Below are 57671 nucleotides of genomic sequence, written 5' to 3' on the forward strand. Positions count from 1 at the left end.
GTATCCAAGTTTTCAGAAACAGTATCTGACCGTTCGGATGAATTTGATTCTATTTTTTTCCTTTGCTCTGCCTCTTCTTCCTGGGACAATACTTTAATTTGGACACTGTATTGCCAAGGTTTACCGAGTAGATCCGACATCAAATCGCCGCTACAGCGCAACTCCCAAATCCCCGCATCAAAGTAGGTAAAAGGAATTACCGCCATTAAGCCTTCTGAATTAGTGCGACGCGATCGCTTGAAAATTCGCCGCGTTGGTTGAATTTCGTGGGTTGATGAGTGAGTTACACGCACTTCTACGTCTGTATTAAGAAGACTAGAACGAGCCAGAACTCTATACTGCCCTTCCAAAATTCCAAAATTTGGCGATTCTAGGATATGCCACGAGCGAGCGCCTTGTTCCTGTATCAGAAATTGCCAGTGTTCCATTGTGAGTGATGCCCAGACCGACGAGCCGCCGAGTAATATTGTGTATTAACTTGCTTGCAAGTTTACCCCAGTATTTTGGAAATGCACCCCTTTAATGGCTATCTAGTTAACTCAGCTTTACTTACCTGACTTTTAACCCTTTAACTACTAGTATCAATAGATTTTCAATGGATTGCCGTATTGCTTATATGTAAAGCTTTTATTGCTTCTTAAATATTAACTTTGACGCTATCCATTGCTGAATTAACAAGGATGCAATGGATAGCGTTGGCTGTCTCTGCTCAACTTAAGGCAAATATTTTTGTATTATTTTTTACTGAAATGCCCAATTTGCCATAGACACAACATACAATAAAAAATTAATATTTACTTGACAAGTGTTAGTGAATTGTGGTTTTCCACATTTTGCTACGAAGAGGTAGGATGTGGCTTTTAAGTGTCCTGTGCGATCGCAAAGCGTCATCGCAAATTACTAACTTAACCGCGCAGCAAGCGCCCAAACTACCAAAAGCGGTTCAAGGACGTATCCTCGCCTGAGTGAAATGTGGGTGACAATAAGAATTTACAGGAGGGATTCGATGCTAGTCATTCTAATGGACGAGCAAATCCTTGCCCCTGAGCAAGTTTGCCAGTCTTGTTTACTCGCTGACAGGAGCGGTCAACCCCGTTGGCGTGGAGGTGAACTGCGTTGTGGTCAAGCCATTCGCAAACTTACTCAACAGCAGCCAGACCAGTATGAGTGCATGATGGGCTTTCGCATCGCCCATATAGAATAGTTTAATTTGCCAGCAAGACCAAGCAACTGCGTTATCCTAAGCTCAAGTAACTATATAAATTTAACCACAGGAGAACGCATAATGTCTTGGCGCGGATCTACAACTGTTTCAGATCGGATTTTTGCTTGTTTGCCTTATTTGCTTCCTCTAGTTGAGGTTTTTGTATTTGGCAGATATTTATTCTCAGATTTCCCACCGCTACAACTACTGTTTTTGCCGCTTATACCATTGTTGAATATTTACTACGGTGTGCGTTATGCAGGAATGATTATTTTCTTTGCTTTATTTTTGCTGGTAGTTAGAAACGAAAAAATTAGTCACTTTATTCGTTTCAACACCATGCAAGCAATCCTCTTGGACATTATTATCTTTTTGTTTAACATCCTCACCGATCTTGTGGGACTAATTCCCGTTGGTGGTTTTGCAATCCAAACCCTATCCACAACCATTTTTATCGGCATAGTAGGGGCAGTTGCATATTCAGTCATCCAATCTGTAACCGGGCGTTATGCGGAAATTCCAGCAATTTCTGATGCAGTATACATGCAAGTGCGCTAGTTGTTAACGAGCCACTACGGTGTTTTCCAGGCGACCAATACCTTCAATTTCGACGCGGACGCGATCGCCTGGATGCAATGAACTTACACCCTCCGGTGTACCTGTAAGTATCAAATCACCGGGTAGTAGCGTCATAACCTGGCTAATGTAAGAAACTATAACATCGGGAGAAAACACCATCTGATCGATACAGGCAGATTGGACAGGGTTAGCATCGTCATTCACAAAAGTCTGCAATTTTGCGCCTGGATTTAACTCCCGCACAATCCAAGGGCCCAAAGGACAGAAAGTATCAAAACCTTTGGCTCGCGTCCATTGACCATCCAGTTTTTGCAAATCCCGCGCTGTTACATCATTAGCGATGGTGTAGCCCCAAATTTTGGTTTGGGCTACCTCTGGTGTACATTCAAAGGCATAATCACCAATCACTAAAGCTAACTCTCCTTCGTAGTCAACCCTTTGTGACTGGGGAGGATACTTGATTTCCCTCTCAGACGGAATGATAGATGTGGGTGGCTTGAAAAATATTAGTGGCTCAGAAGGTACTGGAGTTCCCATTTCGGCTGCATGATCGGCATAATTCTTACCCACCGCCACAATTTTTGAGGGAGCGCAAGGAGCCAGAATTTGGTAATTTTCTGGGGTCAAAGTTAAATCAGTGGGTTGTCCTTGCAACCAGGGCGGAGCATCTAGCACCTGCACATTTAGGGATAGTTGTAGTATCCCATAGTAAATCTGTCCTTCTTGATTTTGAATTCGCACATAGCGCTGCGCCATAACCTTGATGAATATCCTTTTATCTGCGATTGGAAATTGTGAGTAAGTAGCAATTCTCAGTGAGCTTTTTAGCAAATCGATTTACCCTTGAGCCTGAAAGCCGCTATAGATGCTTTTAGAAATTAATTCCCTATTAGCGTCTCCTCACTCCCCTGGCGGGTCAGCAAGAGGCTTATTTTGGAATCAGCTATAGAAATCTGGGGGTCGCCTCACGATCTAGTTTTCATTAGGGACATCCAAAAAAATCTAAACTTTGGCGATTTGGCTAATGATTCAAATTTAAAACTGGTAAGATTATAGTTCCTTGTTGCTTCCGATGTTGATTAATACTGGTATTTAAAATTTAAATCAAGTATAAATTAGGATCAGCAACCGTTTTTGTCCAAAAGGAAACTGGAAAATATGACTACAAGTTACGAAACAATGTACATCCTGCGCCCTGACTTGGGAGAGGAACAGGTAGAGCAAGCAGTTACTAAATATCAGAATTTGCTTCGCGATCAAGGCGCTGAGGATATCCAAATTCAAAATCGTGGTAAGCGTCGTCTAGCTTACGAAATCAAAAAACACCGCGATGGTATTTATATTCAGTTAAACTACACTGCACCTGCAACTGCGATCGCCCCCTTTGAACGCGCCATGCGCTTAAGTGAAGAAGTGATTCGTTATTTGACAGTTAAGCAGGAAATCGGAGAGGAAAAACCTCCTAAAGAGGAAAAGGAAAAGCCGACTAAAGTAGCTGCACCAGTCTAGGGAGCAGGGAGCAGGGAGCAGGGAGCAGGGAGCAGGGCGAAAAATACCAATTCCCAATTCCCAATTCCCAATTCCCAATTCAGTAAAATTTTGTCTTTTTCTTATTCAGTGACTTATATGGGAATGCTAAATTAACAAATACTTGCCAAAGGTAGTACTCCCGCAGTTATACCTAAGAGTGGACAAGATTCTGAATGGGAACGTAAGCTACTGTGAGCCAATCTGATACACCCAATATTCAAGTTCTCTCTACGGAAGTGTCGCAGCTACGACAAGAGTTGCAACTTCGTGATCAATTAGTACAACAACTATCTCAAGAACTCTTCCGGCTGGTAAAAGGCAATACTAGTTTTATGCCCCAGCAGCCGGAACCTGAGCGCGATTTTAGCCAGTTACAGGCTTTGCAAGAACAACTCCAAGCTGTAGAACAACAGGTAGCGTTCTACCAAGAGCAAATTACAACTCGTGACTCCGAAATTTACCAATTGCGACAGTCAGTCCAAGAACTTACAGATCGCACTCGGATGTTAGAGCAAGTAGTACAAGAGTTGCCTCAAATTTACCGTCGGAAGTTTGAGGAGCGGATGACACCAGTGAGAGAAAAGGTTGCAATGCTACAACGGGAAAATCGCCAACTGCAAGCAGAACTGCAAAGTGTAAGTTACCGTTTAGCACTCAAAACTCGCAATGCTAGTCACAGTGGGATTGATTTGCCAAATTTTCCCCGCCCAGCGTCGGAACAAAATAACATTTCGACTCCCCAAAATGCCTAAAATAGCCGTAATGCTGGAATCTTAAAGATGTAGAAACTAGCACATAAAGGCAAGAATGACTATGTAGTTATAGATAATTTAAATGGCAATTGTAACCTTGCTTGCCTCTTATCCTTATCTTCTCGTTGTTGCTTGGCGAATTGGTTCAGAATCGCTCATAGAAAACACTCGATTGGATGGTTGGTTTAAGAGGCTTGTACTTTATCCTACGCTAAATCACCGTCAAGATGGGTAATTTGTAAGGTAGCAAGTGTGACATAGAAAACCCCAGGCTTGCTTGCTCACTAACGCTTCCAGTATTTCCACTGGTGAAAAGACTGCCCTGTTGGCCAAGTTCCTGCCTATCTTGCTTTAGTTGTATTGGAAATCAAGCAATTAGCCTAAATTTAATTTAAGAACCCTAGCTTTAAAAGGCTGGAGAATATCAGAAAAATTGCATTTGTTTTAACCGATTTCAGTCATTTTCTACTAAACATGGTTTAGGTAGATGTGCTTTCAAGTTCAACAAAAAGATTTATCTGTCTACTTATTGATACTGCCTAACTACAAAACTATGAGCTTTCCTCAACATTCTTATCTAGATAAATAAAATTAAAAAACCAGCCTGCTAGCACCAGACTGTGATCTTTTAAAGATGTGAGGATATATTTAGAAAATGTGAAAAAATGCAAATATTGCTTGACTTCACCATCCTTCTAAAGATAGATTTATTGATCTAGGCTGCTAGCACCAGACTGTTATCTTTGAAAGTGGTAAAAATATCTTCATAAGTATTAAAAATTTCAAACACCGTATCTAATTGGGTAAGCTCCAAAATTAACCGTACAGGAGTTTGAACGTTGCATAAAACCAAACGACAACCACTTTGACGTGCAGCTTTCAGCCCTTTTACCAACGGAACTAGCCCAGAACTATCCATAAAATTAACTTCTGCTAAATCGATAACCCAGAGTTGATGAGACTGAGGCACTATTCCAGACATTTGTTCGCTCAAAGCCATACCGCCTTCTAAATCTATGCTTGCTTGGGGTTTGAACAAAATCACTTGAAGTTCTTGTGTAGGAGTCATGAATTTAACAAGGTAGTTGGAATACTTGACTGGAAATTGAAAAATCACATAAATACCTCTTCTTTTCCAACGGCAGAATGACTGTTTTACCCGGATATTTAGGGTATTGCAGCCGTGCAATTGAGAAAGATTGCTTCAGTATTCATGCCGTATAATTTATGATAACTTTCATAAGTATAGGCATAAGCTCCTAATAATTTCGGTATCAACCGTATCTTTTACAAGATTTTTATAACTTAACCACACATTTATAAAGTATTTGTAAATTTTTCTTATTTATTGTTAAATAAAATTTATTTGTGGTAGGGGATGCTAAAAGCTTCCATAGCTAGTATTCAAAAGTTAATAGTTTATATAGGGTATAAGCTATGGATCGCTCAGAATTAAAGTGATGACCGAATGAGTTAATGTAGCGGTTTGATTAACACCCCACCCAAAAACAAGCAAACAAAGATACTATAGTAAAAGTAAAAATTTGTAAAGACGGCGGTGCGGAATGTCTTTAGAACTGATTTCACTAGAAAATATCCAGGAATTGGCCCATAGTTACGGGTATTGGGCAATTTTTTTGGGAATTTTGCTAGAAAATTTAGGCATTCCCCTTCCTGGTGAAACCGTTACCTTAGTGGGTGGGTTTCTAGCTGGCAGCGATGAACTAAATTACTGGCTGGTTCTCGGTGATGCAGTTGCGGGTGCTGTCATTGGCGGCATTTGTGGCTATTGGATTGGTAGAGTTAGCGGTTGGGCTTTTCTGGTAAAAATTGGTAGCATATTTCGGATTTCTGAAGTGCGGCTGCTGAATATTAAAGATCAATTTAGCCAAAATGCTGCCAAAGGGGTATTTTTTGGACGTTTTTTGGCATTATTGCGGGTTTTTGCTGCACCACTAGCTGGTATAGCCGAAATGCCTTTTGCAAAATTCTTTTTATACAATTTTTTAGGAGCAGTTGCTTGGGCTAGTTTGATGGTGACATTAGCTTTTTTTGCTGGCAAAATTGTCTCTTTAGAACAATTGGTTGCTTGGGTGGGTCAATTTGCGATCGCAGCCTTGTTGATCATCACTGCCTTAATTGTTGTACCTCTGTGGTTAGAGTCTCGACAAGTTAAAGGAGCGAGTAGTGAAGAGTAGAAACGCGATTAATCGCGTTTATAGGGGTTAGGAGAGACGCGATTAATCGCGTCTGTACAGGAGTTAGGAGTAAGGTCAAAAGTGATTTTTTAATTTTCACTTTTGTATTTTGCTTTTTTAACTCCTAACTCCTAACTCCTAATTTTTAATAACTGCTAACCTTTAATTTGCTTTGACCAAATGCGAGTTGGTAGACCCCAAACATAGATAAACCCTTCAGCAGCTTTGTGATCAAATTGGTCTTCGGCTCCGTAGGTTGCCAAATCGGGAGTATAGAGGGAATGATCGCTCGAACGTCCAACTATCGTGGAGTTGCCCTTGAATAACTTTACTCGCACAGTTCCAGAGACTCGCTCTTGTGTCTTTTGAATAAAGGCATCCAGTGCAACTTTGAGTGGGCTGTACCACAAACCGTTGTAAACGATTTGGCTGTAAGTTTCTTCAATGCCACGCTTGTAATGAGTGACATCTGCTGTCAAAGTCAAGCTTTCTAAATCCCTATGTGCCTGAATTAGCACTAACATCGCGGGTGATTCGTAGATTTCCCGCGATTTGATGCCCACCAGACGGTTTTCAATCATATCGATCCGTCCAATGCCGTGATTTCCTACAAGCTGATTGAGTTGTTCAATTAGCTCAACTGGCTTTTGAGCTATGCCGTTGATGGTTGTGGGAATGCCACCTTGGAAACCAATTTCGATGTACTCTGGCTCATTGGGAGTATCAGCGATCGCTTTTGTCATCTCATAAATTTCTTCTGGTGGCTCAAATGACGGATCTTCGAGTAAACCAGCTTCAATACTACGACCGAGTAAATTCTTGTCAATGCTGTAGGGAGAGGATTTTTTGACTGGTGAGGGGATACCAAACTTTTCACCATAGGCAATGGTTTCCTCACGGCTCATACCCCATTCTCTGGCTGGTGCGAGGATCTTGATGTTGGGGTTGAGGGCGGTGACAGAGACATCAAAGCGAACCTGATCGTTACCTTTACCGGTGCAACCGTGAGCGATCGCATCAGCACCATATTTTTCAGCTGTTTCTACTAATATCTTAGCGATCAGTGGACGGGCAAGAGCAGTTCCTAGAGGATAGCGATTTTCATAGAGGGCGTTAGCTTGAATCGCTCCAAAGGCGTAATCTTTAACGAAGCTGTCTTTGACATCCGCCACGAGTGATTCACTTGCACCCGATTTCAAAGCTTTTTCTCGAACTGGCTCTAATTCATCCCCCTGGCCTAAATCTGCTGCTAGGGTAATCACCTCTTCCACACCCCACTCCTGTTTGAGGTAAGGGATGCAAACGGAAGTATCCACTCCGCCAGAATATGCCAGGACAACCTTTTTGGCGCGACCCATTAATTTCTCCACTTAGGACAACAAAGAATGAGTCATTATTATATCTGAAGTAATCCAGGTATATTTTATTCAGTTGCATGAATAATAAAATTCCCAACATCTTAGAGAAGTTGGGAATCTTAGCTTTAGTATTTTCATAAATTAAATAGATTGCGATCGTTTCTAGACAAAACTTTTTTAGATGGCTTTGTATCAGTTTTCACTAGACTAAATAAACATAAAAAATATACAGGGTGGATAATCCCACCCTGTTTTAGATGAATGTAAACTAACCGCCTGAAAGTTTATTCTTGATAATCTGGTTTAAGCTTTTGTGCTTGATGGTCTAAAAGATCCAATATTTTTACCCAAGAACAAACTCAACCCGAATACAGACAATCCAAGCATCAAACTTGGCTCTGGAACACTTGTGTAAGTAATGCTTTGAACGCCCCCACCAGTTGAATCGTTCAAATCGATAAAACTATCACGAAAGACATTAAAAGCGCTAGGTGTAAAATACAACCCAAAGCCCGCTTGGTTAAAAATTGTTCCCGAAAAGCCAGTGAAAACTGATGCTAAAGAGTCATCAGCTTCAGTGTATAACTGTCCACCATAAGTAGCAGAAATCTTTAAACTTCAGTGAATCATTTTTATGGCAATTTGGCGCTAACAAAAATGTTGCTAATCACAAGGACGAAAGTTCAGAGGCTTGAAACCTTTTAGTACTGAGTGGATGAGTAAAATTTTACTTTACAGGAAATTTATATGTACGTGAGAAGCTTAAAGATTTTATGATAATAATCTTTTGTTTGATATTTCTTAACCTGTACGCAGTGGTTAAAAGCTTATTTAAGTGAAATTACAGGACTATGTATTTTTTCACTTTGGAGTATTTTCTGATGAAATTAGCCAAAAATCTTGGTATTGCTACCGTTGCAGCTGCTATATCTGTTGCTGTTATGGGTACTAAACCCGTGCAAGCTGCCTTGGTTAATTACGCTTTCACTGTAAATGCCACATCTGGCGATAATCCTGGTCAGTATTTCGGCTCTTTTCAATACGATGACTCGACCTTAACCAATACAGGTCTTGAGACATTGGGAGTTGAGAATGGATTAGAAGTTGCATTCAGCTACTTAGGTACTAACTATACAGAAGCAGATGATACTGATTTCGACAGTTTTCCTATAGCCAGCTTTAACAATGGCGAAGTTTTAGGACTAAGCTATTTTGTTGCAGATCAGTTTGCGATCGGGAGCGACCCAAATACTCCAGATGTAGGAGGAAACAACTTTTATCTAATTGACCAATCAGTAAATACAACACAGGTGGGTACTGTAAGCTACACTAAAGTACCCGAACCGTTAGCTGTTGGTGGTACAGCTATTGCTGCTGTTATGGGATTGTGGATGCAACGTAAGAAGAGAGCAACAAAATTTGTAGGTTAATAGCTACAAGTAAATCACCTTACCCTTACCCATGTTTAGGGTTAAGGATTAAGGTGATTTAAAACTATTTAAGATACTGTAGTGACAAAAGAGCGATCGCTAAATGAATCTGTTCCTATCGTCTTTAGAGACCACCAACAACGCCACCATCATTACGGGTAATCACTACCGTTGATGAGCGTGGGCGACCTGATGGGCCATAACCTTGACTGTTAGGCCAATTGCTGGCGATCGTGGGATTCGAGGCATCCCCGCGATCGCCTGGATGCTGAATGTTGATAAACATCGCTTTACCATCTGGAGTGGTGATCACACCAGTCACCTCACAATCCGTAGGGCTGGTCAAGAAGCGCCTAACTTGTTTGGTATTGGGGTCAGCACACGACATAGTGTTGCTACCAATGTTTACCAAGTCACCAATACCATCGCCTGAGTGGTCGGTTTGAATCCAGAGGCGGCCGAAGTCGTCGAACCACAGACCATCTGGTGAACTGAAGTCGTCACCTTTAATGTTGCCTTGGAGATTTGGTTCGGGTCTAGTTTTGTCGCCAGCCTCAACAAAAATATCCCATTTGAAAGTAGTTGCTGTAACCTTCTGCCCATCTTCACGCCAGCGAATGATGTGACCGTAACGGTTATCAGGACGTGGGTTAGGAGGATTCACGGGAGGACGCGCACTACCTCCTGCGGTTGTGCCGTCTGGCTGGTTGGAGGAAACTGGAGTTGTGCCCCGACGATTATTGTTGGTCAATGTGCAGTAGACTTCAATCTCTTTATATCCGCCGATGCGAGGACGCACAGCCACCCACTCTGGACGATCCATCATAGTTGCGCCGACGCGATCGCCAGCTTGTCTTGTCTTAACAAGCACTTCAGCCTGATTTCTGAAACCGTTCTCTGGTGTCAAACCACGCTGACCGTAGACCAAAGGAATCCACTCGCCAGTACCGTTGTCATTGAATTTGGCAACGTATAGAACACCGTTGTCGAGCAAATCGCGGTTAGCAGCACGATTGCCGGGATTGAAAGGTTGAGCGCAAACGAACTTGTAGATGTAATCGTTACGCTCGTCGTCACCCTGATAGAAAGCAACACGGTTATTGTCATCAACAACAACCTGAGCGCTCTCATGCTTGAACCGACCAAGGGCAGTACGCTTGACTGGTGTGCTTTGCGGATCGTAGGGATCAATCTCAACCACCCAGCCGAATAAATGGGGTTCAAGTGCGTTGGTGCGATTGTTGAAGCGTGGATCGACTTCATGCCAGCGATAGCCAAACCCTGATGCACTAAGTCCGTAGCGATTCTGTCCTGCTAATATCTCTGAGTCTTCGATCCCTGGAGTTGAAACTAACTGTTCACCAAGGTTGCCGAAGTAACCGTTCCAGTTCTCCTCACAGGTCAAGTAAGTGCCCCAAGGAGTGTAGCCGTGGGCACAGTTATTGAGAGTACCATAAGCCGTATAACCATCGTTGAGTGTGCCAGTGTCAACAGAACCAGTTGGCTGAATTGAAAACTTCTTCGACTTCAACAATGCATCGCCAGCCGCAGGCCCCGATACTCTCATCTCGGTGTTGCCGGTAATGCGGCGACCATAAGACGAATTACGATTGAAACCCCACTCATTGCCGTTCTTGGAAATTTCTACAACAGACACCCCATGAGCAGCCTGAGACTTCCGTACCTTGGCAATTGTGACTACATCCAGACCATCGGGATGCAAAATTGATTCTTGGGTATATTCATGATTCACGCACAGCAGACCAGTATTGATTGGCTGGTTTAAAAAGCCTCTAAGCGATCTTGCTTGTGAACTTACTGTCCGACCAACGACATTCCCTGGCTGTAAAGGGAAGTAGTGCATTCCATCATTGTGCATACCAAACTGCTTTTCTTGAGCAGCAGCATCTTGGGAGGCATCAGGTAGCCAAGTTGGGCCACCAGGTGCGATCGGATCTCCCCAAGCAATCAGTACTTTGGCTGTATAACCTTCAGGAACACTGACGAGATCCTTTTCCAGCAGCCCTGTAGCTGGGTTAAGTAGATTCGGTGGGATACTTTTAAAACCTATGCCAGCAAATCCCGTTCCTTTGGGAATCGGGGCTGCATCAACACTTTGCAGAAAGCCACCAATGGAAACATCTCCCAGAACAGTTAGCACCGACGTACCCACCGCCGTCATGATGAACCGCCGCCGACTCAGACTAACGCGATCAATCACATCACGAATTGACTCGTTACCAGATGGATTGAGAGTCAAATTGTTTTTAGGGTGCGAACGTCCTTTCATTCTTTGTTCTCCGTTTTAAGGCTTGCGAGGTTGCTATTCGGTTCATCTCTCAATAAAATGAGTTATTTGGTAAATAAAGACTTGATCTATTTACATAAATTACTTAGATATTTATTGAGATTTGACACATTTTTAACAGCCAATAAATAGTACTGAATAACAAGTTAAGACTGGCTGATGCTGCTTACGCAGAGAAAATGATCAATTTTTTATTACCTTAAGTATTCAGCATTAACATTAGGTTATATCTTGATTAATTAGAATTTATCAATTGTTATTTTTGACAAAAAAAGAGACTTTAAAAAGTAATATGACTTCAAGCATAAAGACCTATAGCTGTAAAAAAAATAAGATTGAACAGACATACAAAAACGCATATTTTAAAGTTTTAAATATGGTAAGCTTATATACCTGTTTTTAAATGCACAGCAAATATTGCATTATCAGCAGATTGAGTATTTCCGCAACCAGAGTTAGATAAGGAACAGTGTCAGCGTCGCATCTGTCCTATCCTGGAGAGGTATATAGTGTTGTGGGTGAGACTGTGTTTTTCAGCGTTGTAATACCAACTTATAATCGCCAACCGATTTTAGAAAAGTGCCTCCGGGCTTTAGAGGTGCAGCAATTGAGTCAACCAAATTTGGTTACTAATTACGAGATTGTCTTGGTAGATGATGGTTCTACTGATGGCACATTGGAGTGGTTAGCAGCACACAAAGACGAGTTTCTCCATGTGCGATGGTTTCAGCAAGATCACGCTGGCCCGGCTGCGGCTCGGAATTTGGGGGTAAAACAGGCGCTGGGAGACACAATTATCTTTATTGATAGTGATTTAGTAGTGTTGGATAATTTCTTGCAAGCTCATGCGGATGCATTAGTGCAGGGAAAGGAGAAATTGGGGAGCGATCGCTTTTTTACTTACGGTGCAGTTATTAATACTTGTAATTTCGATAATCCAACTGCTGAACCCTACAAAGTCACAGATTTCTCAGCAGCTTTTTTTGCTACGGGAAATGTAGCAATCCCCAAACATTGGTTAGATAAAGCCGGACTTTTTGACACGAGCTTTCAACTCTATGGCTGGGAAGATTTAGAATTAGGCGTGCGGCTGAAAAAACTAGGTTTGACACTAATTAAATGTCCAGAAGCAGTAGGATATCACTGGCATCCAGCATTTAAATTAGAGCAAATTCCCCGATTGATTGACCAAGAAATTCAACGCGGACGGATGGGAGTTTTGTTTTATCAAAAGCATCCTACATGGGAAGTGCGAATGATGATTCAAATGACTTGGCTGCATCGCTTACTTTGGGGGATTTTGTCACTTAATGGTGCATTAAATGAACGGACAATGGCTCCGTTATTGCAATGGCTAATTAACTTAGGTAAACCGCAATTGGCTTTAGAAATTGCCCGAGTTTTTCTTAACTGGTACAACGTGAAGGGTGTCTATGAAGCGTATGCTGAAATGCAGCAAACATCGTGATTAAAAAGTATTTATCCGGTTAAATCACGTTAAAATCGCCCCACCCATCAATCGCTCATATCGATATTTCAACTCTTCTTTCATCAAATACCAACGCTCTAAAGTTGCATCCATTTCTATTATTTTCTCAGCTGCTTGCCGTGCTAAAAGTAAAACTTCCTCATCATCAACCAAGCTCGCTAAGGTAAAATCTGGCACTCCAGATTGACGAGTTCCGAGTACTTGTCCTGGCCCACGAAAACGCATATCCATCTCGGAAATGAAAAAACCATCCTGAGATTGTTCCAACACTTTCAGCCGTTGTTGAGCATCAGGACTTCTGGAACTGCTCATCAACAAACAGTAAGATTGAGCCGCACCACGACCAACACGCCCCCGCAGTTGGTGGAGTTGCGATAAACCAAATCGCTCGGCATTTTCAATGAGCATTACTGTGGCATTAGGTACGTCTACACCTACCTCAACAACAGTAGTAGAAACCAAAATTTGCGTTTGGTTATCACGAAATTTGGTAATTGCTTCATCCTTATCGGCTGAACTCATGCGACCATGCAACAGCCCCACTTGAAAGTCGGGAAAAACGCTTTCCTGTAGCTTTTGATGCTCGTCAACAGCCGATCGCAGATCCAACTTTTCTGATTCTTCCACCAATGGCAAAACCACATAAACTTGTCTACCTTGGACAATTTCTCGGCGAATGAGGTCGTAAGCATGGTTGCGTTGCTGACCAGACAATACTGTTGTCTGAATCTTTTGTCGTCCTGGTGGTAACTCATCAATCTGGCTTACATCTAAATCCCCGTGTATGGTCAGTGCTAAGGTTCGGGGAATTGGAGTAGCTGTCATAGTTAACACATGAGGCTGATTGCCTTTTTGCTGCAAACGTGCCCGTTGTTCTACCCCAAAGCGATGCTGTTCATCTATCACCACTAACCCTAATTGCTGAAAATTTACAGGGTCTTGAATTAAGGCATGGGTTCCTACTAACAGAGGTAATTCACCAGTTCCTAACTGAGAATGTATTTGTCTTCGTTTTGCAGTTTTTGTGGAACCTGTCAGTAATTCCACTGGTAAATGCAAGAGGTTAAACCAACTAACTAACTTGCGATAATGTTGTTCTGCCAAAACTTCTGTGGGAGCCATCAGTGCCGCTTGGTAGCCAGATTGAATTGCTGCGAGGATAGCTAGCACGGCGACGACTGTTTTACCAGAACCGACATCACCTTGCACCAAACGATTCATCGGTACAGGTTTTTGTAAGTCGTTGAGAATGTCGTTGAGAACTCGTTGCTGTGCGCCAGTGAGTTTAAAAGGTAGTATTTCGTGGAATTTCTCTACAAGTTGGCCTCGCGGGACAAGGATGGCGCTAGTTTGAATCGCTCTTGCTTGCTGTTGACGTTGCAGTAACCCAAGTTGTAAGTAGAAAAATTCGTCAAAAACTAGGCGACGACGGGCAACTTGTAGAGCGTCGCTATCACTAGGAAAATGGATATTAGCGATCGCATCTTTCAATTCCATCAAACCATACTTCTGTCGCAAACCACTTGGCAAAGGGTCTTTTAGGTTAGCCGCAGCAGGTAAAGCAGTAATTACCGCCTGTCGCACTGTATTCGCCACCACGCCTTCAGTTAGTCCATAAATTGGCACTACCCGCCCAATATTTAGCGACTCAATCGAATCTCCTGGATTTGCCAAAACCTCTAGTTCTGGATTATCCAGTGTCAAGCCGTATTTGCTTTCTTTCACCAACCCACATGCCGCTAAAATACTACCCACTGGATAACGACGTTTTAAACTTTCTTGCCAAGCGCGACTACTAAAACGCGTACCTGCGTAAAAACGACCAATTTTGATTTGACCACTGTTATCTTTTACAACCAGTTCCAAAATTGATAATTTCTGATTTTTAGGGCTAGTAAAGCAATTACAACGCTTCACTGTAGCCACTATTGTCACCGTCTCACCTGCCTGTAACTCGCGGATATTCACCTGACGCGCATAATCAATATGGTCACGGGGATAGTAGAAAAGCAAGTCGCGCACAGTGTGTAAACCAAGCCGCGCCAAATTATCAGCTTTTTTGAAACCTATCTCTGGTAAATCGCTGAGTTTTTGGTCAATTTTCGGTGCAAGTCTCCGACTCACCTCGGCAACAATTGGAGATTTTGGATTTTGGATTTTTTTACCATGCTCTCGCGCTCCTCTGCTCCTCTGCTCCCCCTGCTCCCCCTGCTCTAGTTGTGAGAGATACCGACGAGTTTCTGCTACTAAATGTTGTCTTTCTTCTAGTGCCAGATGTGGATAACTAGCAAATTGTACCGCTAGTCCTTGCCAACGGCGGCGTTCAGTTTGGGGTAAGCCTGTTGGGAATTTGCCCAAAGTCAGACTCAGAAATTCACTGAAGCGGTATTGTCTACCCATCAAGTCTGTAAAGCCCCGTTCGGCTTCTATTGCCAAGGCTTTCTGCAATCGTATCCAATCTGGTTTTTCATTAGTCATTGTTATTGGTCATTAGTCATTAGTCATTAGTCATTAGTCATTGGTCATTGGTCATTTGACTCTGGACAAAGGACAAAGGACAAATGACTAATCCTCAAACCAACTAGCACGCCATGCAGCTTCAGCTTCAGCGATCGCCTTTTCTCGATGTTTCTTTTGATACTCTCGTCCTAGCTTGTTTAGCTGAACTAAAATACTGCGGATTTGCCTACGCTCAGAGGAAAGTGCCACATCAGCAAATTCAATTTCTCCTAGCCGCAGGTTAATAGCCATGATTTGTGTCAGCCCAGAATCTTCTGACTGCTGCTCATTTTCAATTTCAATTACTAAGTTTAATAAGTTTGGTGGCCCTGGCATAGCCTCGGCAGACGCTTCTGATGCCGCAGCCGCCGCAGCCGCTAAAATCGGTTCTGGTAATTTTTTGGGCAATACCCCAGATTTTTGTAATAAAAGATTAGCATCATGGGAAAGTTTTTTCAGTATCTCTTGCGTGACCTCTTCTAAGTTCTGCTGCCATTTTGCCAGTTCTATAGGATTAGAGGTGTCGGCGCTCGGAGGCTGAAAATTTGAGGTGTCGAGAAGTTCAGAAGATGTTACTTCTTTATTGCTCTCATCTTCGTCATCTCCCTTATCTACTTCAGCTTGCTCACTTTTAATACAACTGAGCAATTGCTCTGCTGCAACTTGACCCAACTTGCGGATAGCTTGTTGCAATTGTTGGCGCTGATTTAATGATAAATGCAGAAAGTTTTCGGGATATCCCTGTGTACAGAGATGATAACTCGCCAAAATCAACTGTTTTCGTACAGCTAGCCCCAAGGTGTTTAGATAACTAGCATCAGCGCTTTGTAGTTCTAGTGCGATCGCCCGAATCGCTTCTTTTAGTGCTGCAATATCCCGTTCAATTCGCTCGATTGCTCTTGCCATATCTTTTCGTTCTTGTCCATGTGAACTATTAAATAGTACAAATGTACGAATTTCTATAATAACTTCCCAAAGGATTTTAGATTTTAAATTAAATGCGATATTTCGCCTCTCTATTAAAAAAAATACAGGTCAGACTATTTGCTTGACCTGTTCTTTAACAAGTTAGGAGTTAATAATTATGAGTTACAAATTATGAAGCTAACTCCTCTACAGACGTGATAAATCGCATCTCTCCTAATCCTTGTACAGACGTGATAAATCGCGTCTCTAATATTACTTGCTGCCAATTTGTGCAGCGACTTCATCAGCAAAGCTAATCTCTTGTTTGTCAATGCCTTCGCCCAATATATAGCGGACAAAGCGAGTCACTTGAATCTCTGTGCCTAATTGGGTCTTCGCTTGCTTCAAGAGGTCTTCTACGGAAATACTCTGATCGCGAATGTAAGGCTGATCAATCAAAGTTAATTCTTTCAGGCGTTTTTCAATCCGTCCCTGAACAATCTTTTCTTTGATATTATCTGGCTTGTTGGCCAAATCATCCTTGCCCATTTCAATGTCTTTTTCCTTTTGGGCAATTTCGGCGGGGATTTGGTCTACGCTCACATACTCGACATTTGGACAAGCCGCGACTTGCATTGCAGTGTTCCGTGCCAAGCTTTGAAACTCTGGATTAGCAGCTACTGATTCCGTTTGAGAACCCAGTTCTACTAATACACCAACTCGACCGCCAGTGTGAATGTAGCTGTCTACTACACCTGGCGTGCCTTCTGCTAGTGCAAAATTGATAAAGCGACGCACTTGGATATTTTCACCAAGCGTAGCAATAGTTTGCTTGATAAATTCTTCTACAGTCGCGCTTGGATTCTCAACATATTGTTGAGCTAATAAAGACTCAACGCTATCAGCAGTTGCAGCTTGCTTTGCCAGGTTCTTAACTAAAGCTTTAAAAGCCTCGTTACGAGCCACAAAGTCAGTTTGACAGTTGACTTCGATGAGTACACCTACTCGACCACCGGGTTGAATGTAAGTGTCTACTAGACCTTCTGCCGCAATGCGATCGCTTTTCGCGCCTGCTTTAGAGATGCCCTTTTTCCGTAGCCAGTCTGCGGCTTCTTCTACATTGCCTTCAGTCTCTATCAGCGCTTTTTTGCAGTCCATCATGCCTGCACCAGTTTTTTGGCGTAGCTCTTGGACGAGTTTTGCAGATATTTCCGCCATGTTGCCTCAATTCCTAACTTGACCTCGAGTTGTAATCGCTCAACTAATTTAGTGCTGAGTGCTGAGTTTTGAGTGTTCAGTTATCAATTATTTTATTCTTCATTGACAAATCACAACTTACAACTTCAAAAATCAAGACTCAGCACTATCCAATTTGCTGAGTCTTTCTATCTTACTCAGCCCTCAGCACTCTTCACGGGCTAAACCTTAGCTTTCCGCTAACAGAACTATTCTTCTGTTGCCTCGTCGGGAATTACGGCATCAGTATATTCGGTTTCTTCGTAGTCATCGTCATACTCACTACCGTCGTAATCTTCGTAATCATCTTCAGCATCTAGCTGACCGTGACGACCTTCATAAATGGCATCCGCCAATTTTCCGACTATCAGCTTAATGGATCTGATAGCATCGTCGTTTGCTGGAATGGGGATATCTACTACATCTGGGTCACAGTTTGTATCCAACATGGACACAATGGGAATATTCAGCTTTTGGCATTCTTGAACTGCGTTATATTCCCGCCGTTGGTCTACGATTACCACAATATCGGGTACTTTCCGCATTGTTTTAATGCCGCCCAAATACTTCTGAAGCTTCGTCATTTCCCGACGTAGCATTGATGCTTCTTTTTTGGGTAACAAATCTAGTGCGCCAGTTTCTTCACGGCGTTCTAAATCTTTCAAACGATCTACCCGTGTTTTGATGGTTGCCCAGTTGGTCAACATTCCGCCCAACCAGCGTTGGTTAATATAGTGGGAACCACAACGGCTAGCTTCTTGGGCGATAATTCCAGCTGCTTGGCGCTTAGTGCCAACAAAAAGAAACTTCTTCCCTTGTTCAGCGTGCGATCGCATGTAGTTGTAAGCATTATCCATCAACTGGGCAGTTTGCACCAAGTCGATAATATGCACACCATTGCGGGAAGTATAAATGTAAGGAGACATTTTTGGGTTCCAACGCCGGGTCTGATGCCCAAAGTGAACCCCTGACTCCATCATTTGAGCCAATGAAACTACTGGCATATAAATTTTTAACTCCGATTCGGGTTAAACCTCCATCCAAGTGCATTTCCCAACCGGGAAACACCCGAATTCTTAGATGTGCGAGATTAGTTAACCATACTAGGTTAGCACATTTGCAAGAGTTTGGTGAGGCGATAAAATAGCGCTGCCCACTCAACAATAGGAAGCGCTATGCTTGTATTTAACTCAAAATTACGTTAGCGACACGAGAAAGCGAGTCCGCAAGCATCATTACGAATTACAAATTGCGGTCTTCTTGATCGTTCGGCTTGGGTTTTTGTCGCCGTTGTTCTATTTGATCGTCGATAGTTTCTCTCATTTTGCGATCGGCAGCGTCCATCGCAGAATACTTAAAGCGGTTGAGTATGCCACTGAAAAAGTTGCTGAAGAATCTTTCAATTTCTTGCATAATTTTATACCTCAGTATTTACAGGTAAATTTTTGACTCTGCATTGGTCTTGGACTTTCTAGTGGAAGTTGGAAATAAAACGCTAACCTATTCTCGAAGTATGTTTTAGTCTCGGAGCGTCTCTGGGTGCTTGAAGGGCTGGCGGTTTATTTATCCTTTGATTCAGTTTTGCTTGAGAATGACTGTATAAAACAGTCTACTCAATTAAATTAATATTGTTGAGATTTACTAGATTGAAACGCTGTAGACATTTATCTATTGTATTCTGTCTAAGGTAATAAATGTAGCAAAGGCACAAGTAACAAATTGTTTACTTGATATTGGACTGAGATATAACCAAAAACCTGCAAGATGATCTCGAAAGCGCTGATTTTCCGTTGTGAATGATGGCTGAAAAACTCAGACGTAGCAAATTGTCAACCTAGACAGGATAAAGTTTTTCAAACTGACTTGCAGAAAACTACATATATATTGGTTTCATACATGGTCTAAAATACTACTGATTCTCTTGCCGATAACGCTTAGGAGTCGTGTGCAGCATCCGTTGAAACACAGATGTCATGTGACTTTGGTCAGCAAATCCTGCTTCTACGGCTACCTGTACCAGCGATCGCTTTTGGTTTTGTAAGAGTTTTTGGGCCAGTTCCAGCCGACACCGGAGGACAATGCGTTCTAGAAAAGATTGGGAATATCCAAACACCACAAAACAAGCAGCATCTTCCACCGAAGTATAAGTACTGCCTTGAGGCACAATATCAAAACCTCCTGGTAGCGCTTGGTAAGGTTGCAGGCGATCGGCATTGAAAGCCGCAATCCCACGAGTTTCACCAAAACTTGTGACTACAAGGTTAAGTGGTGAGCGAATATTGACTTCTAAATGTCCTGGCGGAATGATTGCTACCATCAACTCTGGTGTTTCTAACCAGTGTCCCCACTGGGGTAGAGCTTCTAGTGGGGGCTGATCAAGAGGAATTTTACATTCTGGGGGATTAAATAGAAACTCTTTTAGCAGATTCATGGGTAGAGGCAATTAATAGCCATTTAAATGCAATACCCTATTGTCTCAAAAAGCAAATTTCAATATTCCGCAAGAATTGAAAAGACACTAACAATTGCAGTCAAGTATTTTCAAAGTTACGATTTTGATTCGAGTGATTGTCAATGCCTGTTCTGATTCCTATTTCAACCTTCTTTATCGGCTGTCATGGGCTAATTGCTCTGGGTTTATCCTATCGAGTGGCAATGGAACGCACCCGTACTCGGATTTGGCATGGTGCATCTTTATCTGAGGTTGCCTCACAGCCCAATTACCTAGAGCATCCGAATGCTTGGGCAGAATTTGTGGAAAGAATGACACAACAATCTATTGTCACGAAAAATATGGAAGAAGGGGTGTTGCAGCGTACTATCCGAGCGCATGGTAACTTTACAGAATACGTACCCCTTAGCCTCGCCTCATATTCCTAATCGCCCTAGAGTGGATGCAGGCTGGAAAGGGGCTGTTGTGGATGCTAGGCACTCTATTGACACTAGCTCGGATTGCACATGCCTGGGGATTAATACAGACCTATGGCCCATCACCGGGCAGAGCGATCGGTTTTTTCGGAACTTGGTTAGTTTATATCGTCGGCAGTCTGGCTTGTCTTTACTACAGCGTGCGGCAATTTTTATAATGCTTAAAGCAATTGATACCGACCTTTGGGTTGCTGAACAACCGCTAAAATATTTTGGCTTGGAAGTAGGGACGAGAATGAGTGTGATTCGTCTGACCAGTGGTAAATTAATGGTGATCTCGCCTATTGATATGGATGACGCAACTATCAATGAGCTAAATCAATTGGGAGAAGTGAGTTACATTGTCGTCCCCAACTTGTACCATCACCTATTTGTTGCTGACTTCAAGCTGTGCTACCCTCACGCCAAACTATGGGCAGTATCTGGGCTAGAACGCAAACGACCAGATTTGCAGATTGACTATATTATTAGCGATCGCAACATTCACCTAATTGACGGGGTTGAGTATTTGTTCATACAAGGATTTAACACATTGGATACTAGCGGATATTCACCGCTCAATGAATGCGTCTTTTTTCATATCAAAAGCCGAACTTTGATTGTCACCGACACAGTTTTCCATTTTGATAAACAATGTTCACCAAGTACAAGGTTAATAGCCAAACTTCTAGGTGGTTACAACCAACTTCGTCCATCGTTATTGGAGAAATTTGCAACTCAGAATAAAGCCAAAGTCAAATGCTCAATTCAACAGCTTCTTGCTTGGGATTTTGAACGAGTAATTATGGCGCATGGCAGCATAATTGAACAAAATGGTAAACCTCAGTTTAAAGCAGGTTATGAGTGGTTTTTAGAAACCTCTTTGTAGTAATACTTAACCCATAAGTTAAGTCAGCACGATAAAATCCATGTCTAATTACACTCTGCGTGTTACTGAATAGTATCGGGATCTACATTAAGCGATCGCAACCTTGCCTTTAACTGTTCTATCTGCAATTCTGCCTGTTCTGCTCGTTGACGTTCTTGTTCTGCTCGTTGACGTTCCTGTTCTGCTCGTTGGCGTTCTTGTTCTACTAGTTCTTCTGCTTGCTGTCTTGCTAAAATTTCCTGCCGTAAAGCTTCTACCAGTTCATCAGGAATCAGTAATTTTTCCCCCGTATCCTCTTGATAAAACCCAATTAGCCTTCCCTCAACCACCAAGCGTAGTTGTAACGGTTCACTACGTCCATCTTGTATCGGTTCGTAGATTTCTCCCCGCAGACGATAGCCACGTAACTGTTGTTCCACCCACTCGCCTTTCGGGTCAAATAGCCAGTATTCCTTGACACCTAGCTGCTCATAAAGCGTCTTTTTGAAGATTTCGTCTTGTCCCTTAGTGCCAAAGGATGTCATTTCAAAAATAACTGTCGGTACTTGACCCTCTTCCCAGATTTTATAGTTGTCCTGACCGCCAGGTGCAACATCAAAAATCACCATCACATCTGGGGCTACCCGTAACTTAGGAAAGCCTTGTGCATAATAAAGAAATTGATTTGCCAATACTGTTGCCTGACGATTTGCCAGATACTGTTTCAGGACTTCTAAGGTAGTTAGTAAGGCATAAAGGTGGTCGTAAGTTTCTGCCACTGGTTGACCATCAGCACTGGGGTAAAAGATTTCTGATTCGACACTAACAGGTACAGTAGCCGTCATGGTTATAAAATCAGTGCTACGAGATTATTGTAGAACAACTCTAGTTCTTCCTAACTTGAGATGTGCAAGCTTTTCAAAATATAACTAGATAATTCACAAAATCCTTCACCTTCGGCTGCATTGGTAATATAAGCAGGGTGATATTTCAACTGATTCATATATTCCAGCACATTCGCCACGCCCACAGAAACAGGAAAATAACGCCGATCGAATAAACTTTCATCATTGGGACTATCACCCACAGTAACAATTTGTTCTGGTGAGTACTGGGGCAAATATTCGCGCAATACCTGCAACAATCCCACGGCTTTATCTTGCCCTTGGGGTTTAATGTGACACTGCACGTTGCTATAGGTAAATCCCCAACCCATTTGTTGACAAAGACCATCTAGGGTTTGTAGTTCATCTTGACTCAAACCAGCTACATCAAAAGTCCAGTCACTAACGCGAAAGCGATTATCAGCAGATTCTTGGATTTGAGGAAATTTAGTTTGTAAATTCTCAAAAGTCGTAGCTAAGTGCTGGCGATGTTTAACTAAATCGGGAATAAGTGTTAGTACTACTGGTTTTTGGTTCTCTGGCGGAAAGTACAAACCGCCATTTTCTGCGATCGCACCTGCCACTGGCATAATCGCACTCAATCCACTCACCCACCCAGCAGAACGTCCTGTGACAATCATTACCTTAATATCAGCAGCCGCTAAATCCTCTAAAGCTTGCAGCAGTGCGGAAGTAAATTTTCCTCGTCTAGTTAATGTGCCATCCATATCTGTGGCTATCAGACGAATATTGCTCAAGCTTGTAGATGAAACCTCAGACAGGGCAGAGACGCTCAAATGTCTGGACATAGGTGGTTTTGTAAAAAGCTGTGAAAAATATTAATCATACAGCAAGATGGTATGGGAAATTTGGGCATCCTAAACATCAGGAGTCAAGTTTTTCAGTTTGCAACCATGTCCACTTCGATGTTTCTTGCCCAATCCTCTGGGACAAAGCCTAAAAAAGCAACCCAGGAAGTGCCAGCAAGTAATCCTCAAATACCACCATTATTGGTGTTAACCTCTGGAGGACTGGCTTTAGCGGTGATTGCTTTAATTGTCTATAGTAAGCTCCAGATGAATAAGCTGGAGAAAAAACTTAAGTTTGAACAATTCCGGGCGCGAGAATTAGAGAAAAAATTTAAGCTGGCGCTGGAAACGATTCGCAAAATGGAAACTAATCCCGATTTAGTCAACTCACGGGATTTTAACCTGGATTATCTGCGAATGCGGATGTCTGAAGAGGTATTTCATTTTGCAATCCTTAATCAAGTGAAGATTCAGATCAAAGATAAAGTTACTCAAGCCCTGCGTCCAAATCAAGCACAACAAGGATCTGTTGGGATTGCTAATAGCGCTGGACGGCAAGTAGATGAAATTTTTGATGTCGAATATGAAACCGGTAATGCAGGGAACCCTGCCAAAAGAGTACTATTTCGCATTCAAGTCCGGTTAATGAAGTTACCAACGCAAGCAACTTCTGCAACTATTAGTCAAATTATTGACTGTATAGAAACTTACCTAAGTCCTATAGAAGACGAAGATAGTTGGCAACCAACAATTCAAGGTCGGATTGCTACTATGCATTGGGATCAAAAGGCTAAACCCACGCCTCTACTGGTGCTGGAGCAATCGAATGAAGGCGTGAATGTAACTTTTCGTACTAGTCGCCAACCAAATTCCCCAACTCCGCCAAACCAACCTGGAATGAAAAAATCAGGCTCGGCTAAACAGTAAACTATGGCTTGAAGTCGGTAGACGTAATTAAATGTAATTGATTAAGGACTGACGAACTGTACAAAATAACTTTCCTATGCATCACTAAATTCGTCGTTTCAAGCTAGCGTAGGCGTAGTCCGCACTTTCTCTAAGAGACGCTCCGCGAAAGACAAAGCTCAGTGACCGCCGTAGGCATCGCTGGCTAATAGTGGAAAAATCAAACTTGAATGCCTGAAAATGTATACACACATTTAGCTACTTATGTCAATGCATAGTAGCCTTTTCAAGGTGACTTCAAAAATCTCTTTTTTGCTTTGTGTTCTCTGCGCCTCTACGGTTTACAAAGTAAGGATTTGACCACTCCAGACGCAGACAGGGCTTATGCAAACAATAGCCGAAACTTTAATACTCAGGTAGGAGCAATTGATGAATTGCCCCTACCGTGTGTAGTTTTGCGTAAGTCTCTTTTGTTCATCATGACAATATAGCGATCGCCTACGTCTTAGGATATAAATATTTTTAAATTTTGAAAATATGCCCTCATCCTATTATTCATTTTTAGATTGGAATTTTAGGATATTAAGAATTTTATTAAGCAGTAATACTCACGGGCTTATTTACAATTCTTGACTTTCAACCTTCCAAGTAAAGTTTATTGTCTTTTAAATTAAACAGCCCCCATCAACTGCTAACGTTTTAATTAGTGAAAGTAAGGTTTGAGCGTAATTATATGCGTCTCAACTGCTTAACAAAGCTTAAAAGTTGGATAATTAGCGTTAGTTTTATAGCGATTAGTTAGTTATTTAGGAATCTCCAAGAGTTTATATTCACCGAGTACACAACTTCTACAAACCGAACTCCGAAACCCGATGATGAATCATTACTCACTTCAATGGATTGAGGCATGGTGCCAAGAAAATGGCTGGACAGATTTATTTGTAGAGCGACGTAACAACTTCTGGGCTTTTCCTCCGGGTGGGGTAATGCCAGAACCAATCCCAGTGAATGTTCTCAGAGTGATTAAAGCTGAGAAGGGATTAACCTTTGAAGAAAGATTGTGGTCGATGTCCGCAGTAATTGGCACAATCATAGCTGTTCTTTTTACCTTTTGGTTTCAGTCGCCGATGCCATTAGTTTTAGCTTTCGCTTTTAACGCTGTTACGGTGGCTCAATTTGAACTTGAAGATGCCTAAATTCTTATTTGGGGCTTTGCTATTAAAAACTGCTCTTGTCTACTTTTAGCAAGAGCAGTTTTTAATTTTAGATAAAGAGACGAAATCACTACAGTTTCAGCTAAAGATTATTAGTTATTCATTAATGAATGCTGTTTCTTGGCAGAGCAAATATTGTAAGACATTAGCATTTGACAGAGACTTCAGTTACATTGCTGCGAAACTTCACCATCGCTTCACTAGCGCCAAAATGTGCTGCAATCGGAGGTAACAGTATCTGCTGAGATTGAGACGTTTCAAACTCAAATTCATAAGACAAGTTTCGCTTGGCTGGGGTGTTAATAACTTTTTTGATAGTTTCACGAAGTACCCACGGTGAACTCGCCCAGGCAACTTCTGCTTGCGGAGAAACCGACCCAAGCGTTAGAGCAGATTTATCCTCAAATCATGAGCAAAATCCAATTTCAACTCTCACCCAAGCCATCGAAAGCCGAAAAGAAAGCCAATGGAAAATCTGGATTTGTGCCTGTTGCCGCTAGATGGGTAATTGAAAGGTCAAACGCTTGGGTAGAGCGATGTATTTTCCCTTCTGCCTTCTGCCCTCTGCCTTTCTTGCTAACTAGAAAAAAGATATCAAATGGGTTGTATAAAGATATGGCTGCGGCAAGACTTGTGTGTACACCGTAGCCACAAACGGTAAAGGGAAGCAGAACGTAGCTTTGGCGGTGAGGTTCTTCTAGTTTAATAAGCAATCAAGCGACATGATTTGCATAATTTTGTCGTCGCCAATATTGATAAATCAGGTCAAAATAAGCCAATGATGAGTTTGAGCAAAACAGACTTTATGAAAAGCTGCCACAAATATCACAATTTTGGAAAATAATAAAGTAAGTCGAGTATCACAAGACTCACTTGATATCCTCATTTATTCTAGGAAAATATGACTCATCCTTTCCTTGAACGCCTGCGTAGTCCAGATAGCCCAGTCCTCGTTTTCGACGGGGCGATGGGAACCAACTTACAAACCCAAAACCTGACTGCTGAAGACTTCGGCGGCCCACAGTATGAAGGCTGTAACGAATATTTAGTCCACACAAAACCCGAAGCTGTCGCTAAGGTTCACCGCGACTTTCTCGCTGCTGGTGCTGATGTCATTGAAACCGATACCTTTGGTAGTACGTCCTTGGTGCTGGCAGAATATGACTTGGCAGACCAAGCTTATTACCTCAGCAAGACAGCCGCAGAATTGGCGAAGCGTGTGGCTGCGGAATTTTCCACGCCAGAAAAACCCCGATTTGTAGCAGGTTCCATCGGCCCCACAACGAAACTTCCTACCTTGGGACATATTGACTTTGACACCATGAAAGCTACTTTTGCAGAACAAGCAGAGGCGCTGTGGGATGGTGGTGTCGATTTATTTTTGGTAGAAACCTGCCAAGATGTGCTGCAAATTAAGGCGGCGCTGAATGCTATTGAAGAGGTGTTTGCCAAAAAAGGCGATCGCAGACCGTTGATGGTTTCTGTGACAATGGAAAGCATGGGCACAATGTTGGTTGGTTCAGAAATCAGCGCTGTGCTGACAATTTTGGAACCTTATCCAATAGATATTCTCGGTCTAAACTGCGCCACCGGCCCAGACTTGATGAAACCACATATCAAGTATTTGGCAGAACACTCACCTTTCATCGTTTCCTGTATACCCAACGCGGGTTTACCTGAGAACGTTGGCGGTCAAGCGCACTACCGCCTGACACCGTTGGAATTACGGATGTCGCTGATGCATTTTGTTGAAGATTTGGGTGTCCAAGTGATCGGGGGTTGCTGTGGGACGCGTCCAGAACACATTCAGCAATTGGCAGAACTTGCTAAAGGTCTGAAGCCAAAAGTTAGACAGCCAAGTTTAGAACCAGCAGCAGCATCAATTTACACCACTCAACCTTACGATCAAGATAATTCCTTCTTGATTGTTGGCGAACGTCTCAACGCCAGTGGTTCTAAGAAATGCCGCGATTTGCTAAATGCCGAAGATTGGGATGGACTCGTTTCAATGGCGAGGGCGCAAGTCAAAGAAGGCGCACACATCCTCGATGTCAACGTCGATTATGTGGGACGTGACGGCGTGCGAGATATGCACGAATTAGTTTCGCGCATTGTTAATAATGTGACATTGCCCTTAATGCTTGACTCCACCGAATGGGAAAAGATGGAGGCGGGTTTAAAGGTTGCCGGTGGTAAGTGTTTGCTGAATTCCACCAACTACGAAGATGGGGAACCGCGCTTTTTGAAAGTGTTGGAGTTAGCGAAAAAATACGGTGCTGGTGTAGTCATTGGTACTATCGATGAAGATGGGATGGCACGGACAGCAGATAAGAAATTTGCGATCGCTCAACGCGCATACCGCCAAGCTGTAGAATATGGCATACCACCCACAGAAATATTCTTTGATACCCTAGCGTTACCAATTTCCACCGGGATTGAAGAAGACCGAGAAAATGGTAAAGCCACCATTGAATCCATCCGGCGGATTCGTGAAGGATTGCCTGGATGTCATGTAATTTTGGGTGTTTCCAATATTTCCTTTGGTTTGAATCCAGCCTCGCGGATGGTGCTGAACTCGGTGTTTCTGCACGAAGCGACAACGGCGGGAATGGATGCAGCCATTGTCAGCGCTAACAAGATTTTACCGCTCTCGAAGATTGACGAACGCCATCAAGAAATTTGTCGGCAGTTGATTTATGACGAACGGAAGTTTGAGGGTAACGTCTGCGTTTACGATCCCTTGGGAGAGCTTACCACAGCGTTTGCTGGGGTGACAACTAAGCGCGATCGCTCCTTAGATGAAAGTCTCCCCATCCCAGAACGCCTCACACGCCATATCATCGACGGCGAACGCATTGGCTTAGAAGAACATCTGAAAAAAGCCTTAGAAGAACATCCCCCCTTAGAAATTATCAACACCTTTCTGCTAGATGGTATGAAAGTGGTCGGGGAATTATTCGGTTCTGGGCAAATGCAGCTACCCTTCGTCTTGCAATCAGCAGAAACCATGAAAGCGGCTGTTGCGTTTCTAGAACCGTTCATGGAAAAATCAGAATCAGGTAACAATGCCAAGGGAACCTTTATCATTGCCACAGTGAAAGGCGATGTCCACGACATTGGTAAAAACTTGGTAGATATCATCTTATCCAACAACGGCTACAAGGTGATTAACCTGGGAATTAAGCAGCCGGTAGAAAATATCATCAACGCTTACGAACAGTACAAACCTGATTGTATTGCTATGAGTGGTTTGCTGGTAAAATCCACCGCCTTCATGAAAGAGAACTTGGAGGTATTCAACGAAAAGGGAATTAGTGTCCCTGTAATTTTAGGTGGTGCGGCGTTGACTCCCAAGTTTGTCTATGAAGATTGCCAAAACACCTACAAAGGTAAAGTTGTTTATGGCAAAGATGCCTTTTCTGACTTGCACTTCATGGATAAATTAATGCCAGCAAAGGCTACTGGTAACTGGGAAGATTTGCAGGGATTTTTGAACGAAATCGAAACGGCTGAAGTTTCGACCAATGGTAACAAAGAACCAAAAGTTACAACTGCTGAAGAAACATCTACTGAACCAAAAGTAGTAGATACGAGACGTTCTGATGCTGTGGCGATAGATATTGAACGCCCGACACCGCCTTTTTGGGGAACGCAGTTATTGCAGCCTAGCGATATTCCCATCGAGGAAATATTCTGGCACTTGGATTTACAAGCTTTGGTTGCTGGACAATGGCAATTCCGTAAACCCAAAGAACAATCTAAGGAAGAATATCAGGCTTTCTTAGCGGAGAAAGTGTACCCAATTTTAGAAACTTGGAAGCAGCGAATTCTTGAAGAGAATCTGTTGCATCCCCAAGTGATTTACGGATATTTCCCTTGTCAGTCTGAGGGAAATTCTCTACATATATATGACTCAGAGAACCAATCACAGCAGGTCACAACTTTCGAGTTTCCCAGACAGAAGTCTTTAAGGCGGCTGTGCATCGCAGATTTCTTTGCACCAAAAGAATCGGGAATTATCGATGTCTTCCCGATGCAAGCCGTAACTGTAGGAGAGATTGCCACAGAGTTCGCCCAAAAGCTGTTTGCTGCCAATCAATACACCGATTACCTGTATTTCCACGGTATGGCGGTGCAGGTTGCAGAGGCTGTAGCTGAATGGACACACGCCAGAATTCGCCGAGAATTAGGTTTTACTGCTGAAGAACCCGACAATATCCGGGACATACTGGCACAACGCTATCGTGGCTCACGGTATAGTTTTGGATATCCAGCTTGCCCGAATATCCAAGACCAGTACAAGCAACTGGAGTTATTGCAGACTGACAGGATTAACTTGTATATGGATGAAAGTGAACAACTTTATCCAGAACAGTCTACCACTGCAATTATTACTTACCACCCAGTAGCAAAATACTTTAGCGCGTAGAATCGCACATCCCTTGTAGCTTGCAAATATCATAGGTTCTCGTAGGGGCGTACAGTTAGCTGTGCGCCCCTAAAATTGTTAATTATGTAATCCTAAATCATAAAATTCACAACTTATCTGAAAAGCCAAGAATCGGAACTAAATATCTGATTATTTTGCACCAACTGATATCATTTCTTCAAAAATGGGTAATATAAGCTTGCTTTGATAACACAATCTTTATAAGTTTATCGGTCAATCAAATACATCTCCGCAAATTTACTGTGAATTTATGATTTTCTTATGCTTCGGTATGATTGAAATAATTATGAGAAAATCAGTATTTTCCCGTTCAAATGAAGAATTGATTCAGTGGTATAACTTTAATAAATTCTCTTTTTTTTGTTCTGATTACTCAACAAAACAAAATGCAGTAATTACATCAATCAAGTTTTCATCATTTGCCTGCAAAATTAATTTTCAGGCAGAATGAACAATTTTGATAAAAGATCCCAAATTTGCTATAAATCACTTGACAGGAAAGCAGCTATGTCTGAAAAAAATAAGATAGTCAAGGCAATTCAAAAAACCTTAAAAATAATTAGTAAAAAGTTTGTATCTGCAATTAACAAGCGAATTGTTTGGCTATTACAGACTATCTTTCTCACAAGAAGAAGACGCAGTTCAACGAATGCTGGTTTTGTGTTACCAACGGTGGCGATGGTAATATTAGTAGTCGTGCTGTTAACAACTGCAATTTTATTTCGGTCGTTTGAGCGTTCTAAAAATGCTAGTAATGTCCGCGTAAATGAAGCGACAATGCAAGCCGCTACCCCTGCTTTAGACAGGGCTAAAGCCAAAATTACTGCATTGTTTGCCGACCCCACCCTACCACGCTCTGTCCCATCAAATCTAACCCTATACAATACCTTAGTTAATAAACTTTCTATCTATACATTTGGTGATGAAACTCCTGTAACCCTGGCTTACGATCTTAATAGTAATGATACAGTTGAAGCAGCTAGTAGTATGGTTTTAGAAAATCAAGAAAGCATACAAACAGCCTGGAAATTTCCTGCCGATACAGATAATAACGGTAAATTTGATAGCTTTATTCTCTATGGTATCTACTTCCGTACTCCCCCTCAAACTGGTATAACCCCAACCAGAAATAGAAGCCCACTAGATGCTAGAACCCCTCCTATGCTACCAGCTAAGGCAGGTGGAGCTTGTGACGTAGCCGGTGATACTAGTGCCAGTTTAGTAGGTAGTTCGGGTTGGTATAAGCTACCAAGTGGTGAATTGAAAAAAAGCTTTTTCGTATATGCAGTAACAGTTCCCATTAGTGATATTGCTCAAGCTAGTTCTCTTGATACAACAAAATATGAAAAGTATCGAGGTAATAAGGGCTTTTCTGCATTAGAAATGCAACAAGATCGTAGTCAAATTTCTATTACTAATAATGCCGTTGTCTACGAAGATGACCTAGATATTACACCAGGGCCTAGATTCCGTCTCAATGGACGCATCTTTACCAACAGTAACTTATTTACTGCTAAAAGTGATAAAGATATAACCCTATTTCAGGTCAGTAGTAGGTATTCTTGTTACTACGAACGAGAAAATGGCAAGATAGTTATTGGCGGTAATATTGCAACTAGTAGCCCAATCAGTACAAGTAATACAGGTGGAACATACGTAGATTTATTTGTAGAAAATGGTGCGCCTACTACAAATAAAACTTTAGCATCTACTAATAAAACTACTTCAAATAACTCAAATGACATTGCCTATAACACTCAGGCTTATGCTCAACGCATAGACTTATTAGTGAAGGCACAACTTAACAATGCTGCGACTACTGATCCTCAAGAAATCAGAACTAATATAACCAACCGGATTCTAAACGATCCAAGTTTAGATTCGACTAAAGTACGCAAGGAAGAATTAGAAAACTGGTTCCGTAAACGTACTAGGCGTGTACCATTTAAAGAAGTTCTTTATGGTAACTCTGCTATTATAAAAACTGGCACTACTGAGTACGACTATATAACAGATGCAACAACCTTTATGAAAGGTTCTGTTAATACGCTACGTCCAATGGATGCCTGGATTTATCCAACAGATACTAATACAACACTAACACTAGATACAGCGCAACTACCTACTAGAGATCCAGACGTTGTAGATAATACTCCTGTAATAGAGACAGAGTTAGGCGATCGCGTCGTAGTAGGCAACAACCTACCTGAACTTATCTGGGACAACACAAAAGGAGACTTTGTAGGAGAGAATGCTCCCCAACCCATCTCCCCTGCGGTGAAGTGGACAGGTAGCACTACCAAAGATCGAACTCGTACCACTCGCGTCAGACAGTTATCAGATTTAGGGGTAACAGGACGTGATGGTTTTTGGGAAATTTCAGCCGCTTCACCCCGATCTAATCCCCTTGATGTCGTCGGTGGACTGAGGGTGATTACAGGTGCAGGAATATACAACCCAACTGGTTCTGGACTAACACTTACTCGTCCAACACCAGCTAACGATCCAAGCACGTCGGGAGTCAACGAAAGTGCTGGCACAGTAGTCTGGCCTGATACTATGCCTATGCTTATACCCGATCCAACCGATCCTCTTAATGCGAGTAAACAAAAACGTGGTGATTTAGTAATGCGTGCCACGGCAGTCTATCACTACAACCGGGATTTCTACAATCCTCAGGCGGCTGACGATTATCAGGCACCTATGGCGTGTGTAAGTAGCTACTACGATCCCACAAACAAGGATACGGCAAGAAATACTGGTACACTGGCGGATGTGAGCGGTGTACCAGTTGGTGCTAAACCTGCTGGAGCCAGATCAAATAATGGGATTGTTTACGAGGCTCCCGCTACTACATCTGCTGGAATAACTAGAGGGCAGACAGTAGATAGCAATGGTTTTTTTGCAGCTGCGACTAACGATGATGATGTTACTAACACTAGCGTAACTTTGCTAAATCGCTTGAAACATCAAGCTAACTTGGTATTTCCCAATGGTCGCCTTGTAAATCCCCTACTGCGGCAAGCACTGCTCAAAGCAACTACCAGCAAACTCACTCTCTCTGAGCAATCAGCAATTGATTCTACCATCTGTGCAATAAGCATTGCTGATGGCACTCTGGCTCAGAGTACTACCTACATTCCTCATGGTGCAATCACAGAAAGGGCATTTCTTGATGCCCGCCAAATTAAAGATATAGATAAAGGCGATCCATCAACATTAACTGGATACTACAATCTGGAAGTCGAACAACGTCAGCCTTTAGAAATTCGTGCCACTACCATAGATTTAAGTAAGCTTCGCACACAAGCAATCGGCGCTGCATCGGATAACGAATATCTATTGCCCAATAGCGGCATTATCTATGCTTCTCGTGATGATGCTCAAAAAGATCGCAGTAACCCAAACAGTGAAAATGTCAGTGCTAGTGACTACAGACTCGATCCAGAACGGCGACCCAACGCCATTATGTTGATTAATGGCAGTAACTTGAGTCGCCAGACTAATTACAGAGCAGAAGAAAAAGGCTTAATTTTAGCAACTGAGCTACCAGTGTATGTTGAAGGCGATTTTAATCTGCACACTAAACAAGAATTCAAAACCCCGGATCTTTTACCTGCTCCCAGCGCTTCTAACTACGATACTAAATTTTACACTCGTGCTGCGGCAAATCGCGATCCTGACTTTGCTTGTCGGCCTAGTGATCCTAGACTACCAAATTGTACAACAGGTGAAACCTGGCGACCAGCATCAGTAATTGCCGATGCTGTCACCTTGCTCTCTGGTAACTTCCGCGAAGGTTTCCGCAATGAGGGTGATTACGATTTGCGAAATAACCAAGGGAGCTATCCTAACGTCGTACTCAACCGACTTAAGGTAGGTTTCTGGAATAACAACTTTGTCACTTCATCTAAATTCCTCATTGACTCTGGTGGTGATGCCTACTATAAAGATACTCCCACTGCTACTGACTTAAGGGACTATAACAGTTCTTACTTGAACAACTTTGTCACACCCATTCAACGCCGAGGAGATTTCCCAGAGTATGTAATGGAAATGTGCTTCAAAATACCAGTTTCAGAGTGTCAACCGGGTGACTGGTATGTGGGTTTAGATAGTGATACTAATACAGGTAATGCTTTAGACCTAAACACAGAAATCCTAAAAAGGTCTAGTGAAGTAGTTGATGTAAGTGATCTTACCAAACTCTTAGCTGGTACGACTGCGCGATCGCCAAGGACTGGTTTTGAAGGATTTGCTCGTAGGGTTGCGTTCAAACGGAAATACACACCAACGGGTGATATTGATTTTGGCAAGCTTGTTAATACTAGTAATATCGCCATAACTTTTACTAGCGCTACTCCCATTCCACTAGGTATTAAATCAGGTGTAGTAAAAGAATTGCCGCTAGTTATCACAGGTGGTGTGGTAGATCCAGTTAGCATACCTGATATAAATTCCAATGCCCTATGGTTTGCAACTACAACAAATCCTACTACTAGTCCACCACCCTCTACCATGAACGAGATCAAATACAACAACACTGATCGTGTATTCTACAGATACCCCAGACTACCAGCTTCTGGTTCAGTTAGGGATTTTCCTGGAGCCACATCATTCGCGGTTGCACCCACCAGAGATGCGTCATACCAGCCGCTATTTGAACCTGTATTGCAATTACAGCTAACAACCGCAACACCATCTACTACTCAAAATTACGCAGCTTTAGCAGGATTATCTAGTGTCGTTAAAAACACTAGATGGTTGTCTCAGGCAAGTGGAACAAATTTTAATCTAGTAGTTGCTGCTGGTGATACTCCGGCTCGTGTGGGTTCCAGTACCTACGAAATCAATGGGGGTTTGCATAACTTTGTGCGCTTCTTAGAAAACTGGGATGGGGTTGATGCCAATATCAACGGTTCATTCATCCAATTTAAACGCAGTATCTATGCTACTGCACCATTCCAGGTTCTTGTCAGACCAGGGCCAACAACTCCTCCTGCAACCACTTCTGACCCTAATGATACTAGCGCTGCTAACCTTTTAAAGAATAACAGTATCTTTTTCAGACTTCTGAATTCTGCAAGACCTGGTTACACATCAGATAGTACTTTCATTACTAATCCTAGTGGTGAAGCGCCTTATTATATGCCTCCTAATCGTAACTGGGGTTTTGATGTGGCGTTACTGGCGCAAAACCCCGACTTGTTTGCCCAGCGCTTTGTAACTCCAGCAGCAGATCCTCCGAATGAATACTTCAGAGAAGTAGGCCGCGATGATCCTTGGGTGAAAACTCTGTTGTGTGGTGTACAAATTCAAACATCGGATGGATTTGATATGGTGGATACTGCGGACACTACTTACTTTGGCAGTGGTTTCAAATTTGCACTACCAGCAACTGAACGTCCTACTAGCTGTCAACTCCAACCATCCTAAAGTGTTTGAATGAGAGTTTTTACATCACTTTTCCGGTGAACAGACCACGTTAACAGACCTAACCCCCTAGCCCCCTTCCCTATTAGGGAAGGGGGAAAATTCAAAGCCTCTCCCCTTGTAGGCTATCCATTACCCGGATCTTTCTCAACATTTGCGAGAGTATTCACTCACGTTTTTTCTAACCCTGATTCGTTCGTTGTTAATTCTCAATAAAAACCTAATTTTAGCGAGAATATTAAGAGCCAATTTGTCAAGTATGTCTCACACCTCAGTGTTGAAGATGCCTACAAAACAAGGGTTTCAAGATTGTAAAGAAAGATGTGACTAATGGATAGCCTTGTAGGGGAGAGGTTTGGAGAGAGGCTACGAGTGTATTACACCCGATCGCAAATTACTTTAAAACCCTTATTAAGAAATTGAGTATGAACCCACGCCAAGTACAAGAATTATCTGCTCAGTCTAACGATTCTGGTTTTACGATCATTGAATCGCTTGTGGCGATCCTCGTAGTTGCCATTTTGCTAGTAGCGATCGCACCTGTCCTAGTAATGTCAACAGCAACTCGTGTGCAAGCTAAACGGGTGGAATTGGCAACAGGAGCGGCTAAAGCCTTTATTGATGCTATTAAGTCTAAAACAATCTCCGAAGACAAAGTATCAAATACTACCTTGCTTAGTGCTGCAACCTCTGCTGCACCTAGAACAGTATCAAGCTCAACTACCAGTGGTGACTATTTAATCAGCAGTGCAGGTGTTCCCGCAGACGCAACTAGTTTGTATTGCTTTCACAATAATGGCAAAATAAATCTACCAAGCGACTGTACAACCTACAAAACAACCAGTCCAGTTCAGTTTTACATTCAGGCTTTTGGCAATGCAGTTCTAACTATCAACACAAGTAGCACTCAAATTGATAGCGGTCAAAGCTATCGTTTGGGAGTTAGAGTATACCGTTCAGATGCCTTCGTCGATTCTGGCAGCTTGAAAAAAGGTAGTGATAGCAATGGAAAAACAGCAGCAACATTCACAGGGGGACTAGGCGATCGCAAAGCACCACTAGTAGAAATGACAACTGAAATTGTCAGGGGTCAAAGCTCGTATAGCGCTTTGTGCGATCGACTTGGTGGCTGTCAACCTCCCCCATAAAATTAACCCGTTAAACATAAATAATTTCATGATTCAGTATTCGGTAACAAAGGAGAACTTGTAGCAAAATGAATATATTGAGGTGGCTGTTAAGTAGTCAGCTAAAACCCTCTCATAAGCAAAATAAAAATAGTGGCTTTACCCTGATTGAATTATTGGTGGCTATGCTCATTGCATTTTTAGTAATTACGCCGTTACTAAGTTTTATGATCAGTATTTTAAACACTGATGGTCAGGAACAAGCTAAAGCGAACTCTGAGCAAGAAATTAAAGCTGCACTAGATTATATTACTCGCGATCTCCAACAAGCAATATATATATATGATGCTACTGGAATTGCTTGTCTAAGCGGTACTGTTGATACTAGTATCGCTAACACTTGCCCAAATGCAAGTACAACTGGGAATCAACTACCTAACGGAACAGATAAAGTTCCTGTGCTTGTTTTTTGGAAACGAGTATTAGTTAATCAAGCAATTACAATTACAGGCACTCAAAAAGATGATACTTTTGTTTACTCATTAGTTGCCTACTATTTAATTAAAGACACTAGTCCTAGTACTACTTGGTCTAACGCTGCCCGCATCGCTAGATGGGAAATTAAAGATGGCGTTCCAAATACTGCTGCTACACCAGGTGATTGCCCTGGATTTGCTGCAACCGACAAATATCTCCCATGTCCAGATAGAGGTTTTAAACCATTTGACTTGTCACAAAAGGGCATAACATTACAAGCAAAAATGAATAGCTGGGCAGGAGGGGGAAGTTACACTCAAGATCCCTTAGTTTTGGTCGATTTTATAGATCAAACAACAATAGCACAGGGAGCGCCAGCAGTAACATGCTCTACTGGCTTTAGTCAAGTTCCAGTAGCAGCAACTATTGCCAGAACAGGATTTTATGCTTGTATAAATTCGGTTGGCACAGATAATAGAAGTGCTGCGGAAGTTTATTTAAGAGGTAATGCACAAGCTCGTCTCATACAAAATGATGAGACTAAAGTACGTTACGCGCAGAGCAAATCTAGTTATTTTCCAAGTGCAAACATTAAGGTTCAAGGAAGCAGCTTCATTTTTACCAAATAGCTTCTATCTTTGATAAATATTTAAGAAAAGCAGGATAGTATGCCGAATATTCTTAGTTTAAAACTATTAGATTCTTTGCAGTTGCACAGCCAAAAAACAAAGCTAAAGCAGCAATATTTAGCAAATAGATCCTTTCCTAATGACTACAATCAACAAGATGCTGGATTTAGTCTTATAGAGTTAACAGTAGTGCTGCTGTTAGTAGGAATTTTAGCAGCGATCGCAGCTCCTGGTTGGGTTGCTTTTGTGAATCGACAACGCTTGAATAAAGCTCAAGATGCTGTTTTCGCTTCCATACAGCAAGCACAGCAAACAGCTAAAAAGAACAAACTTAGCTACAGTGTCAGTTTTACAACTGATAGCACCACCAATTTAGTAAAAGTTGCTGTTTATCCCAGTTCCTCTGCTATTCTCTTAAGTGACAATAGATGGCAAAGCTTGGGCGGAGATTTACAAATTCCAGCAGGCTCAGTGTTGTTGAGTAGTAACATTATTAGTCCAAACACAATTGGTACATTATCCTCTAGAGCATACGATTCGACTAACCAAGCAAACACTATTACCTTTGACTATATGGGTACTCTTACTTTTACCACAACCCCAACATCACCAAACGCACTAGGTTTAAAAATTGTGCTGGCTTCTGCTGGAAGTTCTGTATCATCCTCTAATAGCTTAAAGCGATGCCTCATCGTCAATACTCTCTTAGGCGCAACTCTTAAGAAAAAAGATAGTGACTGCAATTAAATTCACTTGTAGCAGTAAAATATAAAAGATACCTATAAATACGGTATATAAAACGGCAAAAGAGATAGCAAAATTGATAGAGAAGTTACTGTATGACTTATTTTACATATTTGACTGATTATTAACTACCAGGAAGAATTTGTAATATATTCTCGTATGTTCATTACTTGAGCATACTATAAAGAGCATCACATCACACTTAGAAATATAATTTTAGAGCAATGAACAATTGCCTTGACTTTACTGTAGCTATCCCAACTTATAACGGTGAAAGTCGTTTACCTGAACTACTAGAGCGACTAAAAAATCAACTTCACACAGAAAATTTATCTTGGGAAATTATAGTTGTAGATAATAACAGCACTGACAATACAGCTAAAGTTGTTCAAGCCTATCAAGAAAATTGGCAGTGTTCTTACCCTTTAAAATATTGCTTTGAAGCAAAACAAGGTGCAGCTTATGCCCGAAAAAAGGCAGTTACAGAAGCTAAAGGTACATTAATAGGTTTTCTAGATGATGACAACTACCCAGTATCAAATTGGGTATTTGCAGCTTATAATTTTGGTGAAAAGTACCCCAAGGCGGGAGCTTATGGCAGCCAAATTCATCCTGACTGGGAAGTAGAACCACCAGAAAACTTTCAGCGAATTGCCCCATTCTTAGCAATTACAGAGCGGGGTAACTTACCATTATTATACGAACCATCCAAAAAATTACTACCTCCCTCTGCCGGACTTGTTGTCCGTAAACAAGCATGGTTAGAAAGTGTCCCAGATAAGTGTATTTTAACTGGGAGAGTTCAGGGTAATATGCTTACCAGTGAAGACTTAGAAATGTTGTCTTATATCCAAAAATCAGGATGGCAAATTTGGTATAACCCAGAAATGGAAATATCCCATAGAATCCCTAGTTCCCGGTTACAAAAAGACTATTTAATTCCCTTTTTTAGAGGTATTGGACTTAGCCGTTATGTAACTAGAATGGTTAACATAAAACAGGTATATAGACCAATTGCTCTTTTACCTTATATGATAAATGACCTACGTAAAATCGCTTTACATTTACTAAAATATCGAACTAAGCTAAAACAAGATTTGGTAGCTGCTTGCGAAATGGAACTTTTTTTTAGTAGTTTCATTAGCCCCTTTTATCTTTGGAAAAATGGATATTTTAAAAAATAAATTATCAAAGCGTTAAGCATTATGATTATGACCCAATTATCAGTTGAAAGCTTAGATGTTAGCGTAGCTATCCCTGCCTATAACGGAGCAACCCGTTTACCTAAAGTTTTGGATAAGCTATTGACCCAGATAGGAGTAGAAAAACTTAACTGGGAAATTATTATTGTAGATAACAATAGTTCTGATAACACATTTGAAATAATCCAGAACTACCAAAAAATATGTAATGGTAACTGTCATTTAAGATATTTTTTAGAAACTGAACAGGGAGCAGCTTTTGCTCGACTGCGGGCAGTACGTGAAGCAAGAGGTGAACTCATAGCGTTTTTAGATGATGATAACTTACCTGCTCCTGATTGGTTAGCCCAAGCATATACCTTTGGATTAGAGCATCCTCAAGCAGGTGCTTGGGGCGGACAGATTCATGGAGACTTTGAGGTAAAGCCACCAGAAAATTTTGAAAGAATTCAAGCTTTTTTAGCTATCAGAGAACATGGCTCGAATCCGTATTTATTTGATGCAGAGAACTTAAGACTTCCTCCTGGGGCGGCGCTTGTTGTCAGGAAACAAGTATGGTGTGAAAATGTACCACAACGGCCGACTTTAAGCGGAAAATTACCTGGGATTTTGGTGCAGGGTGATGACTATGAACCATTGCTTTATATACATTATGCAGGCTGGCAAATTTGGTATAATCCTACCATGCATACTTATCATCAAATACCGCATTGGCGGCTAGAAAAAGATTACCTACTAACTCTGGCGCGTGGCTGTGGTTTGTGTGTTTTTCAGCTACGCTTGATAAATACTAAAAATTGGCAAAAACCAATAATTTTTGTAAAAACTATTTTAGGAAATTTACGCCGAGTATTACAGCACCTAATTCACTATAGGGGGCAATTGAAAACTAATCTAATTGCTCTTTTTGAGATAGAGTTTTACTTGGCTAGTATGATGAGTCCTATTTACTATTTAAAATGTAATTTAGGCAGAGGATTAAAAAATTAAATTAGCCCACTAATAATGATTAAACCTAGCTCCGAACCACCAAAAATCTCTGTAATTATACCTGCTTATAATAGTGAAAAAACTATTAAACAAACTATCGAATCTGTTCTAAATCAAACTTTTAGCGATTTAGAATTAATTATAATTAATGACGGTTCTCAAGACTCAACTTTAGAAGTTATTACACAATTTTCCGACTCACGAATAAAAGTCTTTTCTTTTCCTAATGCTGGCGGAAATGTTAGCCGTAATAGAGGTTTACACCTTGCGGCTGGAGAATTTGTTAGTTTTTTAGATGCGGATGATATTTGGACACCTGATAAACTTCAGTCTCAATTAAAGGCTCTGCAAGAAAACGTTACTGCCAAAGTTGCTTACAGTTGGACTGACTATATTGATGAAAATGGTGAATTTGTACTTTCAGGCAAGCGCGTTAATGTTAACGAAAATGTCTATGAAAATTTGTTACTAAGTAACTTTCTAGAGAATGGTTCCAATCCCTTAATTTGTAGAAAATCTTTAATTACATTAGGTGGCTTTGACGAATCTTTAAAGGCGGCTCAGGATTGGGATATGTGGCTAAGATTAGCTTCTAAGTTTAATTTTATATGTGTACCATCTGTACAAATATTATATCGTATTAGTAGTAATTCCGTATCTTCCAATCTTATCAGACAGGAAAAATCCTGTTTGCAAGTGCTTGAAAGAGCATATAAAGAAAGACCTTCTCTACAAGAGACTACACTAACAACAATTAAAAATAGTTGGAACATCAGCCTAGCAAATTTATATAAATACTTGACATGTAAAGCCTTGCAGGAGCCATTTACTCGACAGAAGGGTTTAGCCTCAGCTAGATTTTTGTGGAAGTATTTTATTCACGAGCCATCAAAGCTGAAAAACATAAACTTCGCATCTAAATTATTAGTTAAAATTGTCATAATGCTTATAATGCCAACTCTCCTCTACAGTATTACTAAGCAACGCGAAGTAAAAACTCAAGAAACTAAAATATTGCTCAATAGTTAGATATATAGCTGAACAAAGACCACAAAATAGATATACAGGTGCAGTTACCGTTTCTAGTTAATGCAAAAAAATCCCTTTAATAAGCATTCTAGTAGTGGTTTTACTCTACTAGAAACTTTAGTAGTTATTTTATTAATTAGTATATTGGCCACCGTGGGAATATCCAGTTGGCTAGCTTTTGTGGACACTCAACGCCTCAACACTGCCCTAAACCAAGTTTACCTTGCTATGCAGCAAGCTCGAAGCCAAGCCAGTAAAGAAAAGTTGACTTGGCAAGCCAGCTTTCGTGAGCAAAACGGCATTATTCAATGGGCGATTCACCCTGCTACAGTAAACTCATCTGCGGCTAACTGGAATAACCTAGATTCCAACGTGCGTTTAGATTCTGAGACAACCTTGCAACTGTCAAATAACATACGCAAAGTCCAATTTGACTACAGAGGTAATTCTCAAAATTTAGGACGGATTACGCTATCCAGTAAGTCTGGTGGTAAAGTTAAGCGTTGTGTTATTATTTCAACGATTTTAGGCACAATGCGAACTGCAAAGGAGCATACTACAACCAATGACGGTAAGTATTGCTATTAATATATTTCTTGTTGATTCAAACAAGGTATTTTGTGCTGAACTTACCAGTAAGGTCAAAACAGCGCCTGATTATTTTTACTCGCTATCCAGAACCAGGTAAGACAAAAACCCGATTGATACCTGCTTTGGGAACTGTTGGTGCTGCCAATCTTCAACGGGAGATGACTGAACATACAATATTTCAGGTTCAAGAATTGCAAAAAGTCATTGACATAACTGTGGAAGTGCGGTTTTCAGGTGGCGATTTGCAACTAATGCAAGATTGGCTAGGGTCGGATTTAGTATACCAGTCTCAAGGTGAAGGAGATTTAGGTTCGCGGATGGCGCGATCGCTTTTCGATGCTTTTCAATCTGGTGCAGAAAATGTAATTATCATCGGTACAGATTGTCCTGGAGTAAATGCCCAGATTTTAACGGCAGCGTTTGAAAAGTTACACGCTTTTGACCTCGTACTTGGGCCTGCGATCGACGGTGGATATTACTTAATTGGTTTGCGTCAACTCATCCCGGAGTTATTCGTTAACATCGAGTGGGGAACTGCTCAAGTATTTCAGAAAACCGTGGAAATTGCCCAGAAACTTCATTTATCATACGTGAACTTGTTGCCTTTAGCTGATGTTGACCGACCAGAGGATCTGCCCATTTGGGAACAAGCCTTTGCAGAGGAGATAAAAGAGATATAGCTATTTTTATATGGATGCAAAACTACCAGGGGCGCACATTTGTGCGCCCCTACAAAATGCCTATATTACGACCGATTGAAAACTGTAATCAGGGAAAATCGGGTCATTAATGAGCCTTTTATTTAGTTACAGATTATACTTGTAACCTAAAACACTCGGAATTTTCTGAAGACACCATACATAACAAATGTTACTGTGGCCTAGTTGAAAACCAAGAGGCAGAGAGCTTTTATCAGTATTGAATCTACTTTGTATTTCTACACAATAGTCACGGTCATGGGCACAATATTTAAGTAACTTGAAATATGAAAATCACTCATATTCACCGCCAGTTTGAAAAACTATGGTTAACCGTTTTACTTCCGTGAGTACTGCCCTCACAGTTAAGGTAGTTGGAATAATTTGCATTTTGTCCTTTTTTGTTGACTTTTTGATTCTATTGTTACCCTTTCAACCGACTGATCGGGTATGGCAAATCAACTTAGCAACAGCGCTAGTTGATCGGGGGATTGTTCCTCTGGTAGGGCTGGGGCTGCTATTTGCTGCCTATTGGATTGAAAACTCTGATGCAGGAAGCGATCGCCCCCAAGGGATCGATTTAAGATTTCCCGCCGCGATTATCTCAAGTATTTTAGGGTTAATGTTCTTGCTGATTTTTCCCCTGCACCTGAATAACGTCAATCAAGCTAAGACTCAAACACTCAATCGAATCACCCAAGAAGCAGATCAGGCAGAAGCTCAACTGAACACTCGGTTGACGCAATTGCAAGCACAACTGAATACTGAGCAAGGAAAAGCTCAACTAGATCAACTGCGAACCCAAACCAAAGCTCAGTTTAGCGAAATCCTCAAAGACGATCAAAGATATAAGCAAGCGCTTGAAAGCTCTCAAATTCCCGCAAATATCAAAGAGTTACTGAAGAAAGCTAAAACAGATCCCCAAGCACTTGAGAAAGCTATCGAACAACAAACAGATATTCAGACGCTACGAACTCAACAACTGAGCCAAGTTCGTCAGCGCAGAGAAGATGCACAACAACAAGCTAAAGATACTGCTTGGAAGTCTGGACTGCGGATTGGAATTAGCAGTTTGCTGTTATCCATTGGTTACATTATCATCGGCTGGACAGGCTTAAGAGGTATGGGTGCTGCACAAGGTGGTAAACCTAGAGCTACTACCCGTTAGTCTACTATTGGCATGGCAGTAAGACGTATACCAAAAATTATGAACGGTTATACTGCCATGCGCCTAATAGCTAATAACAATAAAAATCGCTATAAAACTTGGGTAATGTTCTCAATTTACATACTGACATATAACGAAGAACTAGATATTGCTGCCTGTATCGAATCAGCGATGCTATCGGATGACATTATTGTTGTGGATTCATGCAGTAGCGATCGCACTGTGGAAATTGCCAGTAGCTATCCCATCCGCGTTGTCCAGCACGCTTTTGAAAGCCACGGCCGCCAACGTACTTGGATGTTAGAATCTATTCCCCCTAAGCACGAATGGGTTTATATTCTCGAAGCTGATGAGCGGATGACACCAGAACTTTTTGCAGAATGCGAAAAAGCCAGTCAAAATCCCGATTACATTGGTTACTACGTGGCTGAACGTGTCATGTTCATGAATCATTGGATTCGTTACAGCACTCAGTATCCCCGTTACCAAATGCGCCTCTTCCGCCACGGTAAAGTCTGGTTTACAGACTACGGCCATACTGAGCGGGAAGTATGTGAGGGTGCAACTAGCTTTTTAAAGGAAACATACCCGCACTACACTTGTAGCAAAGGTTTGAGCCGTTGGATTGATAAGCATAACCGTTATTCTACAGATGAAGCTCAAGAAACGCTGTATCAGCTAGAACAGGGAAAGGTTAACTGGCAAGATTTATTCTTTGGCAAATCGGAAGTTGAAAAACGCCGTGCCTTAAAAGATTTGTCTTTACGTTTACCTGCTAGACCGTTGCTACGCTTTTTATATATGTATTTTATGTTAGGCGGCTGTTTAGATGGACGCGCTGGACTTGCTTGGTGTACATTGCAGGCATTCTACGAATACTTGATTTTGCTTAAAGTCTGGGAAATGAAGTATCTACCAAAACCTAATTTAGAGGTGGCAGCAATTCTGGCACAAGAGAGTCCACAACAGTTACAAGTACAAGGTGCGGATTCGGAAACTACACAGGCTGATATGGTGTAAAAAAGGCTGGAGATTAGAGGATTTTCAGTCAAATCAACAAGCAGCGATCGCAAAATCAGAATATTTAGAAGTGGGGTAGTACAGCTAGCTGTGCTACCCCACCGCGTTCTATCTTTATAGGACTTACGCAAACCTACTCACAGTAGGGACACTTCATGAATTGTTCCCACCGGAAAATCAAGGTTTAAGCTATTTTTTGCGTAAGTCCTGATTTAAACAAAACTACCATAATAAATTAATATTTTTAACAGACCATTTTCATAAAAGGCGCTCTGATCAAAAGCGACTGACCATATAACCTAGCGGTACTTTCACAATCGTAAGCAGCTTTTGACTGAGCGCGATAGATTAGTAATACCTAATGACTTGCAACAATCATTTACAAGTCTTACAAGGAAAAGTAACATCCTCTGAGAATAACTAGCCGCCATCGGATTGGTTGACATCTATATGTACGCTTGTAGCAAAATACCTATTTTCAGCACAAACTACGTGTTTTTACGGTAGCAGCCAACCTGCTACCGTTTGAGATAGTTACTTGCGGTAAAAATTGCTTCAAGTAAAACCTTTGCTATTTAACGAATCTGCTGGTATGGATCCCAATAAAAAAAGTTCCTCTAGCTTAAAACAGGAGAATCGGGGCTTGGTAATCGATCGCCTAAAACAGGACTTAAAAAACGACCTGATTGCTGGTTTGTTGGTAGTAATTCCCCTAGCAACCACTATCTGGCTGACAATTACCATTGCGACTTGGGTAATTAACTTTCTCACCCAAATTCCCAAACAACTCAATCCCTTTGATGGATTAAACCCAATTTTAGTAAATTTGCTGAACTTGTTAGTAGGTTTGGCTGTACCACTACTAAGTATATTGTTGATGGGTTTGATGGCTCGCAATATTGCTGGACGGTGGTTGCTAGATTTTGGTGAGCGGTTTTTACAGGCAATTCCCTTAGCAGGACAGGTATACAAAACTCTCAAACAGCTTTTAGAAACAATATTAAAAGATTCTAATGGCAAGTTTCGCCGGGTTATTTTGGTAGAGTATCCCCGTCGAGGAATTTGGGCGATCGCTTTTGTTACTGGCGCAATCAGCAGTGATATCCAAGCCCAGATGTCTCGCCCCGTCCTAAGTGTTTTTATTCCCACTACCCCAAATCCAACTACTGGATGGTACGCAGTTGTTCCTGAAGACGAGGTGGTTAACCTCTCCATGTCCATTGAAGACGCTTTTAAAATAGTTGTATCAGGTGGCATTGTCGCCCCCAATCCTACTTTGGTTTTCCCCCAAGAATCCACATTAGAAGTGAAACACGACGAAATCAAGCGACAGGTTATTTCCGTTGAAGAAACTTAAAATCATCAATCTGGCAAAGTCACAAGCAAATGCGTAATGTTGTTGTTTGACTGTGCCAAAATTGATAAACTTGTAAGTTTGCCCCACCAGTTAATCAGTTCTCGCACAATCACCCCTGACTTTTATGCAACCTCGTAAACCCCAGCAAATTGCTCGTGAATTGGCGCTTTTAAGCCTTAGCCAATTGCCAGTAAACCCAAAAAAATTAGATGCCTTACCAGACGATCAATTAGTATCCAAATTGGTGCTAGGAGCAGTACGCACCCTGACTTCAGAAGTGCAAGATACCCTGGATAATGCCGCAGGGGAACTGCAACGCAGTAACGATCGCCTTTTAAGTAGCCAAACTCGGGCCTCCGACCTCAATTCTGCCAGAACAATGCTTCAAGAAGCGATCGCTTGCACCCAAACAGCAATTAATCAATTGGGTACAGCAGTTGATTTCCCGGAATTGATTCAGCTAGCTAATCAGGATAAGGGAGTCCGTAATTACGCTAAAGAGCTTGTGATTACCGTCAACGAAAATCGCCACATTATAGATGAACTCATTTCTACTGCCTTAGTAGATTGGCAAGTAACTCGCCTCGCCCAAATTGACCGCGATATCCTGCAAATCGCTGTGGCAGAAATGAAGTTCTTAGGAGTTCCAGACAGCATTGCTATCAACGAAGCTGTAGAGCTAGCCAAACGCTACAGTGGAGACGACGGTCATCGGTTTATTAACGGTGTTTTGCGCCGAGTTACTGAGCAGAAAAAAACAGCATAATAGCGTACCTGAATTCGTAATTCCTATACTGCGATGGAGAAAAGTCTTAGCCGCTTCTGCGGCTTCCTCCAAGCGGAAATTTCTTTATTACTCGACTGGAGGGGAACCTACTGTTGTACCGATTCTCCTCAAACTGGCGGTGAAAGGTGAGGATAACCGGGAAGTTTTTACCCCAAGAAAAAGTGCAAAGTTAAATTAAACTCATAACTTATAACTTATCGAACAGAATTCAGGAGTCAGGAGTCAGAATTCAGTTGGGTATTCTGTATGACTGGCGGATAGCGCCGGCGGCAAGCGAGGAACAAGCGTCGCGTCTGAATAACCGGCGTTTTTGCACCCCTACTAAATCGTATATTTGGTGGTGCAACAATTCAGTGGCGGGCCTGAATCTCCGACTGATAGCGAGTCTTGCCTACGGCACGCCAAGGGCGAACGAGCGTCTTGATTCTGAATTCTGAATTCTGGATTCTGCATTCTTCTTCAAAACTCATATAACTAATATTGCTGCAATGGTTTTTAATTGGTTCCGCCGTCAATATAACGATTCCTCTCAAACTCCCTCTGATAAAAAACAGGGAGAAGCTACTCCTGTTCAAGAACCCCAACCAGAGCCAGCCGAAACCTCAACTGCTGAAACTGCACCAGACACAACGGCAGACTTGTTGGCTTTTGCGAAAGCTGCCTACAAAAATATTCAGCAAAAACAACAGACTGAGGTAGTAGAAACCCCACCTGATTCAGAAAATGCCTCGGCAGAACCTGAAACTGTAGAAACGGCAACTGCGGAAATCACTGAATCAGAAACAACTGAAGAACCTGTTAGTACAACCCTAGAAACAGAACAGCCAGAAGTTATCCAAGTAGTTACTGAGGAAGAAAGTACAGAAGATTCCTCAGTAGTTGCGATCGCTGAAGCAGATATCGAAAGCCCAGAAATAACGGCAAATGAAGTTGAACAAACCCCCACACCGGAGGCAACCCAGCCAACAGCACCAGCGAGTTTATCCTTCTTAGAGCGAGCGGCGGCAGAACGGCAAGCAAAACTGGATCAACTAATAGCCACCGCCATAGAAGTCCCAGAACCAGAGACAGTAACGCCAGTAGCTACAACTTCGGAGATAGGAGAGGAAATTCCTGGACTGGTATTTGATGATGGGTTTGTCTGGTCAGCCAAAGTTTTAGCAGCTCAAGGTAGAAATCCCGAAGACGTTTCTATTGAAGAAATTACCTGGTTGAAAAAGCTCCGGCAAGGGTTAGACAAAACTCGCCGGAGCATTCTCAACCAACTGAAGGCGATCGTTGGTCAAGGGCCGCTTAACCAAGCTGCTGTAACAGAAATTGAGGCATTGCTTTTGCAAGCTGATGTGGGTGTAGAGGCAACAGACTTTATTATCAATGCCCTACAGACAAAACTTCGAGAAGAAGTTACTGCACCGGAAGAAGCGATCGCTTATCTGAAAAAAATTCTCCGGGATATGCTGGATGCACCGAGCAAAACATCCAACAAAGCTAGTTTTACCCCAGAAAAAGAAACCTTGAACATTTGGTTAATCACTGGGGTGAATGGTGCTGGTAAAACTACCACCATCGGCAAAATTGCCCACTTGGGGCAAAAATCTGGTTATAAATGCTTGATTGGGGCAGCAGACACCTTCCGCGCCGCCGCCGTGGAACAGGTGAAGGTTTGGGGTAGTAGAAGTGGTGTAGAAGTAATTGCCAATCCCGGAAAAAATACAGATCCGGCAGCAGTTGTGTTTGATGCGATCGCAGCTGCCCAATCGCGGCAAACAGAATTACTTCTAGTAGACACTGCTGGGCGACTGCAAAATAAGAAAAATTTAATGGACGAACTCGGTAAAATCCGCCGCATTATCGACAAAAAAGCTCCAAATGCCAAAGTGGAATCGTTATTGGTTCTAGATGCCACTTTAGGCCAAAATGGACTACGGCAAGCCGAAGTTTTCTCCCAAGCTGCCCAATTGAGTGGCGTTGTCTTAACTAAACTAGATGGCACTGCTAAAGGCGGTGTTGCCCTAGCTGTTGTGCAACAGCTAGGTTTACCAATTCGTTTTATTGGTGCTGGCGAAGGAATTGAAGACTTACGCCCCTTTTCAAGCTATGAGTTTGTCGAAGCTCTTTTGAGCGGCTAATTGAGCAATTAGGATTTAAAAATTTTTCTTGACAAATTGATAAATTTAGGGATAACTGATCTGGTATTATCACTTGAGCTAACTAGAAACAGTCTAAGTCCTAAAATCAGAAGTTTGTCATAATAAATGGGTTACTTTTGCTAGAATTTCAAGCTAATGTCCTCTTTTAAGCCCATGAAGGGCTTTTGTGTGTAGCAGCAACGTTGCTACACACGAAAACCCATAAACTAACCAAGCTTGATTTAAGCGCTGATAGAGGTTTTCACTCAAAAGACTTCTATTTTCCTAGTTTCCTATACCCAAATAGTCACTCTGAAAGCGTTATAAATTATTCTTTTAATAAAGTATTTTTATGACTTTAGAGATATGCTTTGGGAATTAAGTTATGAAAAAGTAAAACTTTCTGAACTGTGACCAAAACTAGTAATTTTTACGGGTTGGATTTTAACTAAAAATACATGGTTTGAAATGACTAATATTCCATCATAAATACAACAAGCAAATAAAATACTGATAAAAATTGCCTATTACGTCTTTATACTCTTGCTAAACTGACAAGTCTTGCCTAAATATGGTTTAGCAATAGAAAAGCCAAAAAGCTTATAAGTAATCTAAAATCTGCCAATATAAAGTGCAATAGTACCTGTGCCTGTGTCTCAACTGCCCTCTCAACCCACCGACAAAAATAGTAGTGCTACGACGGATGTCACACCAGTCGTAGCACTCAAAGAACTCGTGGCAAGGTTGCACCGGGAACAGAACAAAATTCAAGATTTGCTCAGTTCTTTAGGATTTGCCCTAAGAAGTTTCAATAATTTAAATCAGTTTTTGGAATTGATCCCGTTAATGGCAACAAGAGTGACAGATGCAGACGGTAGCGCCCTGTTTCTCTACAAACCTAATGGTCAAGTCAGGTTAGAACAGTTACATTGGCAAGATAGTGGTCAGCGCAAAAATATCCGCAAAGCGCTAGAAATAGCCAGCAGTCAAATCACGCTTTTGCCAAATACTGCCCCTCTAGCAAATGCGACGGGAATTTTGGATGACCAGATGCATCGCCATTTGGGGCCAGATGTACAAATTTTTGGTACGGCGATTCTGGTAAAGCATACAGAAAGGGGATGGCTCTATGTATTGAGCCGCGATCCAGAATATAGTTGGACAGAAACTAGGCAAAAGTTAGTTAGATTAGTTGCAGACCAAACAGCAGTGGCGATCGAAAACGATGAACTAGCTGTAGAACTAAGAAAAAAAGAACGCCTAGATCAAGAACTAGAAATTGGCGCAGAAATTCAACGGCGACTTCTGCCACGTCAATGTCCTACAATTCCCGGTGCAGTCCTAGCAGCGCGTTGTAAACCTGCCAATCGCGTTGGCGGAGACTATTACGATTTTATTGCTACCAATCAGAATAAGATTCGGCCCAAGATTAAAGGCGATACAGAAACTAGTCGCTGGGGTTTGGTAATTGGAGATGTTATGGGCAAAGGTGTCCCTGCTGGGCTGATTATGACCATGATGCGGGGAATGCTAAGGGGAGAAGTGCTACATGGTAATTCCCCAGCAAGAATTCTGCAAAACTTAAATAGAGTTATGTATGCGGATTTGGAAAATTCTCACCGTTTTGTAACGCTATTTTACTCAGAATATAATCCCCATAGCCGAATTTTGTCTTATAGCAATGCAGCACACAATCCTCCCTTGTGGTGGCACGCAGCCACGAAAACTGTTAGCCGTTTAGATACTCTAGGAATGCTCATCGGTTTGGACGCTAACAGCCAATATGAAGATGCTCAGGTACAGTTAGAGCCTGGGGATACAATTATTTACTATACAGATGGCTTGACCGATGCGGCGGCGGCTGGTGGCGATCGCTTTGATGAAGATAATTTTGTCGCTGGCTTCAATACGGCTTGCAAGTACTGCAACGGCCCAGAGGAGATTGTAGATTATTTATTTGACCAAGTTCAGCAGTTCATCGGTGCTGATAAGCAAAACACTGATGATATGACACTAGTTGTTCTGCAAATTTCATAGTTTGTATCTAAAACTACAATCTAAGAGTGGTTCGGTAACTGAGCATTCACTCACTAAATTTAATTTTTAATTTATTTTTTCTTTTAATTTCCGTTGCGATCGCCCAAATAGTCGGACATCAACCTTTTTTCAGGACTTGTTTATATTTAGCCTTTCGGATCATACATAAAAAATGATCCTTAGAATACATTTCTATTTAAGTAAAAACTATATATTTTGCACATCTAGCACAGTAGGAAACGTCAAGGGAGAGCGCAGGCAAAAAGTAAAATGTACAAGGTAAAAAGTAAAAAGTAAATATACTTCTTCATTTTTGCTTTCTTTCCATCCTTGTCACGCAAGCATTTAGCCTGCCCCCTCTTGGCGTTTTAATTTTTCTTTTCTCCGCCGTAGCAAGTTCACAACAGTTACGACGGAGTTTTGTTTTCTTTGTTTCTCAGGTTAATATTTAGTTCTTCTAATACCAATTCTGTATGAAGATGCGCTAAACCATAAGTATAAGAAAGAAAAACGAACCGCAATCGCGCAGCGTCTCGTCAGAGAAGGACGCAAAGGACACGAAGAAAGAAAGAAAGAAATTAAAAGAGTTTAGTGCAGCCTCATAAAGAAATGGTATAAACTCTCTTGGGATTTAAGCTAATAACCTTGATTTAATAATTTGTCAAAATATTTCTGAAAAGATTTTAGTTAAAAAATTCCCAATTAGAATGGTTATTCTTGCGCCCCAGCTTTTTGCAGACTCCGCACTATATTTTTATACCCATTAAATTCTGCAATCATCAAAGCAGTATAACCACCCCGGTTTTTCAAATTTACATCCGCCCCAGCTTGGAGTAATAACTGCACAATTTCGCTATAACCTCCTGATGCAGCCCACATCAGTGATGTCGCCCTCGCTGAGTCTTGAAAATTCACATCTGCCCCTTTTGCTAGCAGCAAATGTATGATCTCTGTGTGTTTGCGTTCGGTTGCTTTGATCAAAGCAGTTTTGCCATCGTCTCCTGGAGTGTTGGCATCAGCACCATAATCTAGCAGCACTTTTACTGTTTGGGTATGTCCTTGTGATGCAGCCAATGTCAAAGGTACTTCACCAAGATTTTTCCCATTAATATCTGCCCCAGAACACAGCAGTGCCTCGACAATTTTGCTATGTCCCTGCAACGCTGCTACAAGCAGTGGCGTATCACCCAGATGGTTCCTTATTTGGACATCTGCACCCTTATTAAGTAATACTTGCACGACATCAATGTAGCCTTCCACAACGGCAAGATGTAGGGCAGTTTCACCATCTTGGTCTTGAAGATTAATTTCAGCCCCTCGATCTAGTAAAGCTGCTGCGATCGCACTTTGTCCACTTGCTGCTGCTGCCGATAATGCAGTTCCACCATCAGCATTTTTCAGATTCACGTCAGCCCCTGCTGCTAACAGTGCTTCCACAACCTCCAGATGCCCCAAGTCTGCCGCTAATGTTAAAAGTGTCTCACCCTCCTCATCTCTGATATTGACATCAACACCAGTTTGGATTGCTTGTAAAACTTCTATGTTTCCCTGCTTAATGGCGAGTTTCAAGGCAGTGTCATCATCTTTATCGGCGATATTCACCTTCGCACCAGCAGCCAACAAGATTCGCACTACATCGATATGACCTTTGAGGACTGCTGCCATTAAAGCTGTGCTGCCATCTTCATTAGTGGCATTAACATCAGCACCTCTGGATAGTAAAAGCTGCAAAATGTCAAGTTGTTTAGCACTAGCCGCCAACATCAAAGCCGTCAAACTATAGAGTTTTCTAGGCAAGTTGATATTTGCCCCAGCATCTAGGAGCGATCGCACAATTTCGGTGTAGCCTAAATTGGCAGCAAACATTAATGCCGTCGTGCCTTGGCGATCGCACGCATCTACCCTCGCACCAGCAGCCAGTAGCGCACACAGCCCCTTGATATCACCACTTTTCGCAGCTTTTAGCAGCAAAGTATCGTTGTTTTCAGTCATGAATGAGATCCCACACAGGGGTTTTGTTCGTCTACCCTCAAAACTCAGTCTGAGATTGTTTATGCACTTTGGCAAGAGGGTTATGCAATTAAAAATTGAAAATTAAAAATTAAAAATTAAGAAACGCAGTCTTGGCAAGCATTCTATCTATTGATTGGATGCAAATTAAAGGTAAGGGAGGCTTAACTCTTGTCTTCTCTCCTCATCCCTTAGACTCTTTTAATTTGTGCAACTTTAAACACAAAGAATAGAGTTATGCTAATTTTTATGAAGATTTAATAATTAGGTGAGAACACTATGAGTCTGGAACTTTCTGCGTCGGTGAAATATTGGCTGAATTTCTTCCATCCGGTGCTGATGTGGGCGCTATTAGTGCTTTCAATTTATGCTGCCTACTTGGGGCTGCAATTACAGCGTACCAGAAATGCTCAGGGGGAAGAAAAGAAAGAACTGATTAAAGGTAGATATAACGTCAGACACTACCAAATCGGGTCTATACTCTTAGGTTTGATGGTAGCAGGTGCAATTGGAGGGATGGGTGTCACTTACATCAACAATGGCAAGTTATTTGTCGGGCCTCACCTGCTGGCAGGACTAGGTATGACGGGTTTGATTGCATTTTCTGCTGCTTTGTCGCCTTATATGCAGAAAGGGGCAAATTGGGCACGTGCAACTCATATTCTGTTGAACTTTACCCTTTTGGGACTTTTTGCTTGGCAGGCTGTTACTGGCGTGCAAATTGTCCAAAGAATTCTCACTAAAGCTTAGTCATTTGTCCTTTGTCATTTGTCAAGTCTATGAGAAATGACAAAGGATTGTTAAATCAGTGCTTTTGTTTAAAATTAGCAGGAAGGGGTGTTTCCAAAGATTTCTGAAAATCTTGCTGAACTTTGCGGGTTAAGCGACGGGAGACTTGGCGGACGATTTGGTTAAGTAAGCGATCGCCTGTAGATTGAATTATAGATTTGGGTAATCGCTGAATAAACCGGGGAAAGTGCAAATCAACTACTAAATCTAATTCCCATTCAACTCTCGTAACCTCGCCGCTAGTGCAAGCATGATTTTCTATTAGCTGTAGAGATGCGCGATAGTCCACGTCATAACCAGGCGCTTGGTAATCAGGAATGGGTATTGTACGGATGCGGTAAATACCCTCCTCTGGAGGCAACAATTCCAAGCCGATTTTTGGTTCTACTTCATAACCAAAAGCACCAAAACGACCAATCACTAAAGCGTAGCCATTTTCCCCAAGTAATTGCACCTTCATAGGTTCAGCACAACGAGAAAACCATGAGGCGTGAGTATTAAGATACTCAGCAACCTTCCCTGCTGGAGCAGGCATTTCCATAAAATCTTGATAACGACCATAAAATTTTGTGATCGTTGCTACATTTGCTTCTGTTAATGTGTCCTTGGCTTCTTCTTGACCCGACGCTACAGGTAAAACTTCTTCTGTTATTTCCCAAGATTTATATTCGCCGTTTGTTGAAAGCATAAATGCATTACTGTATATTTTGGCGTTCTGTCTATATTAATAATTCCCCACGTTCCTGGGTCATTTCACACTAATATTCAATTTTGACCAAAACCTCATTAATCTGCCATCACCTCCATAGAATTACTAAAATAAAGAACTGAACAAGCACACAATAGTTTCCCAGGATAACATTTCTCATGAAAGCATTTGTAGCAGGGGCAACGGGTGAAACAGGTCGCCGGATTGTGCAAGAGTTGATAGCGCGAAATATTCCCGTCCGGGCTTTGGTGCGGGATATAGACAAAGCTAGAGGTATTCTGTCTCCTGAAGCCGAATTGGTTGTAGGCGATGTGTTACAACCAGAAAGTTTAAATGCTGCGTTGGGAGACAGCACAGTTCTGTTGGTTGCGACTGGTGCAAAACCTAGTTTTGACCCTACTGGCCCTTATAAAGTAGATTTTGAAGGGACTAAAAATTTAGTAGAAGCTGCCAAAGCAAAGGGGATTGAGCATCTTGTTTTAGTTTCTTCTTTGTGTACTTCGCAGTTCTTCCATCCACTGAACTTGTTTTGGCTGATTTTGGTGTGGAAAAAGCAAGCTGAAGAGTATATCCAGAAAAGTGGTCTGACTTATACGATTGTGCGGCCTGGTGGGTTGAAGAATGAAGATAACCTGGACGCGATCGTGATGCAGAGTGCTGATACACTGTTTGACGGTAGCATCCCCAGGCAGAAAGTCGCCCAAGTTGCTGTTGAGGCGCTGTTTGAAGCAGATGCACGTAATAAAATTGTCGAAATTGTAGCCAAACCTGAAGCAGCCTCAAAAAGTTTTAAGGAGCTATTTCAACAGTGCTGAGATTCTAGAGGATTCTATTCTCCAAAATGATCGGCTCCAATCTGATCGCACTTTGTCAAGTAGCTTGCTTCATTTAAATTTAAATTGACCGCCCTTGATTTTACTTTCTAAAGCGATCGCTCCATCCCACACCCAAAACGTAGGGTTAAAGTGCATTCATTGCTCATACGGCGGTTTAACCCTACAGTTTTTACCATAGACAAGCGATCGCTCTTTTGTAACCTTCATCTCCACAAACAGCGATACAAAATGACTTTTATTGTGGGAAGTACTCACTATTAAAAATCTCTTCGGGAGTAAAAGGGCATTGCTCTGGAAAAATCTCAGAGGACAAACCTGTTTTTTGAATTGCTTGCCTTCTGGCTTTAATATAAACTGCACCTAAGCAGTTAAGAGAATAATTATAAAGTGTTTTAGAACGAAAAGAAAATTCTAGTTCATCACGAAAATTAGTTATTTCTATCTGCCAGCCTCGCTGACAATGTTCTTTTTCACTTTCCCAATAACGATAAAGTAGAAGATGAATTAATAATTGTTTTAAATAGCTTTCTACTTTTCGTCTTTGTTCAATTCCCAAAGCTTCAATTTCTTCTGTTATGTGTTGCCAATCAAGATTATCAATATCTTTGTTTTCTAATTGTTTAAGTGTTGTTTCTACCCATAAATAATAATCTTCTTCATAAAGGGTAGGCTCAACAGATTTTAATATTTCTGTTGTCATAGCTAATCGCGGGAAAAATAAACTATGTTAACCATAACATAATCAGTAGGCGTGAGTCTTTTACTTAGTTGCTATTGTTGAGAGTATCACGCTTGCTATACTGATTTATATCCTTTTTTCATAATTACCAAAAAAATGAGGAAATGGGAATAATAACTAACAATCAGATGTGAACTTTGTCAAAATGAGTTCGTCAATAATTTGTGTTAGCAAAGAGAGCAAATTTGAAGGAGTTAGACTCTGAAAAGCTTTGAATTCAAAGGTGTTGAAAAACTTATTGGGCCAATAGCCGCGCTTCTCGGCTTTGTGTATTTGTTGCAATGGTATATTGGAGACTTGCGATCGCCTTCCGATCCCATCTTTGCAGTTAAACAGCCGCCTTTGGTGATGAAACAGGGCGATCCCTATATCCGTGCTTTAATGCGAACTATCTCGGCGAGTGAAGCTAGTGGAAGCCGTCCCTATTCGCTGTTGTATGGTGGACAACAAGTTAATGATCTTAGCCGACATCCTGAGATATGCGTCACAATTGTCACAGGCCCCAATACAGGTAATTGTTCTACGGCTGCTGGGAGATATCAAATTATCAACATTACTTGGCATCGTTTAGCCCCACTTTATCACCCAAAGCCGATGCAGATGATGTTTTGGACTGCTTATAGTTTTGAAGCAGAGTATCAAGATCAAGTCGTTTATCGTTGGTTAACTGATTCTAAAGTTTGGGGAACTGATATTTCTCAACTGCTGCGTCAGGGAAAGTTAAATGATGTTTTGCGGCGACTCTCTCCGACTTGGACAAGTCTAGGGTATGGTATAGAAACTAATTCTGTTAGTAGCTCTTTGCCTAAAATTTATCAGAAAATGTTGCAAGAGGAATTAACCGCAGCGAATCAACCAACTGTCCAGAATTTGACACCATCGCCAACTCCTTCTAGCAAGCCAGTAAAGAAGCCGTGAGGTTATCTTAATTTCTAACTTGCTATAGATAAAAAATATTTGATATTTTCCACAAATGCCAAGGTATTTTCAAAGTGAATATTATGTCCAGCATTTTTAATTATTTTTAACTGTGCAAATTTACATAGTTTAGCCATTTTTTTATTAATAGATATAAACTTTTCATCATATTCACCAGCTAGTAAGAGTATATGAATTTTATTCTCTTGTAGCTTCTCCCATAAAGGAGGTTGGCATCCATTCCCCATGAAGCGCAATGATTTCTCTAATTCCTGCGGATTGTTTTGCAACCGACTTTGTATCATGCGATCGTATTCTGGATGATTTTTTATATCACCAAAAATTGGTTGATTGTACCAATTTGACAAAAAAGCCGCAAAATCAGTTTGAATAATGCTTCTGCTTAATTTTCTAGCTATTTGAGCATCACGCCTAACTCGTTCTAATCGTTCTGCTTCTGTTGCTAAACCAGGGGAAGCTGATTCTAATACGATTTTAATAAAACGTTCCGGGAAATTTAGAGTTAGGTATAAACCTAATCTTCCACCCATAGAATAACCAATTAAGTGGCATTTATCTATTTTTAATTCATCTAATAAATTGATTATTGCTTGAGCGGTGATTTCCATCCCATAGTATTCATCACCTCCGACAACTTCGGTTTTACCATGTCCTGGTAAATCAAGCGTGAGATAAGAAAAATCTTCAGCTAGCAATTTTATGGC

At 41.6% G+C, this 57671-nt stretch carries 49 protein-coding genes and 1 pseudogene (1 of these 50 only partly in view); 32 read left to right on the forward strand and 18 right to left on the reverse strand.

Annotated features, from left to right (window positions below; all coding sequences use genetic code 11):
- Positions 1-428, reverse strand: a pseudogene (locus tag VB732_RS07415) (hypothetical protein); the annotation flags it as partial.
- Between the two features lie 578 nt (positions 429-1006).
- Between VB732_RS07415 and VB732_RS07420 the strand changes: the two are divergent.
- Both VB732_RS07420 and VB732_RS07425 read left to right on the forward strand, forming a co-directional pair.
- Positions 1007-1204: a hypothetical protein gene (locus VB732_RS07420; protein ID WP_041565682.1), complete on the forward strand. Its 198-nt coding sequence runs from the start codon at positions 1007-1009 to the stop codon at positions 1202-1204.
- Positions 1205-1285: 81 nt separating this feature from the next.
- Positions 1286-1762, forward strand: a complete 477-nt coding sequence (locus VB732_RS07425; RefSeq protein WP_323230174.1) for a Tic20 family protein — start codon at positions 1286-1288, stop codon at positions 1760-1762.
- Positions 1763-1765: 3 nt separating this feature from the next.
- Here the strand turns inward: VB732_RS07425 and VB732_RS07430 are convergent, their stop codons facing one another.
- Positions 1766-2539, reverse strand: a complete 774-nt coding sequence (locus VB732_RS07430; RefSeq protein WP_323230175.1) for a fumarylacetoacetate hydrolase family protein — start codon at positions 2537-2539, stop codon at positions 1766-1768.
- A 402-nt stretch (positions 2540-2941) separates the two neighbouring features.
- On the opposite strand from VB732_RS07430, the gene rpsF reads away from it, so the two are divergent.
- From rpsF to VB732_RS07445, 3 genes are all read left to right on the forward strand, one after another.
- Positions 2942-3292, forward strand: coding sequence for a 30S ribosomal protein S6 (rpsF, locus tag VB732_RS07435; RefSeq protein WP_323230176.1), 351 nt, complete (start codon positions 2942-2944; stop codon positions 3290-3292).
- Positions 3293-3504: 212 nt separating this feature from the next.
- Positions 3505-4065 (forward strand): Npun_F5560 family protein, encoded by a 561-nt coding sequence (locus VB732_RS07440; RefSeq protein ID WP_323230177.1) that lies wholly within the window; start codon positions 3505-3507, stop codon positions 4063-4065.
- Positions 4066-4147: 82 nt separating this feature from the next.
- Complete coding sequence (locus VB732_RS07445) at positions 4148-4300, forward strand: hypothetical protein (RefSeq protein ID WP_323230178.1); 153 nt, start codon at positions 4148-4150, stop codon at positions 4298-4300.
- 480 nt (positions 4301-4780) lie between these two features.
- On the opposite strand, the gene VB732_RS07450 is transcribed toward VB732_RS07445, so the two are convergent.
- Entirely contained in the window at positions 4781-5134 is a 354-nt protein-coding gene (locus VB732_RS07450; RefSeq protein WP_323230179.1) for an STAS domain-containing protein, read from the reverse strand.
- Between the two features lie 496 nt (positions 5135-5630).
- Between VB732_RS07450 and VB732_RS07455 the strand changes: the two genes are divergently transcribed.
- Positions 5631-6263 carry a DedA family protein gene (locus VB732_RS07455; RefSeq protein WP_323230180.1) on the forward strand — a complete coding sequence of 211 codons (633 nt, stop codon included), beginning with the start codon at positions 5631-5633 and terminating at the stop codon, positions 6261-6263.
- A gap of 155 nt (positions 6264-6418) precedes the next feature.
- Here the strand turns inward: VB732_RS07455 and VB732_RS07460 are convergent, their stop codons facing one another.
- The gene (locus VB732_RS07460; RefSeq protein ID WP_323230181.1) at positions 6419-7621 is read right to left on the reverse strand and encodes an argininosuccinate synthase; all 1203 of its coding nucleotides are present in this window, start codon (positions 7619-7621) and stop codon (positions 6419-6421) included.
- Positions 7622-8502: 881 nt separating this feature from the next.
- Between VB732_RS07460 and VB732_RS07465 the strand changes: the two genes are divergently transcribed.
- Positions 8503-9051 (forward strand): PEP-CTERM sorting domain-containing protein, encoded by a 549-nt coding sequence (locus VB732_RS07465; protein WP_323230182.1) that lies wholly within the window; start codon positions 8503-8505, stop codon positions 9049-9051.
- Between the two features lie 124 nt (positions 9052-9175).
- Here the strand turns inward: VB732_RS07465 and VB732_RS07470 are convergent, their stop codons facing one another.
- Entirely contained in the window at positions 9176-11341 is a 2166-nt protein-coding gene (locus tag VB732_RS07470) for a PhoX family phosphatase (protein WP_323230183.1), read from the reverse strand.
- Positions 11342-11828: 487 nt separating this feature from the next.
- Between VB732_RS07470 and VB732_RS07475 the strand changes: the two genes are divergently transcribed.
- On the forward strand, positions 11829-12827 hold the full coding sequence (locus VB732_RS07475; protein WP_323230184.1) for a glycosyltransferase family 2 protein: 999 nt from the start codon (positions 11829-11831) through the stop codon (positions 12825-12827).
- Between the two features lie 24 nt (positions 12828-12851).
- On the opposite strand, the gene recG is transcribed toward VB732_RS07475, so the two are convergent.
- The 6 genes from recG to VB732_RS07505 form a co-directional block, all read right to left on the reverse strand.
- A complete protein-coding gene (recG, locus tag VB732_RS07480; RefSeq protein WP_323230185.1) occupies positions 12852-15326 on the reverse strand; it encodes an ATP-dependent DNA helicase RecG in 2475 nt (824 codons plus the stop codon).
- An 87-nt stretch (positions 15327-15413) separates the two neighbouring features.
- A complete protein-coding gene (locus VB732_RS07485; protein WP_323230186.1) occupies positions 15414-16253 on the reverse strand; it encodes a hypothetical protein in 840 nt (279 codons plus the stop codon).
- A gap of 273 nt (positions 16254-16526) precedes the next feature.
- A complete protein-coding gene (gene tsf / locus VB732_RS07490) occupies positions 16527-17471 on the reverse strand; it encodes a translation elongation factor Ts (RefSeq protein WP_323230187.1) in 945 nt (314 codons plus the stop codon).
- Positions 17472-17698: 227 nt separating this feature from the next.
- Positions 17699-18493 (reverse strand): 30S ribosomal protein S2, encoded by a 795-nt coding sequence (gene rpsB, locus VB732_RS07495; protein WP_323230188.1) that lies wholly within the window; start codon positions 18491-18493, stop codon positions 17699-17701.
- A gap of 238 nt (positions 18494-18731) precedes the next feature.
- Positions 18732-18902 carry a hypothetical protein gene (locus tag VB732_RS07500; protein ID WP_322639848.1) on the reverse strand — a complete coding sequence of 57 codons (171 nt, stop codon included), beginning with the start codon at positions 18900-18902 and terminating at the stop codon, positions 18732-18734.
- Between the two features lie 496 nt (positions 18903-19398).
- Positions 19399-19920: a helix-turn-helix transcriptional regulator gene (locus tag VB732_RS07505; RefSeq protein ID WP_323230189.1), complete on the reverse strand. Its 522-nt coding sequence runs from the start codon at positions 19918-19920 to the stop codon at positions 19399-19401.
- A 143-nt stretch (positions 19921-20063) separates the two neighbouring features.
- Between VB732_RS07505 and VB732_RS07510 the strand changes: the two genes are divergently transcribed.
- From VB732_RS07510 to VB732_RS07520, 3 genes are read left to right on the forward strand one after another with little or no spacing between them, the layout of a single operon-like run.
- Positions 20064-20369, forward strand: a complete 306-nt coding sequence (locus VB732_RS07510) for an MAPEG family protein (RefSeq protein WP_323230190.1) — start codon at positions 20064-20066, stop codon at positions 20367-20369.
- A gap of 41 nt (positions 20370-20410) precedes the next feature.
- Positions 20411-20575 (forward strand): MAPEG family protein, encoded by a 165-nt coding sequence (locus tag VB732_RS07515; RefSeq protein WP_323230191.1) that lies wholly within the window; start codon positions 20411-20413, stop codon positions 20573-20575.
- Complete coding sequence (locus tag VB732_RS07520) at positions 20575-21285, forward strand: DUF4336 domain-containing protein (protein ID WP_323230192.1); 711 nt, start codon at positions 20575-20577, stop codon at positions 21283-21285. Before VB732_RS07515 ends, VB732_RS07520 begins: the two co-directional genes overlap by 1 nt.
- Before the next feature lie 62 nt (positions 21286-21347).
- Here VB732_RS07520 and VB732_RS07525 read toward each other — a convergent pair whose 3' ends face one another.
- On the reverse strand, positions 21348-22109 hold the full coding sequence (locus tag VB732_RS07525; RefSeq protein ID WP_323230193.1) for a Uma2 family endonuclease: 762 nt from the start codon (positions 22107-22109) through the stop codon (positions 21348-21350).
- A 50-nt stretch (positions 22110-22159) separates the two neighbouring features.
- Positions 22160-22957, reverse strand: a complete 798-nt coding sequence (locus VB732_RS07530) for an HAD family hydrolase (RefSeq protein ID WP_323230194.1) — start codon at positions 22955-22957, stop codon at positions 22160-22162.
- A gap of 105 nt (positions 22958-23062) precedes the next feature.
- On the opposite strand from VB732_RS07530, the gene VB732_RS07535 reads away from it, so the two are divergent.
- Both VB732_RS07535 and VB732_RS07540 read left to right on the forward strand, forming a co-directional pair.
- Complete coding sequence (locus tag VB732_RS07535; protein WP_323230195.1) at positions 23063-23884, forward strand: hypothetical protein; 822 nt, start codon at positions 23063-23065, stop codon at positions 23882-23884.
- An 851-nt stretch (positions 23885-24735) separates the two neighbouring features.
- On the forward strand, positions 24736-25059 hold the full coding sequence (locus VB732_RS07540; protein ID WP_323230196.1) for a hypothetical protein: 324 nt from the start codon (positions 24736-24738) through the stop codon (positions 25057-25059).
- A 443-nt stretch (positions 25060-25502) separates the two neighbouring features.
- On the opposite strand, the gene VB732_RS07545 is transcribed toward VB732_RS07540, so the two are convergent.
- A complete protein-coding gene (locus tag VB732_RS07545; RefSeq protein WP_323230197.1) occupies positions 25503-25790 on the reverse strand; it encodes a hypothetical protein in 288 nt (95 codons plus the stop codon).
- A 188-nt stretch (positions 25791-25978) separates the two neighbouring features.
- Between VB732_RS07545 and metH the strand changes: the two genes are divergently transcribed.
- The 16 genes from metH to VB732_RS07625 all read left to right on the forward strand — a co-directional run bounded on the left by metH (position 25979) and on the right by VB732_RS07625 (position 50945).
- Positions 25979-29506, forward strand: coding sequence for a methionine synthase (metH, locus tag VB732_RS07550; RefSeq protein ID WP_323230198.1), 3528 nt, complete (start codon positions 25979-25981; stop codon positions 29504-29506).
- 528 nt (positions 29507-30034) lie between these two features.
- The gene (gene hpsA, locus VB732_RS07555) at positions 30035-34963 is read left to right on the forward strand and encodes a hormogonium polysaccharide biosynthesis protein HpsA (protein WP_323230199.1); all 4929 of its coding nucleotides are present in this window, start codon (positions 30035-30037) and stop codon (positions 34961-34963) included.
- 422 nt (positions 34964-35385) lie between these two features.
- Positions 35386-36108, forward strand: a complete 723-nt coding sequence (gene hpsB, locus VB732_RS07560; protein WP_323230200.1) for a hormogonium polysaccharide secretion pseudopilin HpsB — start codon at positions 35386-35388, stop codon at positions 36106-36108.
- Positions 36109-36176: 68 nt separating this feature from the next.
- Entirely contained in the window at positions 36177-37193 is a 1017-nt protein-coding gene (gene hpsC, locus VB732_RS07565) for a hormogonium polysaccharide secretion pseudopilin HpsC (RefSeq protein WP_323230201.1), read from the forward strand.
- 39 nt (positions 37194-37232) lie between these two features.
- Positions 37233-37940 (forward strand): type II secretion system protein, encoded by a 708-nt coding sequence (locus tag VB732_RS07570; RefSeq protein WP_323230202.1) that lies wholly within the window; start codon positions 37233-37235, stop codon positions 37938-37940.
- 221 nt (positions 37941-38161) lie between these two features.
- A complete protein-coding gene (gene hpsE, locus VB732_RS07575; protein WP_323230203.1) occupies positions 38162-39121 on the forward strand; it encodes a hormogonium polysaccharide biosynthesis glycosyltransferase HpsE in 960 nt (319 codons plus the stop codon).
- Positions 39122-39148: 27 nt separating this feature from the next.
- On the forward strand, positions 39149-40129 hold the full coding sequence (hpsE, locus tag VB732_RS07580; protein WP_323230204.1) for a hormogonium polysaccharide biosynthesis glycosyltransferase HpsE: 981 nt from the start codon (positions 39149-39151) through the stop codon (positions 40127-40129).
- A 15-nt stretch (positions 40130-40144) separates the two neighbouring features.
- On the forward strand, positions 40145-41158 hold the full coding sequence (locus VB732_RS07585; RefSeq protein ID WP_323230205.1) for a glycosyltransferase: 1014 nt from the start codon (positions 40145-40147) through the stop codon (positions 41156-41158).
- A gap of 60 nt (positions 41159-41218) precedes the next feature.
- Positions 41219-41746, forward strand: a complete 528-nt coding sequence (locus tag VB732_RS07590; RefSeq protein WP_323230206.1) for a type II secretion system protein — start codon at positions 41219-41221, stop codon at positions 41744-41746.
- A gap of 32 nt (positions 41747-41778) precedes the next feature.
- On the forward strand, positions 41779-42429 hold the full coding sequence (locus tag VB732_RS07595) for a TIGR04282 family arsenosugar biosynthesis glycosyltransferase (RefSeq protein WP_323230207.1): 651 nt from the start codon (positions 41779-41781) through the stop codon (positions 42427-42429).
- 343 nt (positions 42430-42772) lie between these two features.
- A complete protein-coding gene (locus VB732_RS07600; protein WP_323230208.1) occupies positions 42773-43615 on the forward strand; it encodes an HpsJ family protein in 843 nt (280 codons plus the stop codon).
- Positions 43616-43720: 105 nt separating this feature from the next.
- Entirely contained in the window at positions 43721-44635 is a 915-nt protein-coding gene (locus tag VB732_RS07605) for a glycosyltransferase family 2 protein (protein WP_323230275.1), read from the forward strand.
- Positions 44636-45227: 592 nt separating this feature from the next.
- Positions 45228-45992: a DUF502 domain-containing protein gene (locus tag VB732_RS07610; protein ID WP_323230209.1), complete on the forward strand. Its 765-nt coding sequence runs from the start codon at positions 45228-45230 to the stop codon at positions 45990-45992.
- A 124-nt stretch (positions 45993-46116) separates the two neighbouring features.
- The gene (gene nusB, locus VB732_RS07615; RefSeq protein ID WP_323230210.1) at positions 46117-46758 is read left to right on the forward strand and encodes a transcription antitermination factor NusB; all 642 of its coding nucleotides are present in this window, start codon (positions 46117-46119) and stop codon (positions 46756-46758) included.
- A gap of 509 nt (positions 46759-47267) precedes the next feature.
- Positions 47268-48908, forward strand: coding sequence for a signal recognition particle-docking protein FtsY (ftsY, locus tag VB732_RS07620; RefSeq protein ID WP_323230211.1), 1641 nt, complete (start codon positions 47268-47270; stop codon positions 48906-48908).
- A 645-nt stretch (positions 48909-49553) separates the two neighbouring features.
- Positions 49554-50945 (forward strand): PP2C family protein-serine/threonine phosphatase, encoded by a 1392-nt coding sequence (locus VB732_RS07625; protein WP_323230212.1) that lies wholly within the window; start codon positions 49554-49556, stop codon positions 50943-50945.
- Between the two features lie 711 nt (positions 50946-51656).
- Here the strand turns inward: VB732_RS07625 and VB732_RS07630 are convergent.
- Positions 51657-52937: an ankyrin repeat domain-containing protein gene (locus tag VB732_RS07630; RefSeq protein ID WP_323230213.1), complete on the reverse strand. Its 1281-nt coding sequence runs from the start codon at positions 52935-52937 to the stop codon at positions 51657-51659.
- A gap of 297 nt (positions 52938-53234) precedes the next feature.
- On the opposite strand from VB732_RS07630, the gene VB732_RS07635 reads away from it, so the two are divergent.
- On the forward strand, positions 53235-53705 hold the full coding sequence (locus VB732_RS07635; RefSeq protein ID WP_114080236.1) for a DUF4079 domain-containing protein: 471 nt from the start codon (positions 53235-53237) through the stop codon (positions 53703-53705).
- Positions 53706-53760: 55 nt separating this feature from the next.
- Here the strand turns inward: VB732_RS07635 and VB732_RS07640 are convergent, their stop codons facing one another.
- The gene (locus VB732_RS07640; RefSeq protein WP_323230214.1) at positions 53761-54432 is read right to left on the reverse strand and encodes a DUF1997 domain-containing protein; all 672 of its coding nucleotides are present in this window, start codon (positions 54430-54432) and stop codon (positions 53761-53763) included.
- 179 nt (positions 54433-54611) lie between these two features.
- On the opposite strand from VB732_RS07640, the gene VB732_RS07645 reads away from it, so the two are divergent.
- Positions 54612-55268, forward strand: coding sequence for an NAD(P)H-binding protein (locus VB732_RS07645; RefSeq protein WP_323230215.1), 657 nt, complete (start codon positions 54612-54614; stop codon positions 55266-55268).
- A gap of 256 nt (positions 55269-55524) precedes the next feature.
- Here the strand turns inward: VB732_RS07645 and VB732_RS07650 are convergent, their stop codons facing one another.
- The gene (locus VB732_RS07650) at positions 55525-55989 is read right to left on the reverse strand and encodes a DUF29 domain-containing protein (protein ID WP_323230216.1); all 465 of its coding nucleotides are present in this window, start codon (positions 55987-55989) and stop codon (positions 55525-55527) included.
- Between the two features lie 306 nt (positions 55990-56295).
- On the opposite strand from VB732_RS07650, the gene VB732_RS07655 reads away from it, so the two are divergent.
- Complete coding sequence (locus VB732_RS07655) at positions 56296-56946, forward strand: glycoside hydrolase family protein (protein WP_323230217.1); 651 nt, start codon at positions 56296-56298, stop codon at positions 56944-56946.
- Between the two features lie 14 nt (positions 56947-56960).
- Here the strand turns inward: VB732_RS07655 and menH are convergent, their stop codons facing one another.
- Positions 56961-57671: the 3' portion of a 2-succinyl-6-hydroxy-2,4-cyclohexadiene-1-carboxylate synthase gene (gene menH, locus VB732_RS07660; RefSeq protein ID WP_323230218.1), read on the reverse strand. The gene runs 108 nt beyond the window's last position; only the last 711 of its 819 coding nucleotides appear in the window; the start codon falls outside the window, past its right edge — the gene reads right to left on this strand; the stop codon is at positions 56961-56963.

The sequence above is a fragment of the Nostoc sp. UHCC 0252 genome (assembly GCF_034931145.1).
GTDB lineage: Bacteria > Cyanobacteriota > Cyanobacteriia > Cyanobacteriales > Nostocaceae > Nostoc.

Bases quoted from the DNA above. Each gene is read 5' to 3' on its own strand.
- metH (WP_323230198.1), top strand. From the start codon at position 25,979: ATGACTCATCCTTTCCTTGAACGCCTGCGTAGTCCAGATAGCCCAGTC.
- VB732_RS07530 (WP_323230194.1), bottom strand. From the start codon at position 22,957: ATGTCCAGACATTTGAGCGTCTCTGCCCTGTCTGAGGTTTCATCTACA.
- hpsE (WP_323230203.1), top strand. From the start codon at position 38,162: ATGAACAATTGCCTTGACTTTACTGTAGCTATCCCAACTTATAACGGT.
- VB732_RS07585 (WP_323230205.1), top strand. From the start codon at position 40,145: ATGATTAAACCTAGCTCCGAACCACCAAAAATCTCTGTAATTATACCT.
- VB732_RS07420 (WP_041565682.1), top strand. From the start codon at position 1,007: ATGCTAGTCATTCTAATGGACGAGCAAATCCTTGCCCCTGAGCAAGTT.
- VB732_RS07535 (WP_323230195.1), top strand. From the start codon at position 23,063: ATGTCCACTTCGATGTTTCTTGCCCAATCCTCTGGGACAAAGCCTAAA.
- VB732_RS07600 (WP_323230208.1), top strand. From the start codon at position 42,773: ATGGTTAACCGTTTTACTTCCGTGAGTACTGCCCTCACAGTTAAGGTA.
- VB732_RS07590 (WP_323230206.1), top strand. From the start codon at position 41,219: ATGCAAAAAAATCCCTTTAATAAGCATTCTAGTAGTGGTTTTACTCTA.
- VB732_RS07465 (WP_323230182.1), top strand. From the start codon at position 8,503: ATGAAATTAGCCAAAAATCTTGGTATTGCTACCGTTGCAGCTGCTATA.
- hpsE (WP_323230204.1), top strand. From the start codon at position 39,149: ATGACCCAATTATCAGTTGAAAGCTTAGATGTTAGCGTAGCTATCCCT.
- VB732_RS07605 (WP_323230275.1), top strand. From the start codon at position 43,721: ATGTTCTCAATTTACATACTGACATATAACGAAGAACTAGATATTGCT.
- hpsA (WP_323230199.1), top strand. From the start codon at position 30,035: ATGTCTGAAAAAAATAAGATAGTCAAGGCAATTCAAAAAACCTTAAAA.
- VB732_RS07460 (WP_323230181.1), bottom strand. From the start codon at position 7,621: ATGGGTCGCGCCAAAAAGGTTGTCCTGGCATATTCTGGCGGAGTGGAT.
- VB732_RS07425 (WP_323230174.1), top strand. From the start codon at position 1,286: ATGTCTTGGCGCGGATCTACAACTGTTTCAGATCGGATTTTTGCTTGT.
- VB732_RS07445 (WP_323230178.1), top strand. From the start codon at position 4,148: ATGGCAATTGTAACCTTGCTTGCCTCTTATCCTTATCTTCTCGTTGTT.
- VB732_RS07540 (WP_323230196.1), top strand. From the start codon at position 24,736: ATGATGAATCATTACTCACTTCAATGGATTGAGGCATGGTGCCAAGAA.
- VB732_RS07640 (WP_323230214.1), bottom strand. From the start codon at position 54,432: ATGCTTTCAACAAACGGCGAATATAAATCTTGGGAAATAACAGAAGAA.
- VB732_RS07485 (WP_323230186.1), bottom strand. From the start codon at position 16,253: ATGGCAAGAGCAATCGAGCGAATTGAACGGGATATTGCAGCACTAAAA.
- hpsB (WP_323230200.1), top strand. From the start codon at position 35,386: ATGAACCCACGCCAAGTACAAGAATTATCTGCTCAGTCTAACGATTCT.
- VB732_RS07505 (WP_323230189.1), bottom strand. From the start codon at position 19,920: ATGAATCTGCTAAAAGAGTTTCTATTTAATCCCCCAGAATGTAAAATT.
- VB732_RS07430 (WP_323230175.1), bottom strand. From the start codon at position 2,539: ATGGCGCAGCGCTATGTGCGAATTCAAAATCAAGAAGGACAGATTTAC.
- VB732_RS07500 (WP_322639848.1), bottom strand. From the start codon at position 18,902: ATGCAAGAAATTGAAAGATTCTTCAGCAACTTTTTCAGTGGCATACTC.
- VB732_RS07520 (WP_323230192.1), top strand. From the start codon at position 20,575: ATGCTTAAAGCAATTGATACCGACCTTTGGGTTGCTGAACAACCGCTA.
- VB732_RS07645 (WP_323230215.1), top strand. From the start codon at position 54,612: ATGAAAGCATTTGTAGCAGGGGCAACGGGTGAAACAGGTCGCCGGATT.
- VB732_RS07510 (WP_323230190.1), top strand. From the start codon at position 20,064: ATGCCTGTTCTGATTCCTATTTCAACCTTCTTTATCGGCTGTCATGGG.
- rpsF (WP_323230176.1), top strand. From the start codon at position 2,942: ATGACTACAAGTTACGAAACAATGTACATCCTGCGCCCTGACTTGGGA.
- VB732_RS07650 (WP_323230216.1), bottom strand. From the start codon at position 55,989: ATGACAACAGAAATATTAAAATCTGTTGAGCCTACCCTTTATGAAGAA.
- VB732_RS07470 (WP_323230183.1), bottom strand. From the start codon at position 11,341: ATGAAAGGACGTTCGCACCCTAAAAACAATTTGACTCTCAATCCATCT.
- tsf (WP_323230187.1), bottom strand. From the start codon at position 17,471: ATGGCGGAAATATCTGCAAAACTCGTCCAAGAGCTACGCCAAAAAACT.
- VB732_RS07570 (WP_323230202.1), top strand. From the start codon at position 37,233: ATGCCGAATATTCTTAGTTTAAAACTATTAGATTCTTTGCAGTTGCAC.
- VB732_RS07455 (WP_323230180.1), top strand. From the start codon at position 5,631: ATGTCTTTAGAACTGATTTCACTAGAAAATATCCAGGAATTGGCCCAT.
- VB732_RS07525 (WP_323230193.1), bottom strand. From the start codon at position 22,109: ATGACGGCTACTGTACCTGTTAGTGTCGAATCAGAAATCTTTTACCCC.
- recG (WP_323230185.1), bottom strand. From the start codon at position 15,326: ATGACTAATGAAAAACCAGATTGGATACGATTGCAGAAAGCCTTGGCA.
- hpsC (WP_323230201.1), top strand. From the start codon at position 36,177: ATGAATATATTGAGGTGGCTGTTAAGTAGTCAGCTAAAACCCTCTCAT.
- ftsY (WP_323230211.1), top strand. From the start codon at position 47,268: ATGGTTTTTAATTGGTTCCGCCGTCAATATAACGATTCCTCTCAAACT.
- VB732_RS07630 (WP_323230213.1), bottom strand. From the start codon at position 52,937: ATGACTGAAAACAACGATACTTTGCTGCTAAAAGCTGCGAAAAGTGGT.
- rpsB (WP_323230188.1), bottom strand. From the start codon at position 18,493: ATGCCAGTAGTTTCATTGGCTCAAATGATGGAGTCAGGGGTTCACTTT.
- VB732_RS07515 (WP_323230191.1), top strand. From the start codon at position 20,411: ATGCTAGGCACTCTATTGACACTAGCTCGGATTGCACATGCCTGGGGA.
- nusB (WP_323230210.1), top strand. From the start codon at position 46,117: ATGCAACCTCGTAAACCCCAGCAAATTGCTCGTGAATTGGCGCTTTTA.
- VB732_RS07450 (WP_323230179.1), bottom strand. From the start codon at position 5,134: ATGACTCCTACACAAGAACTTCAAGTGATTTTGTTCAAACCCCAAGCA.
- VB732_RS07635 (WP_114080236.1), top strand. From the start codon at position 53,235: ATGAGTCTGGAACTTTCTGCGTCGGTGAAATATTGGCTGAATTTCTTC.
- VB732_RS07610 (WP_323230209.1), top strand. From the start codon at position 45,228: ATGGATCCCAATAAAAAAAGTTCCTCTAGCTTAAAACAGGAGAATCGG.